40 protein-coding genes (1 of these 40 running past the window's edge) are annotated in these 57,671 nt (G+C 58.7%); 34 read left to right on the top strand and 6 right to left on the bottom strand.

Annotated elements, in window-relative coordinates; genetic code table 11:
• The 3 genes in view from argB to coaBC are tightly spaced (at most 29 nt apart) and all read right to left on the bottom strand, a layout consistent with a single transcriptional unit that may run on beyond the window.
• On the bottom strand, positions 1-497 hold the 5' portion of the coding sequence (argB, locus tag G547_RS0110820; protein WP_027329877.1) for an acetylglutamate kinase. The gene continues 427 nt to the left of window position 1, outside the view; the window shows 497 of its 924 coding nt (coding positions 1-497); the start codon lies at positions 495-497; its stop codon lies beyond the left edge, outside the window.
• Positions 498-513: 16 nt separating this feature from the next.
• Positions 514-2,988, bottom strand: a complete 2,475-nt coding sequence (locus tag G547_RS23820; RefSeq protein ID WP_157209841.1) for a phosphomannomutase/phosphoglucomutase — start codon at positions 2,986-2,988, stop codon at positions 514-516.
• A gap of 29 nt (positions 2,989-3,017) precedes the next feature.
• Entirely contained in the window at positions 3,018-4,232 is a 1,215-nt protein-coding gene (coaBC, locus tag G547_RS0110810; protein WP_027329875.1) for a bifunctional phosphopantothenoylcysteine decarboxylase/phosphopantothenate--cysteine ligase CoaBC, read from the bottom strand.
• 107 nt (positions 4,233-4,339) lie between these two features.
• Here coaBC and radC point away from each other — a divergent pair, with 107 nt between their 5' ends.
• The 6 genes from radC to G547_RS0110780 all read left to right on the top strand — a co-directional run bounded on the left by radC (position 4,340) and on the right by G547_RS0110780 (position 8,560).
• Positions 4,340-5,014, top strand: coding sequence for a RadC family protein (gene radC / locus G547_RS0110805; RefSeq protein ID WP_027329874.1), 675 nt, complete (start codon positions 4,340-4,342; stop codon positions 5,012-5,014).
• A gap of 672 nt (positions 5,015-5,686) precedes the next feature.
• The gene (gene rpmB / locus G547_RS0110800) at positions 5,687-5,923 is read left to right on the top strand and encodes a 50S ribosomal protein L28 (RefSeq protein ID WP_027329873.1); all 237 of its coding nucleotides are present in this window, start codon (positions 5,687-5,689) and stop codon (positions 5,921-5,923) included.
• A 15-nt stretch (positions 5,924-5,938) separates the two neighbouring features.
• On the top strand, positions 5,939-6,094 hold the full coding sequence (gene rpmG / locus G547_RS0110795) for a 50S ribosomal protein L33 (protein ID WP_027329872.1): 156 nt from the start codon (positions 5,939-5,941) through the stop codon (positions 6,092-6,094).
• Between the two features lie 184 nt (positions 6,095-6,278).
• Entirely contained in the window at positions 6,279-6,860 is a 582-nt protein-coding gene (locus G547_RS21020; protein WP_051235258.1) for a porin family protein, read from the top strand.
• A gap of 38 nt (positions 6,861-6,898) precedes the next feature.
• Positions 6,899-8,140 carry an RNA polymerase sigma factor gene (locus G547_RS0110785; protein WP_027329871.1) on the top strand — a complete coding sequence of 414 codons (1,242 nt, stop codon included), beginning with the start codon at positions 6,899-6,901 and terminating at the stop codon, positions 8,138-8,140.
• A gap of 75 nt (positions 8,141-8,215) precedes the next feature.
• Complete coding sequence (locus G547_RS0110780) at positions 8,216-8,560, top strand: YciI family protein (RefSeq protein WP_027329870.1); 345 nt, start codon at positions 8,216-8,218, stop codon at positions 8,558-8,560.
• A gap of 15 nt (positions 8,561-8,575) precedes the next feature.
• Here G547_RS0110780 and G547_RS21015 read toward each other — a convergent pair whose 3' ends face one another.
• Complete coding sequence (locus tag G547_RS21015; protein WP_027329869.1) at positions 8,576-9,562, bottom strand: helix-turn-helix transcriptional regulator; 987 nt, start codon at positions 9,560-9,562, stop codon at positions 8,576-8,578.
• Positions 9,563-9,727: 165 nt separating this feature from the next.
• Between G547_RS21015 and G547_RS21010 the strand changes: the two genes are divergently transcribed.
• The 10 genes from G547_RS21010 (at position 9,728) to G547_RS0110725 (ending at position 25,876) form a co-directional block, all read left to right on the top strand.
• Positions 9,728-10,273: a GyrI-like domain-containing protein gene (locus G547_RS21010; RefSeq protein ID WP_084645900.1), complete on the top strand. Its 546-nt coding sequence runs from the start codon at positions 9,728-9,730 to the stop codon at positions 10,271-10,273.
• Between the two features lie 8 nt (positions 10,274-10,281).
• Positions 10,282-11,208 carry an ABC transporter ATP-binding protein gene (locus G547_RS0110765; RefSeq protein ID WP_027329868.1) on the top strand — a complete coding sequence of 309 codons (927 nt, stop codon included), beginning with the start codon at positions 10,282-10,284 and terminating at the stop codon, positions 11,206-11,208.
• A complete protein-coding gene (locus G547_RS0110760; RefSeq protein ID WP_027329867.1) occupies positions 11,205-11,966 on the top strand; it encodes an ABC transporter permease in 762 nt (253 codons plus the stop codon). Before G547_RS0110765 ends, G547_RS0110760 begins: the two co-directional genes overlap by 4 nt.
• 663 nt (positions 11,967-12,629) lie before the next feature.
• On the top strand, positions 12,630-14,138 hold the full coding sequence (locus G547_RS22680; RefSeq protein WP_051235251.1) for a discoidin domain-containing protein: 1,509 nt from the start codon (positions 12,630-12,632) through the stop codon (positions 14,136-14,138).
• Positions 14,139-14,651: 513 nt separating this feature from the next.
• Positions 14,652-16,301: a cellulase family glycosylhydrolase gene (locus G547_RS21000; protein ID WP_036188134.1), complete on the top strand. Its 1,650-nt coding sequence runs from the start codon at positions 14,652-14,654 to the stop codon at positions 16,299-16,301.
• Between the two features lie 221 nt (positions 16,302-16,522).
• Positions 16,523-18,514 (top strand): glycoside hydrolase family 6 protein, encoded by a 1,992-nt coding sequence (locus tag G547_RS23055; protein WP_084645897.1) that lies wholly within the window; start codon positions 16,523-16,525, stop codon positions 18,512-18,514.
• A 132-nt stretch (positions 18,515-18,646) separates the two neighbouring features.
• Positions 18,647-19,804 (top strand): hypothetical protein, encoded by a 1,158-nt coding sequence (locus tag G547_RS0110740; protein ID WP_027329865.1) that lies wholly within the window; start codon positions 18,647-18,649, stop codon positions 19,802-19,804.
• Between the two features lie 5 nt (positions 19,805-19,809).
• Entirely contained in the window at positions 19,810-22,353 is a 2,544-nt protein-coding gene (locus G547_RS0110735; RefSeq protein WP_036188124.1) for a glycoside hydrolase family 9 protein, read from the top strand.
• Between the two features lie 252 nt (positions 22,354-22,605).
• Positions 22,606-24,429, top strand: coding sequence for a DNA helicase RecQ (gene recQ, locus G547_RS0110730; RefSeq protein WP_027329863.1), 1,824 nt, complete (start codon positions 22,606-22,608; stop codon positions 24,427-24,429).
• Positions 24,430-24,610: 181 nt separating this feature from the next.
• Positions 24,611-25,876 (top strand): Dol-P-Glc:Glc(2)Man(9)GlcNAc(2)-PP-Dol alpha-1,2-glucosyltransferase, encoded by a 1,266-nt coding sequence (locus G547_RS0110725; RefSeq protein WP_027329862.1) that lies wholly within the window; start codon positions 24,611-24,613, stop codon positions 25,874-25,876.
• Positions 25,877-25,909: 33 nt separating this feature from the next.
• Here G547_RS0110725 and G547_RS0110720 read toward each other — a convergent pair whose 3' ends face one another.
• A complete protein-coding gene (locus G547_RS0110720) occupies positions 25,910-26,779 on the bottom strand; it encodes an SDR family oxidoreductase (RefSeq protein WP_036188121.1) in 870 nt (289 codons plus the stop codon).
• 74 nt (positions 26,780-26,853) lie between these two features.
• Between G547_RS0110720 and G547_RS0110715 the strand changes: the two genes are divergently transcribed.
• The 5 genes from G547_RS0110715 (at position 26,854) to G547_RS0110695 (ending at position 32,883) form a co-directional block, all read left to right on the top strand.
• Entirely contained in the window at positions 26,854-27,798 is a 945-nt protein-coding gene (locus G547_RS0110715; protein WP_027329860.1) for a hydrogen peroxide-inducible genes activator, read from the top strand.
• 12 nt (positions 27,799-27,810) lie between these two features.
• Positions 27,811-29,901 carry an ATP-dependent DNA helicase RecG gene (gene recG / locus G547_RS0110710; RefSeq protein ID WP_027329859.1) on the top strand — a complete coding sequence of 697 codons (2,091 nt, stop codon included), beginning with the start codon at positions 27,811-27,813 and terminating at the stop codon, positions 29,899-29,901.
• 316 nt (positions 29,902-30,217) lie between these two features.
• Positions 30,218-31,618 (top strand): HDOD domain-containing protein, encoded by a 1,401-nt coding sequence (locus G547_RS0110705; protein WP_027329858.1) that lies wholly within the window; start codon positions 30,218-30,220, stop codon positions 31,616-31,618.
• Positions 31,619-31,687: 69 nt separating this feature from the next.
• On the top strand, positions 31,688-32,464 hold the full coding sequence (locus tag G547_RS0110700) for a 2-keto-4-pentenoate hydratase (protein WP_027329857.1): 777 nt from the start codon (positions 31,688-31,690) through the stop codon (positions 32,462-32,464).
• Positions 32,461-32,883 carry an acyl-CoA thioesterase gene (locus tag G547_RS0110695; RefSeq protein ID WP_245573463.1) on the top strand — a complete coding sequence of 141 codons (423 nt, stop codon included), beginning with the start codon at positions 32,461-32,463 and terminating at the stop codon, positions 32,881-32,883. The genes G547_RS0110700 and G547_RS0110695 overlap by 4 nt, the downstream gene beginning before the upstream one ends.
• Before the next feature lie 367 nt (positions 32,884-33,250).
• On the opposite strand, the gene G547_RS0110690 is transcribed toward G547_RS0110695, so the two are convergent.
• The gene (locus G547_RS0110690; RefSeq protein WP_027329855.1) at positions 33,251-34,516 is read right to left on the bottom strand and encodes a dicarboxylate/amino acid:cation symporter; all 1,266 of its coding nucleotides are present in this window, start codon (positions 34,514-34,516) and stop codon (positions 33,251-33,253) included.
• 171 nt (positions 34,517-34,687) lie between these two features.
• On the opposite strand from G547_RS0110690, the gene G547_RS20990 reads away from it, so the two are divergent.
• The 13 genes from G547_RS20990 to G547_RS0110625 all read left to right on the top strand — a co-directional run.
• Complete coding sequence (locus G547_RS20990; RefSeq protein WP_051235249.1) at positions 34,688-35,302, top strand: chorismate--pyruvate lyase family protein; 615 nt, start codon at positions 34,688-34,690, stop codon at positions 35,300-35,302.
• A complete protein-coding gene (ubiA, locus tag G547_RS0110680; protein ID WP_051235247.1) occupies positions 35,299-36,195 on the top strand; it encodes a 4-hydroxybenzoate octaprenyltransferase in 897 nt (298 codons plus the stop codon). The genes G547_RS20990 and ubiA overlap by 4 nt, the downstream gene beginning before the upstream one ends.
• Positions 36,196-36,344: 149 nt before the next feature.
• Positions 36,345-37,040: a phosphate regulon transcriptional regulator PhoB gene (gene phoB, locus G547_RS0110675; protein ID WP_027329853.1), complete on the top strand. Its 696-nt coding sequence runs from the start codon at positions 36,345-36,347 to the stop codon at positions 37,038-37,040.
• Positions 37,041-37,132: 92 nt separating this feature from the next.
• Complete coding sequence (phoR, locus tag G547_RS0110670; RefSeq protein WP_027329852.1) at positions 37,133-38,425, top strand: phosphate regulon sensor histidine kinase PhoR; 1,293 nt, start codon at positions 37,133-37,135, stop codon at positions 38,423-38,425.
• A 50-nt stretch (positions 38,426-38,475) separates the two neighbouring features.
• Positions 38,476-39,288, top strand: coding sequence for a bifunctional DNA-formamidopyrimidine glycosylase/DNA-(apurinic or apyrimidinic site) lyase (gene mutM / locus G547_RS0110665; RefSeq protein WP_027329851.1), 813 nt, complete (start codon positions 38,476-38,478; stop codon positions 39,286-39,288).
• Positions 39,289-39,384: 96 nt separating this feature from the next.
• Positions 39,385-40,563 (top strand): acetate/propionate family kinase, encoded by a 1,179-nt coding sequence (locus G547_RS0110660; RefSeq protein ID WP_036188118.1) that lies wholly within the window; start codon positions 39,385-39,387, stop codon positions 40,561-40,563.
• Positions 40,564-40,584: 21 nt separating this feature from the next.
• A complete protein-coding gene (gene pta / locus G547_RS0110655) occupies positions 40,585-42,720 on the top strand; it encodes a phosphate acetyltransferase (protein ID WP_027329849.1) in 2,136 nt (711 codons plus the stop codon).
• Between the two features lie 226 nt (positions 42,721-42,946).
• Positions 42,947-44,473, top strand: coding sequence for a hypothetical protein (locus G547_RS23665; protein WP_051235245.1), 1,527 nt, complete (start codon positions 42,947-42,949; stop codon positions 44,471-44,473).
• Positions 44,463-44,795: a hypothetical protein gene (locus G547_RS0110645; protein WP_051235243.1), complete on the top strand. Its 333-nt coding sequence runs from the start codon at positions 44,463-44,465 to the stop codon at positions 44,793-44,795. Before G547_RS23665 ends, G547_RS0110645 begins: the two co-directional genes overlap by 11 nt.
• A 181-nt stretch (positions 44,796-44,976) precedes the next feature.
• Positions 44,977-47,007: a hypothetical protein gene (locus G547_RS0110640; RefSeq protein WP_027329846.1), complete on the top strand. Its 2,031-nt coding sequence runs from the start codon at positions 44,977-44,979 to the stop codon at positions 47,005-47,007.
• A 73-nt stretch (positions 47,008-47,080) separates the two neighbouring features.
• Complete coding sequence (locus G547_RS22670; protein ID WP_051235241.1) at positions 47,081-48,139, top strand: two-partner secretion domain-containing protein; 1,059 nt, start codon at positions 47,081-47,083, stop codon at positions 48,137-48,139.
• 131 nt (positions 48,140-48,270) lie between these two features.
• Positions 48,271-50,274 carry a hypothetical protein gene (locus G547_RS0110630; RefSeq protein ID WP_027329845.1) on the top strand — a complete coding sequence of 668 codons (2,004 nt, stop codon included), beginning with the start codon at positions 48,271-48,273 and terminating at the stop codon, positions 50,272-50,274.
• 86 nt (positions 50,275-50,360) lie between these two features.
• The coding region (locus tag G547_RS0110625; protein WP_027329844.1) for a two-partner secretion domain-containing protein at positions 50,361-57,671 on the top strand (7,311 nt) is incomplete at its 3' end.

Below are 57,671 nucleotides of genomic sequence, written 5' to 3'. Positions count from 1 at the left end.
TTGATGCTGGCCACTTCCCCTACGTGGCCGATATCGATGATCTCCGGTGCCTTCATGTCGGGCGTCTGGCGTTTGGCCGAGAGCTTGCGGGCGCGAATCAGTTGGCCGTCTTTGCCGGTAATGCCGATGGCGTGACCGCCGTTGTGATTGATCAGGCTGACGATCTGTTTGTTCACGGTTCCGCCCAGCACCATTTCTACCACGTCCATGGTTTTGCTGTCGGTTACCCGCATTCCGTCGACGAATTGCGACTCGATGTTGAGCTGCTTGAGCAGGTCGCCAATTTGCGGTCCACCGCCGTGAACCACAATCGGGTTCATGCCCACCAGCTTCATCAGCACGATATCGCGCGCGAAGCTGTTCTGCAGCTCCTCGTCCACCATGGCATTGCCGCCGAATTTGATCACGATGGTTTTGCGGGTAAAGCGCTGGATGTAAGGCAGGGCTTCGGTCAACACCTGAGCCACGTTCATGGCCTGGGTCCGGTTCAATGACATAGCAGGGTCCGTTCGGTTAAAAGTCGATCTTGAGTGAGCTGTCGATTTTCAACAGCTCACGTTTAAACAGTTGTTGGATCTTACCCAGGGCATCCTCGGTGTCGGCCTCAAAGCGCAATGTCAGTGCTGCGGAGGTGTTGGAGGCCCTGACCAGGCCCCAGCCTTTGCCGAAGTCCACCCGCAAGCCGTCGATTGTGGTCGACTTGCCGCTGTGAAAGTCGCCCTCGGCGATCAGCCGTTCGACCAGTGCGAATTTCTCACTCTCCGGCACCGAAATTTTCAACTCCGGGGTAGAGGGCATATCCGGGAAGGCGGCGAAGATATCGTCTATGGGCTGATCGCGCAAGGTGATGATTTCCAGCAGCCGTGCCAGGGTGTAGAGGCCATCGTCAAAGCCGTACCAGCGGTCCTTGATAAAAATGTGGCCGGAGTATTCACCGCCAATGAGTGCGCCGGTCTCAACCATCTTGGATTTCATGTGGGAGTGGCCGGTTTTCCACATGATCGGGCGACCGCCGTAGCTGGTGACCAGCTGGTTCAACTGGCGTGAACACTTCACATCGAACAGAACGTCGGCGCCGGGGTTGCGGCCGAGAATGTCGCGGGCGAACAACATCAGCAACTGGTCCGGCCAGATGATGCGCCCTTGTGGTGTCACGATAATAAGCCGGTCGCCATCGCCGTCAAAAGCCGCACCCAGGTCGGCGCCCACTTCCTGAACCTTGGCGATCAGATCCTGCAGGTTGGCCGGCTGAGTGGGGTCCGGGTCGTGGTTGGGGAATTCGCCGTCCAGGTCGCAGTACAGCGGCGTGACATCACAGCCGAGTTCCTCGAACAGTCGCGGGGCCACGATCCCGGGCACCGCATTGCCGGCGTCGATCACCAGAGAGACCGAGCCCACCAGTGCCACGTCCGAGAAAATCCGCTCAATGTAATCGGCCACGATATCGTGGCTCTGGGTCTCGCCCTGGCCTTGGTGGTACTGCTGTTGCTCGATACGCGAGCGCACATCCAGAACGGCATCGTCCGAGAGCGTGACGCCGTTGACGACCATCTTGAAACCGTTGTATTCCCGCGGGTTGTGACTGGCAGTCACGATGACCCCGCTGCTGGTTTCCTCCAGGTGAAAGGTGGCGAAGTACATCAGCGGCGTCGGGACCGTGCCCAGGTCAATGACATGACAACCGGTACTGGTGATTCCCTGGCGAAGGGCTTCCGCCAAGGCCGGGCTATGGGTGCGGCCATCGCGAGCGACGACGATGTGGGTTTCGCCCTGGTCGAGTGCCTCGCTGCCCAGGGCTTTGCCGATATGCTCCGCCAGCGTCGGGGTAATTTCAGTATCGGCGAGCCCGCGGATGTCGTAGGAGCGGAAGACATCGGGCGGGATAGTGGGCCCGGAGGCCGCACTGCCGGCGTTATCTGCCGCGCTACCGGCGCGCTTGGACGGTGCCCGGTCCAGCGCCAGAATGTCCTCGTCCTCGTCTTGAACCTCGATATCCAGAATGTCCTGATTCTGGTAAAGGTTGCTGATCATCTCAACCTCTTCCTCTTTGTATCTCTCCTCGCCCTCTTCCTGCTGAGCGTTGCGATTGGTTGCCGGGACGGGTTTGGAGGCGCCTGCGGCGTGGCCGCGTTGACGCATGACCAGGTGGCCCACTACCCAAGCCAGAATCAGACCGCCGATGCTGGTGGCCGAAAGAATCAACAGCCATAGCGTGGGCAGTTCCCGGGTTTGTTCGACCAGTTGGGGTGAGGCGGTATAGGTCAGTTCCCAGTGGCTGTTGGCGATCGTGATCGAGTGGGACTCGCCACCCCCCGCCTGGCCGCTCTGATAGGCGGTCAACTGGCCGCTGCCGGGAATCTGTTGGCGCAGCTCGATGCGCCCGAGAGCGGGATCGAGGCGTTCCAGCAGAGGCCACCAGCCGTCATCGCTGAGTGTCACCAGGACCGTGCCCACCACCGGGGCATCGGACTCGGGTGGCACCGGTTGGATCAGTTGCAACTGCCAGGTCTGGTCGACCTTCGCCAGTTCCGGGTAGTGGGTCTCCCGGCGCTCAGCCCGACGGATCAGATCGAGTTCACCAAAACGCAGCGGTGCGACATGCTCGCGCTCCAGCCGGGCGGTGCCGGTGGGGATCAACCGCACGGCGAGGCTCTCTTTGAATTCGGAACCGATGGCCGCCGCGCGCGCTTCCCGTTCCACGGCGTCACCCTTCAGGGCGGCCAGGGTTGGCGGGGCGCCGGCCAGCTCCCGCAGCCTTTGCTGTTGGGTCTTCAGGTAATCCTGCAAGGGGTGAGCGGCCCGTTCGGCCTGGGCACGCGTGGCTTCCTCAAGGCGCTGATTCTGGACCTTTATGACCAGTTCGCCATAGAGCCAGTACCCCAGAGCAGCGTTGACGAGGACCACTGCCAGGACCAGAGCGCCAATCAGTTTCTGGCGTGCCTGTTGGGCGCGTTTTCGTTGCTGTTCCTTCTGATTTTTTCGTGCCACAGTTATCGGATTCCGGTTGTCAAAAAGCGTTATGAGTCGGAGGCGGATGCCGGTAAATAGTCGGACAGTTCATGGATCAGTGCCCGGGCCAGTTGGGTTTTGCTCATGGGCCCAAGTTCCAGAGCCCGTTCCCGATCGATCAGAATGACGGCATTGTCATCGCTGTTAAACCCCAGCCCCTCGCGGCTGATGTCATTGGCGATAATGCCCCGTAGGCCTTTGCGTTCGAGTTTGGCGCGGGCGAATTCAAGCAGGTTCTCGCTCTCGGCGGCAAAACCGATTGTAGTCGGCCCGCCAGCAAGTGCCGCGACGGCCGCAACGATGTCCGGGTTCTTGACCAGGGTCAGTTGCCACTGGTCGCTGTCGCCTTTTTTCAGTTTCTGCTCAAGGTACTCTGCCGGGTGGTAATCGGCGACGGCCGCTGCCGCGATGAACAGGTCGCACTGGGCAGCGTGGCTCAAACTGGCCTCGTGCATTTCCCGTGCGCTGGTCACGTCTACACGTTGCACCCGATCGGGCCTGGGTAAATGCGTTGGCCCGCTGATCAACGTTACCTGCGCCCCCGCCTCTGCGGCGGCCTCGGCCAGGGCGTAGCCCATTTTGCCCGAGCTGTGGTTGCTCAGGTAACGCACCGGGTCGATGGCCTCGCGGGTGGGGCCGGCGGTAATCACGACTTTTCGGCCCGACAGCCGACCGCTTTCAAACTGGGCGGCGAGCGCTTCGGCGAGCATGGCGGGCTCGAGCATACGCCCGGGACCCACTTCGCCGCAGGCCTGGCTACCGTCGCCGGGTCCGAACACTGATACACCACGCTCCTGAAGCCGCAAGAGGTTCGCCTGAGTGGCTTCATTTTGCCACATCCCCTGGTTCATCGCCGGGGCCAGGCTCAAGGGCGAGCGAGTGGCGAGGCAGAGCGTGGTTAACAGGTCATCGCCCCGGCCCTCGGCCAGGCGGGCCATGAAGTTGGCGCTGGCGGGGGCGACCAGAATCCGGTCGGCCCAGCGCGCCAGTTCGATATGGCCCATGGCGGCCTCGGCGGCCGGGTCCAGCAGGTCGGTATGGACCGGGTTGCCGGATAGCGCCTGAAAGGTCAGGGGGGTCATGAATTCGCGAGCGGCTTCGGTCATCACCACGCGCACATCCGCGCCACGCTCTTTCAGGCGGCGGACCAGGTCGGCACTTTTGTAGGCGGCAATCCCGCCGGTCACTCCCAGCAGAATGCGTTTGTTGGTCAGAGAACTCATAGTGGCGATGCGGCGCGGCTCCCGAGGCTTGACAGATCAGGGGCTAAGATACCATTCTCTGCCCCCGTATCACTAGGAAGTCAATCAATCACAGACAGGGAGTCATCATGTCCATTGCCCAATGGCCCGAGGCCGAGCGCCCTCGGGAAAAGCTTCTCCACCGCGGCCCCGCCGCCCTCTCCGACGCCGAATTGCTGGCGATTTTTCTGCGTACCGGCTGTGCCGGTAAGTCCGCCGTTGATCTTGCCCGGGAGCTATTGACCGAGTTTGGTGGTTTGCGCCCCCTGTTGGAGGCCTCTCAATCGGAGTTCTGCCGGGGCCTGGGGCTTGGCAGCGCGAAGTTTGCCCAGTTGCAGGCGGTGCTGGAAATGGGTCGGCGTCACTTGTCCGCGAGCCTGGAGACCGGGGACTCGCTGACCAGCCCGGATCTGGTACGCCAGTACCTGGTCGCTCAGTTGCGCCACCTGAACCATGAGGTGTTCGCGGTGTTGTTTCTGGATAACCAGCATCGGCTGCGAGCGTTTGAGGAGTTGTTTCAGGGGACGATTGATGGGGCGAGTGTGTACCCGAGGGAGGTGGTGAAGCGAGCGCTTACTCACAATGCGGCGGCGGTGATTCTGGCGCACAACCATCCATCCGGCGTAGCCGAGCCCAGCCAGGCGGACCGCCGGATCACGACTCGGCTGCGTGAGGCGCTGGATCTGGTTGCGGTCCGGGTGCTGGATCATATGGTGGTGGGCGACGGCGAAGTGGTTTCTTTTGCCGAGCGTGGGTGGCTTTGACTCGATTGAGGTTGGTGCATAGAGTCCGGTCCGGTGTGGGGTGCACGGTTCCCGGACACGCCGTAAACCCATCCCTGGGGGCTCGAATCGCGGGTCCCCCGCTCCACGGTCCGGGAACCGTGCACCCCACACCGGACCTCAGTGCCACGCTTAACGTTTGTAGGGTTGGTAAGGCCGAAGGCCGCCGCCTACCAAAGATTTAAATCAACTCTGAACGGTGGGTGGAGCGCTTCGCGCTCACCGCACCCTACGTTCTATCTCCGTGGAGGTCACTATTGGCACTGAGGCCCGGCATGGGGTAGACCCTTCGTAGACTCTCTGAGGCATGGATGCCGATGAGAAGCCCCCATGGATGGGTTCACGGCGGGTCTACGAAGGGTCTACCCCATGTCGGGCCGGACTAGATGCTCTGAAAATGAAAGAGGTCCCAGAGGATGTGAGCAAAAAACCACCAAAATAGAGAGAAATCATTGCTATTGATTCCCGGTTTTGGTATAAAACGCGCCTTTCTGCGGCTGGGTAGCCGGCCATCGCGCCAGGAACCGCCCCCGGACATCGTGTTCCGGGCCGCAAGATGATCGAATTTAGGCTGCAAAAACACCCCGTGCCGGGCTGTGGTGTGGCAACAAACCAACCCGCAGCGCAGCGCGCTGAATACGACGAGGCAAGACCATGTCCCAGGTATGTCAAGTAACCGGCAAACGTCCCGTTACTGGAAACAATGTATCTCACGCAAAAAACCACACCAAGCGTCGTTTTTTGCCCAACCTGCATTCTCACCGTTTTTGGGTGGAATCCGAGAAGCGTTTCGTGAAGCTCAAGGTTTCCTCAAAAGGTATGCGTGTCATCGACAAGCGCGGCATTGACGCAGTACTGGTCGAACTGCGTGCTCGTGGCGAACAGGTATAACAGGAGGAATTTACCATGCGCGATAAGATTCGTTTGAACTCCACCGCGGGCACCGGTCACTTCTACACGACTGACAAGAACAAGCGGAATATGCCCGAAAAAATGGAAATCAAAAAGTTTGATCCCGTGGCTCGCAAGCACGTGATCTACAAAGAAGGCAAAATCAAGTAAACGATTTTGCGCTTCCGCTTGAACAAAACCCGGCTTCGGCCGGGTTTTGTCGTTTGTGGGGCCTCTCTTTCGCTCGGTTCGTAGACAAACGTGATCCGGTCCGGCAAAAATCCGCCCTGCCAGTTGATCCACCGCCCCGCTGTGAGATACTTCCCCACCAGAATTTGACCTCAGGGAGCAACCTATGAAAACAGTCTGGATAAGCGGTTTGGCCCTCGCCCTGGTCGCTGTACCGGCACTGGCCGATAATGAACGGGGTTTCTACGCGGGGCTCGGCACCGGCGTGGTAAGCGGAAGAGATCATACCCCCTACGAAGATGCCCGGATGCCCGTGCTGGAACTCGCCGGCGGCTATAAATACAACGGCCTGCTTGGCCTGGAAGTCCGTGCAGGCGTGGGTATAAAAGAAGATGACGACTCCGAGTCCTATTATTTCCGGGACGAGCAGGAGAACAACAGTGGCCTCAGTGAAATCGAGCGTGAGGTCGATCAGTTCTATGGGGTCTACTATCGTCCCGAACTGATCAATCAGAGTGCCCGCCTGTACGGATTGATCGGCTACGCGGAACTCGATACGACCGTGACTCGTTGGGAAGGCAACAGCTCCACCGAGCAAACCGAATCTGTCTCTGGCGGATCCTATGGCCTCGGGGCGGGCTGGTATGTCAATGAGCGCGTGAACTTCAATATTGAATATCGGCAGTTGGTGAACGCCGATGACCAGCGCTTTGAAGCCCTCACCATTCAGTGGGATTACCGCTTCTAGCGTTATCCTGGCGAATGGAGGCACAGCGAGGCGAAAGCGTGCACTCGGATACTCAACAGCGGTTGGCCAGGCTTTACCAGGACGAGTCCCGGCGGGTTCTGGCCACGCTGATTCGCCTGCTCGGCAGTTTTGACCTGGCGGAGGAGGCATTGCACGATGCGTTTTTGGCCGCCGCTTCCCAATGGCCCCGAGAGGGAGTGCCGGACAATCCACGCGCCTGGTTGGTGTCAACGGGGCGCTTCAAGGCCATCGACCAGCTTCGGCGCAAGGCCCGCTTTGACGAGTCTCTGGATCACGTCGCCGACAGTCTGTATCAGCAGTCAGAGCGGGAAGTCTTCGATGACGATGACCGGATCGAGGACGATCGACTGCGGCTGATATTCACCTGCTGCCACCCCAGCCTGGCTCCCGAGGCGCAGATCGCGCTGACCTTGCGCGAAGTCTGTGACCTGACCACCGAAGAGATTGCCAGGGCTTTTCTCACCACCCCCGCCACGCTCGCCCAGCGAATCGTCCGCGCCAAGCGAAAAATTCAGTCGGCCCGCATTCCTTACGAAGTTCCGGGTCCGGCGGAACTGCCCGACCGGCTGGACGCCGTGCTGCAGGTCATTTACCTGGTGTTCAATGAAGGCTATTCGAGCTCGTTCGGTGACCAGGTGACCCGCCATGATCTGTCTGAGGAAGCCGTTCGCCTCGGGCGTCTGCTGGCCGAGCTACTGCCGGACCCTGAAGTCCAGGGGTTGCTGGCGCTGATGTTGCTGCACCAGTCCCGGCGTGCGGCGCGCACCTCCGCCGGGGGAGATCTCATACGGCTGGAGAATCAGGACCGGACCCTGTGGGATTCGGTCATGATTGCCGAGGGGGAGGGCCTGGTCCGGCGGGCGCTGGTTTCCCGGCGGGTTGGGCCTTATACCTTGCAGGCGGCTATCGCGGCCTTGCATGCGGATGCGCCTTTTGCCGAGGAAACGGACTGGAACGAAATCCTGGGCTTTTACGATTTACTGCGCCGCGCTCACCCCTCTCCGGTGGTGGAGTTGAACCGGGCCGTGGCGGTTGCCATGCGCGACGGGCCAAGGGCCGGGCTGAACCTGATTGATGAACTGAGCGCGGGTGGCCGCTTGAACAACTACCATCTGCTGCACGCCGCTCGCGCGGACCTGTGTCGCCAATTGGGCCGTGTCGATGAAGCCAGGCTGGCCTATGAACAGGCGATCGCACTCTGTCGGCAGGCGCCGGAACGACGGTTTTTAGAGGCCCAGTTGAAATCCCTGGCCGGGTAAGGTCGATTCGGGCGCATCGTAAACGACAAGTCGATGGTTACATTCTGTTTCCGACGTTCACAGAGGACTCTGGTCATGAAATATCTCTGCCTGGTGTACAGCGACGAAAACGACCTGCACAGCCTGCCGGACAGCCCGAAAGACACCGAATGTCACGCTTATGCGCAAAACCTGGCGGAAGGTGGTCAACTGGTGGCCGGGGAAGCCCTGGAGCCGGTGTCGACGGCGACCACGGTGCGGGTGCGGGGCGGTCAGCTCAGCATTACCGACGGCCCTTTTGCGGAAACCAAAGAACAACTGGCCGGTTTTTATATGATCGACGCCAGGGACCTGAATGAGGCCCTGCGCATCGCGGCGGGTATTCCCCCCGCCCGGGTGGGTAGCATCGAAGTCAGACCGGTGCGACCGCTGGACGTGTGACGTTCCCCGGCCGGATCAGCTGACCAACGCGGCATCCTCCCGTGGTTCCGGCGCGTACTGGGCGGCGATGGCGCGGGCGCGCTCGCCCACCAGCGTTTTGAGTTCCACCGGGGCAATGACTTTGGCATCGGTTAAAAAGCACATGACGCGGCGGGTGGCGGCATCCAGGTCGGGCGCTCGAAAGCCGGCAATGACCGAGCCGTCGGCGCGCTCTTCAAAACTCTCCCAGCAGCAGCGATAATCATGCGCCACGTTGGCGGTGTCGGCTCTGAACAGAAGCCGGACCTCGTGGGCAGACTGCCCTTCGAAGTGGTCATCGAGGTACTGTGCCGGGTCAAAATCCGTCGGTTTTGCGAAAACCGTATCCAGGCGCTTCATCGCCTGGATGCGGTCCACCCGAAACGATCGCATCGCACCGCGTAGCTGGCAGTCGGCGACGCAGTACTGCTGGCCCCAACTGTACACCAAGACGTAAGGGTTAATTCGACGCCATATGGCCGAGTCCTGGTTTTTTCCTTGGTACAGGATTTCTACCTGGAACCCTTGGCGCACGGCCTGATACAGGGTCTCGAGCTGTTCCATATCGAGGTTGGGGTTGATGCGCGGAATGCCCTGAGTGATGAGGTTGCCCCGCGCCCAGGCAATCTCTTGTAGTTGCTCCTCGGGTAACACATTTTCGATCTTGGTCAGCGCACTCATGGCGGAGCCGCGGAAGAGCTTCCCCCAGACGTACTCAATCAGACCGGTACCCAGGTGCACCGCCACCGCTTCTTCGGGCGTGAGCATCAGTGGGGGCATGCGATAACCGCGCACCAGAGAATAACCGCCGTGAGAACCCCGCTCCGCATAAATGGGAACGCCCATCTCCTCCAGCGCGACGATGTAACGTTGGACGGTGCGTGGAGAAACCTCAAGGGCATGCGCCAACTGGGAAGCGGAGCTGTTGGGGTGGCGTTGCAAAAACGCGATCAGGTTAAACAGGCGGGTAGCAGTATTGGCCATGTCTCTACCCCTCGGTTGGATATTTTGGTCGATTGTGAAGGCAAACTACGTCAAATAATGTCGTATTTATCGGTTAGATTCCACCTCGGTTGCAGAAACGTGTCGATTTTGGTTCCCAGCAGTCGACCGTAAGGGTGTAAGACACTGAACAAAAAGGTGGACGTTATGACAGGAATGCAACGAATCAAGTCCCAGGCGACGGCGATCCCGGTGCTGTTGGGTATCAGTGAAGAAGGACCGATTCATCTCGCCGGATTGCGCGAACCCATCGACGGGCTGCCCCATCAGGTGATCCCCAGTCTATGGAATCGCTTTCTTCCCTACCAGGGGTGGCTGCCGGGGCAGAAAGACAAATCCAGCTATGGGGCGCTGTTCAAGCGAGGGAGCCAAGGCTTTGACTATCTCACAGCGGTGGAGGTCACCGACTTCCAACGCATCAATGACGACTGGGATTGTTTCGACATTCCCCGGCAACGCTACGCGGTATTTCCCCACCAGGGACACGTCTCGGAGCTACGGCAGACACTGCACCGGGTGTTTGCGCACAGCCTGCCGGCATTGCACCTGACACCGAACCGTCAGGGAGACGAGAGTCCCCTGTTGTTGGAGCGGTATGCGGAATCGTTTGACCCGCGAACCGGCTGGGGAGATATTCAGGTGTGGGTTCCTCTTGAACGAGCGGAAACAGCGACAATGACAGGAACACTCTAGGAGGCAAGGTGCAGCCGATTATCGAAGTCCAGAATCTCAGCAAGACCTACCAGTCCGGTTTTCAAGCATTAAAAAACGTCGACCTCAGTATCCGTAAAGGGGAGATTTTCGCGCTGTTAGGCCCCAACGGCGCGGGCAAGACAACGCTGATCAGCATTATCTGCGGCATTGTGAATCCGTCGGCCGGGAAGGTGCGGGCCGATGGGTACGACATCGTCAAGGATTACCGGCGGGCCCGGCAATTAATCGGCCTGGTTCCCCAGGAGCTCGCCGTCAATATCTTCGAAACCGTGTGGAGCACGGTGACTTTCAGCCGGGGGCTGTTTGGCAAGGCTCCGAATCGTCCTTACCTTGAACAGTTACTCAAGGACCTGTCCCTGTGGGATAAAAAGGACAGCAAGATCATGGCGCTGTCCGGCGGGATGAAACGCCGGGTATTGATTGCCAAGGCACTGGCCTACGAGCCCAAGATCCTGTTTCTCGATGAACCGACCGCCGGCGTCGATGTGGAGTTGCGGCGGGATATGTGGGAGATGATTCGCCAGCTTCGGGATAACGGTGTCACTATCATTCTGACGACACACTACATCGAAGAAGCTGAAGATATGGCCGACCGGGTGGGGGTGATCCAGCGCGGGGAGTTGATCCTGGTCGAAGACAAGCACGACCTGATGGAAAAGCTCGGGAAGAAGCAGCTTAGTCTGCAGCTGGTCGAGCCGATCGAACAGATTCCCTCTGCCTTGAGCGCTTACTCACTGTCCCTGTCCGAGGACGGAATGCAATTGACCTACCAGTACGATCACCAGAGTGACCAGGCGGCGATCGCGCGGCTGCTTCGGTCCCTGTCGGATGAGGGGTTGGACTATCGGGATCTTCATACCTCCCAAAGCTCCCTGGAAGATATTTTTGTCAGCCTCGTGGAGGAAAAAGTATGAATGGTCACGCGATCAGAGCCATCTATCTGTTCGAACTCGCCCGGGCCTGGCGAACGCTGATGCAGAGCATTGCCTCACCGGTGCTCTCAACCTCGCTCTATTTCGTCGTCTTTGGGGCGGCGATCGGTTCCCGGATGGTGGCGATTGATGGGGTCAGCTATGGCGCTTACATCGTTCCTGGGCTGATTATGTTGACCGTCCTGAACGAAAGTACGTCCAACGCGGCCTTCGGTATTTATATGCCCAAATTCACCGGCACCATGTATGAAATTCTGTCAGCACCAGTCTCTTCCTTGGAGATTGTCATCGGCTTTGTTGGGGCGGCCGCCACCAAGTCGGTGATTCTCGGTCTGATCATTCTTCTGACCGCCCGGATTTTTGTCGACTACTCGATTGAGCATCCCTTCTGGATGCTGGGCTTTCTGGTGTTCACTTGCGTCAGCTTCAGTCTGTTCGGCTTCATCATCGGCGTCATGGCCGAGAGTTTCGAGCAGTTGCAAGTGGTGCCAATGATGATTATAACGCCGCTGGCCTTTCTCGGTGGCAGCTTCTACTCGATTCAGATGCTGCCGCCGCTCTGGCAGACCATCACCCTGTTCAACCCCGTGGTCTACCTGGTCAGTGGTTTTCGTTGGAGCTTTTACGGCGTCTCGGACGTGGGTGTAGGGATCAGTCTGACGATGATTGTCGTGTTTATGTTGGTGTGCCTGGGTATCGTCACCTGGTTGTTCAAAACCGGCTACAAAATAAAGCCCTGACATCGCGGAGAGGGCGGCGTCGGAAGCTGGCGCCTCCCTCGTTTTCTTCGGTCTTAAATTCACTGCAAACGATGTCATAATCTGCTTTTTATTCAATTATTTCATTATAAATACCCCCTCCACCTGATAATCCGGTTATGAATCTAAATCGACATATACCGTCCCCTCTCTCTGCGAACAGATTCGTTATCAATTGGTTCTGAGCACACTCCAGAAAGCGTCAGTTTGCTGGCGCGCTCGCCGGCTCGGCCGGCGCACAAATCAAATTTTAAGAAGCTTTTAATGCCATGCACGGGTTCGATGAATAACTGCGTGCCATCTCTTCATTTATTTGAAGTTTAAAAAGTTTGCGCTCACTAACTTTAAGCCGGCATGGGCTGTCAATTTTCTTGCGGTAATGACGCTTAAAAGCTCTTTTGACAGTGATCCTAAAATCCCTATTCTCCACTTCGACAGCGATGGCAACAGGCCCCTGTCACACATGAGCACGCTATTTAACGGTCGGATGGAATCCCTTTATGAATAGCTCAACGGGCTGTACCTGCAACAGATTTATCGCTTCTTCCCGGTGGGTTGAGGGCGACGGCGGGAGTCCGCCTGACGACCCCTGACCCGCGAACCTTGGAGGTGAGCGATAACCATCGACCACCTTAGAGGTTTCAAATGAAAAAAATCGTCTCCGCTGTACTGGCCACCTCGCTCCTGGCGCCGCTCTCTGTCCTGGCTTCTGCCTCTACCAACCTTGCTCTGGGAAAGCCTGTCCAGGCTTCCAGCATTGAGAAAGGCCTGGCCTCTCTGGCACCGTCTTACGCCGTTGACGGCGATGCCGGCAGTCGTTGGTCCAGCGAATTCTCGGACCACCAGTGGATCAGTGTTGATCTGGAAGCAACGTATCAACTGACTGGTATCAACCTTCATTGGCAGAACTCCTACTCCAAGGACTATGACATTCAGGTTTCCGTGGACGGAGAGAACTGGGAAACCGTGTACTCTCAGATCGACAGTGATGGTGGATTGGACCAGCACGCGCTTGGAGCCCAGGCTCGTTATGTCCGCATTGAGGGTTATCGTCGCGCCACTCGGTGGGGACACTCTCTGTGGGAGCTGGAAGTGCACGGCCACCCGATTGTCGGTCCGATTGCATTAAACAAAGCAGCGAACGCATCGAGCATCGAAAAAGGGGATCCGCGCTTTGTGGCAGACCATGCGATCGATGGTGACCCGAATACCCGCTGGTCCAGTGAGTTCAGCGATCACCAGTGGATTGCGGTCGACCTGGGTGAGAGCCACCAGATTACCAGCCTAAAGCTTCATTGGCAGAACTCCTATTCGACGGACTACGACATTCAAACCTCCGACGATGGGGCCACCTGGACCACGATTGACAGCGTGAGTGACAGCGACGGAGGGCTGGACGAGCTCAGCTTGTCGGGCCACGGACGTTACTTGCGGGTGGAAGGTTTCAGCCGCGCGACCCGTTGGGGCCACTCCCTCTGGGAATTGGAAGCTTATGGCTACGCCAGTGTATCCCCGGGGGTTGGCGGCGGCTATACCGGTGGAACTGGAAGCGGTGGCGACGGTTCTGGCAGCGATGATGGCGACACCAGCGGCACCGAGCCGGTCGTTGACGCGGTCGCGCCGACCGTTCCTGCGGGTCTGACCAGTCAGATGCAGGGACCGGTTTCCGTCGCGCTTCAATGGAACGTCTCCTCAGACAATGAAGGCGTGCTGAGCTACGAAGTGTATCGCGATGGCCAGATGGTCGCGGAGCTTTTGGCTCCGGTGACCGAATACCACGACGGAAACTTGCTCCCTGCGACCGAATACGACTATCAGGTCCGGGCCAGCGATGCGGCGGGGAACCGGTCAGCACTGAGTGATGTGATTTCCGTATCCACAGTGGATGCGTCGGTAATCAGCGGTGCCGTTCGACTGGAGTGGACAACCCCGGATCAGCGCGAGAACGGTCATTATCTGGAGCTGTCTGAGATCGGTGGCTATGAGATTCGCTATCAAACGGGTGTGGATGCTGATCCCACTACCATTATGGTGGAAGATCCGTACGCAACGGATTATGAGTTGATGGTGAGCGAGGGGGTTTATCTTTTCTCCATTGCGGTTTACGACACCAACGGTCTCTACAGCGAATTCGTGCCTATTCAACCGCTATAGTAACCGCTCTTTCCTTCCTGATTAAAGCCGGCCTTGCGCCGGCTTTTTCGTGTAAAGCCTCTTCATATTTAGAAACTAAATAACAGCCAGCTGCATTATTTAGAAAAAGTCATAGCACGGATCGAAAACTTTTGACGATGATGCCGTCTTTTTTGTGATCGTTTCGTTACTTTCATGTTGACTTTTTTAAAGCGTGACGCAGTGCGCGTGTTTTGACGCCAGTTCTGCTCTCTTCTTCTTGTCTTATAGTCAAAGAGTGTCTTAGTGTGTCTGCGGTTTTCGTGACGACGCCTTCAGATAAATTGCTAAAGCGTTATCGCCATGAAGATAAACGCGACAGCTACCAATAATCGATAATAAAAAGTCACGGTGGGATAAGGAAAATCATAGCCGTTCGGGGTGCTTGGGTTGTTTTGAAGTCACTCGCTGTGAGTGCAGCCGCTTCGCTCTTTTTGAGGAGCGAAAACCGGTGACACCACAAAACCCCATCAACACAATAAAGAGGCAATAGCCATGCGTGTTATGAAAAAAGCACTGCTGGGCGCAACCGTTTGCGCCACGGCACTGTCAACGGCAATGAGTGTTCAGGCAGGTTTTCAGGTATCGGGAACCCAGCTTCTGGACGATAACGGCAATCCATTTGTGATTCGAGGGATCAACCACGCCCACACCTGGTTTACCAGCCGTACCGAGCAGGCGCTGCAGGACATTGCCAGCGTCGATGCGAATGCGGTTCGTATCGTTCTGTCAGACGGACAGCGCTGGAATCGCAACAGCGCCTCGGATGTGGCACAAGTGATTGAGTGGTGTAAAGAAAACGAATTGGTCGCCATTCTCGAAGTGCATGATGTGACCGGGTCCGGCGAGGAGTCCGCCGCAGGAGAACTGTCCTCCACCGTGGATTACTGGATCGATATTGCAGATGTCCTACAGGGTCAGGAAGATTACGTCATCATCAATATTGCCAATGAGCCCTTCGGCAATGGTGTTCCCGAAAGTACCTGGATCGACGGGCACGTCGATGCCATTCAGCGCCTGCGTGATGCTGGCCTGACTCACACTTTGCTGGTCGATGCCGCCAACTGGGGCCAGGATTGGCAGAACGTTATGCGCGACAACGCCTCGACCGTCGCCGCCGCCGATGCGTTGAACAACACTATGTTCAGCGTGCACATGTACGAGGTGTACCAGGATCGAAGCACCATTGAAAACTATGTCTCCACCTTCCTGGACACTCACAATCTGCCGCTAATCGTGGGCGAGTTCGGCGCCGACCATTACGGGAATGACGTGGATGAAGCCTCCATTCTCGCGGTGGCCGAGCAGTACAATATTGGCTATGCGGGCTGGTCCTGGTCCGGAAACAGCAGTGAGGTGGACTCGCTCGATATTGCTCTGAACTGGGATGTGAACAACCTGTCCGGTTGGGGTGATTTTCTGATTAACAGCAGCAATGGTCTTCGAGCCACGGCCGAAACCGCATCGGTGTACAGCGGCCAGAGCTCTTCCAGTGAATCGTCCCGTTCATCGGTGAGCTCATCAATCAGTTCAAGTTCGTCGGTCAGCTCCAGCATTTCCTCCAGCAGCAGTTCAGTGGCGAGCGGTCAACAGTGCAACTGGTACGGCACGCTTTACCCGTTGTGTGAAGACACACAAAGTGGCTGGGGCTGGGAAAATAGTGAAAGTTGCGTCGGGCCCGTCAGCTGCCAATCGCAACCGGCGCCTTACGGGATCGTGGGTGAAAGCGGCTCCAGTTCATCCGTCCCCTCATCCTCCAGTTCTTCGGTGAGCTCCTCTGTAAGTTCCTCAGTGGCTTCTTCCAGCGTCAGTTCCTCCTCAAGCAGTTCGGAGCCCGACACGACAGGCAACTGTGAGTATCTGGTGAGCAACGAATGGAACACTGGCTATACCGCAGCGATCCGCATTCACAACGACGGCAATACCGCCATCAACGGCTGGTCGGTGAACTGGGAGTACAGCGATGCTTCACAAGTGACCAATGGCTGGAATGCGCAGATTGAGGGAAGCAATCCCTATTCCGCGACGGATATGGGATGGAACGGCACCATCCAGCCGGGCCAATCTGTGGAGTTTGGCTTCCAGGTCAGCAAAGGCAGTAGCGCCGCCGCGGTACCGGCGGTAACGGGCGGACCTTGCAATTGATTATGTAGAACTTCCGGCCGTGCGCTGTTTAAAAATAGCGGGCGGTCAGGGGGTGCCCGCGCCGGAGATGTTACGGCGCGGGCACAGGCGCCCGTCAGGGCCAGACAACCGACCGTGACTATTTTGAAAAGACGCGGCGCGGTTCGACAGGGAGGGGAAGGACGCCTTGAAAACGGCAGTACTTTATTCTCTCACAATAAGTGTTAAGGAGATTCCACACAATGATAACGACATTCAAAAAAGGCAGTGGTTTGTCGGCAGTACTGGGGTTGGCTATTGCCGCCGCCAGTCACGGCGCGGCAGCTGACTGTAGCTACTCCATCAGCAATGAATGGAGCTCAGGCTACACGGCAGAAATCACCGTTACCAACGATGGTAACAGTACCGTAAACGGCTGGGACGTAAACTGGCAGTACAACAGCAACCAGTTGACCAACAGCTGGAACGCCCAGATCTCCGGTAGCAACCCGTACACTGCTACCGATATGGGCTGGAACGGTACCCTGCAGCCAGGCCAGTCGGTCAGCTTCGGTTTTCAGGGCAACAAAAACGGCGGTTCCGCAGAGCAGCCCACGTTGGAAGGGACGCTGTGTGACGGCGGCACGTCCTCGTCCAGCGCCAGCTCAGTGGCCTCTTCCGTGGCGTCCTCTGAAGCCCAGAGCAGCTCCGTCAGCAGTGCGCCCGACGGGGAAGGTCTGCAGTGTAACTGGTATGGCACCACCTATTCCTTGTGCTCAGACACCCAGAGCGGTTGGGGTTATGAAGACGGCGAAAGCTGTGTATCGCGCACCACCTGCGAATCGCAGCCCGCTCCTTATGGCGTTGTGGGAGGAAACAACTCCAGCAGCGAATCCTCCGTCGCCTCGAGCGTCAGCTCCAGCGTGAGCAGTTCCGTGAGCTCCAGCGTTTCTTCATCGGTTAGCTCCTCGGTCAGCTCAAGCGCCAGCAGTGCCTCCTCAAGCGCTCCCGATGGTGACTACGTGCGAGTGGATAATCCGTTTGAAGGCACTCAGATGTACGTGAACCCGATGTGGTCCGAAAATGCCATGGCTCGGCCCGGTGGCGAAGCTATCGCCAACGAGCCCTCCGCCGTGTGGATGGACCGCCGAGGCGCAATCACCGATGGCATCGGGTTGAAGGGACATCTGGATGAAGCTTTGAACCAGGGTGCCGAGACCTTCATGTTTGTGGTCTACAACCTGCCCAACCGCGACTGTGCAGCGCTGGCGTCAAACGGCGAGCTGCGCATCTCTGAGAACGGCTTCCAGCTCTACCAGGACGAATACATCGCACCGATCAAGGAGATCCTGAGCCTGCCCAAGTACAGCGACCTGCACATCGTGGCGATCATCGAGGTGGATTCTCTGCCCAACCTGGTCACCAATCTGGATGAGCCCGACTGTCAGGAAGCGGCCGGTCCCGGCGGCTACGCTGATGGCATTCAGCATGCGCTGAACGAGTTGGGCGATCTGCCCAACGTTTACTCTTATGTCGACATTGCCCACAGTGGCTGGCTCGGCTGGAGCGACAACTTCTCCGAAGCGGTTCAGCTGATTGGCGATACCGTGAAGGGCACTGAAAAAGGCGTTGATAGTATTGCCGGTTATGTCACCAACTCGGCCAACTACACACCGCTGGAAGAGCCGTATCTGCCCGATCCCAGCCTGCAGGTGGGCGGTCAGCCGGTGCGTTCCGCGTCGTTCTACGAATGGAACCCCTACTTCGGCGAGTTGGAATTTGCTCAGGATTGGCGCGATGCCATGATCCAGAACGGCTTCCCGAGTGATATCGGTATGCTGATTGATACTGGCCGTAACGGTTGGGGTGGACCGGATCGTCCCACGGGCGTCTCCGATAGCAGTGATCTGGATACCTATGTCGACGAATCCCGTATCGACCGTCGTTACCATCGCGGTAACTGGTGTAACCAGCCCGGCGGTGTCGGTGAGCGTCCACAGGCCAATCCGGCTCCCGGTATCGATGCCTATGTTTGGGTGAAACCGCAGGGTGAGTCCGACGGTATCTCCACTGCTGACTTCGAGCCGGACCCGAACGATCCCGCCAAGCAGCACGATCCTATGTGCGGTCCTGACGAAAACAATCCGGACGCGGGTGTTCCCACGGGCGCACTGCCCAACGCGCCTCACGCGGGCCGCTGGTTCCCCGAAGCGTTCGATCTGCTGCTCGACAATGCCTATCCTCCGCTGGATTAAACCAGTGCGATAAGAAAGGCGAATGAGGGCTCGCTGTTGACCCCCTTTTCAGCGAGCCCGGCAACGCTGCCCTTCGGGGCGGCGCTTGTCTGTCTGATCCCCCACCTTTGAAAGGGAGTGTCCAAACACTTCATGAACGTTAAATGGTTAAGCATTGAATCGGTAAAAGGGCACCTGCTTTTGTTGAGTGCCATGTTGATTTTTTCGGCGGGCTGCCAAACCTCTGGTCCGTCCTCAGCCGTGGATAACGGCTCTTTGATTTTTCTGGCCCAGACCCTGGGTCCTGCAACGCAGTTGCAACGAGCCGACGAACAGGGCGACGTCAGCCCTATTCTTGTCAGTCAAAACTGGCGCGACCTACATCCTGATGTGGCCGATGACGGCCGCATTGTTTTTATGTCCAACCGTCGTCCGCAAAGCGGCATTGATCTGAGTCAGCGCCGTGAGCGCTTTCAGGTGTTTCTCTGGGCGCCAGGCGACGAGTCTCCCACCGCGCTGACCGAGAGTGCTGGCAGCACCATGGCGCCGCAGTTCGGCCCCGAGGGCCAGCGCATTGCGTTTCTGCTCGCCGAGTCGAATCGGACCAGGCTTCAGTACGTGCCCGAGGCAAACGCCGAGCCGGTTTCGGTCACCTCGGCGCGCGATATTCTCGATTTCAGCTGGTCGCCAGACGGTACCCAGTTGGCCGCTGTATTGTTTTCTCCGGGCCAGTCGCACTTGGCGCTGTTGGACTTGGAGCAGGGCAACCGGGAGGTGGTGGCGATAACGCCCGAAGCCGCCGGAGCGGTTATCACCTCGGTCAGTTGGTCACCCACAGGAGAGGCGTTGGCCTATATCGTCAACAGCCCCGATGATGCCCGACGGCTTTATCGCTATGAGCTTGCCACGGGCGAGCGCACCTTATTGTCCGATCCGGACGCCGACGTGCAAGAACCCATCGATTGGTCGGACGACGGTGACACCATTCTGTATTCGGCGCTGGTGGATTTCGAGTTTTTTTACGATGAGAAAAAGCGCGAAAAAGTCTACCGCGGCAGCATGCAGGTTTTTCGTGTCGACGAGCAGGGGCACCGCCAGGCGGTCACCAGTGGCCCCGGCCGACACGGAGCACCGGTGTTCTCTCCGGGAGAGGAACGCATCGCGTACCTCTATGCGGAGCAGTTGGACGCGAGGCGTTTGTCCTTGCGGACCACGAACCTCGAGGGCACGGAAGAACGGGTGTTGTATGACCGCGTCGCCCCCGAGTCGACGTTGCAATGGAGTTCCACAAACCCAAAAAATCGGAGATAACAACAATGCAGTTTCCAACATCGCATCGGCAAAACACGCTCGCCCGCGTGATCGGTCAATCCATCGCGGGTTCGCTTCTTATCGGTTCCGCTGCCTTGGCGCATGCCGAGGTCGGCAACCCCCGCGTTAACCAGGTGGGTTACCTGCCCAACGGTGAAAAAATCGCCACCTATGTCAGCGACAGCGAGGTCGCCGAAACCTGGCGCCTGTACCGGGACGGAGAGCTGGTCGATCAGGGCAATACCGTGCCCATCGGCACCGACGCCGCCTCGGGTGACAATGTGCATCAACTCGGGTTCACCGACGTGACCGAGGAGGGCGACGGTTATGTCTTGATGATCGGCGCGGATGAAAGCTATCCATTTTCCATTTCCGCCGACAACTTCACCGCGCCCATGTACGACGCGCTGAAATATTTTTACCACAACCGCAGCGGTATCGAAATTGAAACCCAGTACACCGGTGGTGGCAACACCAGCTATGAACCGAGCGCCGAGTGGTCTCGGCCGGCGGGCCACATCAACCAGGGCGTAAATCAGGGGGACTACGATGTGCCCTGCTGGGAAGGCACCTGCAACTATTCACTGGATGTGATCAAAGGCTGGTACGACGCCGGGGACCACGGCAAGTACGTGGTGAACGGTGGCATTTCCGCCTGGAAGCTGCTCAACATGTACGAGCGCGCGCAATACCTGGGCGACAACGAAGCACGTTTCGCCGACGGTGCGCTGAACATTCCCGAGAGCGGCAATGGCATTCCCGATCTGTTGGACGAAGTGCGTTGGCAAATGGAATTCCTGCTGTCCATGCAGGTGCCTGAGGGCGAAGCCAAAGCGGGCATGGCGCACCACAAGATGCACGATGTGGGCTGGACCGGCCTGCCGCTTGCCCCCCATGAGGACAGCAGCCAGAGAGCACTCGTACCGCCCAGCGTCACTGCGACCCTGAACCTGGCGGCCACCGCTGCCCAATGCGCCCGTATCTGGGACGGCATTGATGATAGCTTCGCGAGCCAGTGCCTGAGCGCCGCCGAGCGCGCCTGGGACGCGGCACAGGCCAACCCGGATGACATCTACACCGGCGGTTACGATAACGGCGGCGGCGCCTACGGCGATGAGGTCGCGGCGGACGAGTTTTACTGGGCCGCGGCCGAACTCTACATCACCACCGGTGATGAGCGCTATCTGCCGACTCTGAACAACTACGAGCTTGAACGGACCGACTGGGGCTGGCCCGACACCGAGTTGCCCGGCGTCATGTCCTTGGCCACCGTGCCCGCTGCCCATACCCAAGCCCTGCGTGCCGATGCCCAGCAGCACATCATCAACGTGGCGGATAGCCATTTGGGCACCATCGACAGCACCGGTTACCGGATTCCCAATACCGACGAGGAGTTCTACTGGGGCTCCAACAACGTCATCGCCAACAAGCTGTTCCTGCTCGGCCTGGCGTACGACTTCACCGGCAACGATCAATACGCCCGGGGCGTCAACTTCGGTATCGACTACCTGTTCGGCCGCAACACTCTGTCTTTCTCCTTCGTCTCCGGCCATGGCGAAGACGCCCTGACCGAACCACACCACCGCTTCTGGGCCGGCGCCCTTGACGGCAGCTACCCCTGGTTGCCACCCGGTGCCCTGGCCGGCGGTCCCAACGACGGCTTGGAAGACAGTGTCTCCGCTGCAGCTCTGGGCGGCTGCGAAGCCAACCCGGCCACCTGCTACATTGACGACATCGAAGCCTGGTCCACCAACGAAATCACCATCAACTGGAACAGCGGCCTGGCCTGGGTCCTGGCCTTCCACGACGACTACGCCGAAGGCGGCAGCAGCGCCTCAAGCTCCTCGGTCTCATCGAGTTCAGCGGTCTCCTCCAGCGCCTCCTCGGTGGCCAGCAGCGTGAGCTCCAGCGTCTCGAGCCGCATCAGTAGCTCCGCCGCCTCCAGCGTGTCCTCTTCAGAGCCGACCACCGGCCAGCAATGCAACTGGTACGGCACCCTCTACGAGCTGTGCGACAACACCGCCAGCGGCTGGGGCTGGGAAAACAACCAGAGCTGCATCTCCCCGAGCACCTGCGAATCCCAGCCCGAGCCCTACGGCATCGTCGGCGGGTCCGTAAGCTCCAGCTCCCAAGCCCAATCCAGCAGCAGTGAAGCCGGCGAAAGCAGCTCCATCGCCAGCTCGGTGGCGAGCTCTGCCGTCAGCTCCGTGGCCAGCTCTGCTGCCTCCAGCGCACCGGCCGGCGAGTCCCAGTGCGAATTCGTCATCAGCAACGAATGGAGCGACGGCTACACCGCCGCCATCCGCATCAGCAACGAGGGCAGCCAGGCCATCAACGGCTGGAGCGTCAGCTGGAACTTCACCGACGGCGCCAGCCTCACCAACAGCTGGAACGCCCAGGTCTCTGGCAGCAACCCCTACACCGCCACCGACATGGGCTGGAACGGCACGGTACAGCCGGGCCAATCCGTCGAGTTCGGCTTCCAGGTCAGCAAAGGAAGCGGCGGCTCCGCCGAAGTGCCCGAGGTGACGGGTGATGTGTGTGATTAATTCAAGGAAGTAACTTCAAAGTTGGCAGAGAGGCCGGGGGAGAGGCACACCACTTCAGGACCGTGGAGCGCGGGATTCGCGATTCGAGCCTACATGGACGTATTCACGGCGTGTCCTGAAGTGGTGTGCCTCTCCTCCGGCCGCCCCTCTACAAGGTCCCCTCACCCAAGAAGCCCTGCCCTTCAAATAACCCCCGCCACTTGGCACCTCACCCACTGGCTTTGACCCAGTCGGCCCCGTATACTTCTCGCCATGCAAAACCCTCAGGACATCCTCCAGCACGTCTTCGGCTACCACGACTTCCGCGGCCAACAGGAACAGATCGTCAACGCCCTCATCGACGGACAAGACGCCCTCGTCCTCATGCCCACCGGCGGCGGCAAATCCCTCTGCTACCAGATCCCCGCGCTCGCCCGACCAGGCACCGGCATCGTCATATCGCCGCTCATCGCCCTCATGCAAGACCAGGTCACCGCCCTGCGCGAACTGGGCGTAAGAGCCGGCTTCCTCAACTCCACCCTGGCCTACCCCGATGTCATCGACACCGAACGGGCATTGCTGGACGGTGAACTCGACCTGCTCTACATCGCCCCCGAGCGCCTGATCCAGCCCCGCACCCTCGACCTGCTGCACCGGGCCGACATCGCCCTGTTCGCGATTGACGAAGCCCACTGCGTGGCCCAGTGGGGTCACGACTTTCGTGCCGACTACCTGCGCCTGGACCTGCTCCACAACGACTTCCCCCAGGTGCCGCGCATCGCCCTGACCGCCACCGCCGACATGCGCACCCGGGAAGAAATCATCGAACGGCTGGAACTGGGTGAAGCCAACCAGTTCATCGTCGGGTTCGACCGGCCCAACATCCAGTACCGGATCCAGCAAAAAGACAACCCGCGCCGCCAACTGCTCGGCTTTCTGAAAGACGAATACCCGCAGCAGTCCGGCATCGTCTACTGCCTGTCGCGCAAAAAAGTCGAACAGACCGCCGAATGGCTGACCCGCGAAGGTTTCAATGCGCTGCCCTACCACGCCGGCCTCTCCCCCCGGCTCAGGGAGACCCACCAGAGCCGCTTCCTGCGCGAGGACGGCATCATCATGGTGGCCACCATCGCTTTCGGCATGGGCATCGACAAACCCGACGTCCGCTTTGTGGCCCACCTGGATCTGCCCAAAAGCATCGAAGCCTACTACCAGGAAACCGGCCGGGCCGGGCGCGACGGCCAGCCCGCCACGGCGCTGCTGCTCTACGGGCTGGAGGATGTGGTCAAGTTGCGCCAGATGATGGCCGGCTCCGAAGGCAACGAACAATTCAAACGCATGGAGCAACAGCGCCTCAGCGCCATGCTCGGACTGTGTGAAATCACCAGCTGCCGCCGACAGACCCTGCTGCGCTATTTCGGCGACACGCTGGATGAAGCCTGCGGCAACTGCGACACTTGCCTGATTCCACCCCAGACCTGGGATGCCACCGAAGCGGTGCAAAAGGCATTGTCCTGCGTCTACCGAACCGGCCAGCGCTTTGGCGTGACCCACATCGTCGATGTGCTGCGCGGCAGCAGCAACGAAAAAGTGCTGACCCAGGGGCACGACAAGCTGTCCACCTACGGTATCGGCAACGACCTCAGCGCCGATGAATGGAAAGCCGTGCTGCGCCAACTGGTGGCGGCCGGCTACCTGGATGTGGACCCCGAGGGCTTCGGTGGGCTGCAACTGACCGAGAGCTGCCGCCCGATTTTGCGGGGGGAGCGGGCCGTGCATTTACGCCGGGACACGCGTACCCGCAAACCGACCACCACGCGCACAGCGCGCCGCCCCGATGCGGACATTCCCGAGGCGGACCGTCCCCTGTGGGAGGCGTTGCGGGCCTGCCGTCGGCGCCTGGCCGAGGAGCACGGCGTGCCGCCCTATGTCATTTTCCACGATGTGACTCTGCGCGACATGCTCGAGCAGCGCCCCCGGCACGAGCAGGATTTGCTGGCCGTCAGTGGTGTGGGTGATAGCAAGTTGGAGCGTTTTGGGACAGACTTTCTGGAGGTGCTTCGGTCCTTCGAGGAAACGGGCGCCCTCGTTCAATGATTCGGTAAAGCCCGCGATTAATTCGGTGCCAACCTTCGGTCTTAGAGTCGGAAAAACCTTTTGAGGGGCCGAAAACTTTGATTCAGTTCCCAAAAAGGCGAGCCCAGTGGCGTAGACTATCGCTCCTGTATTCGGTCCATCACCCTTAAAACATTCGATAATAAAATCAGGTGCCGCTCTTATGGAAGAGTCCGCTATTCGCAAAGTCTCCGTTGCGCCCAATACGGAACAAACCGTGCACACTGCCCTGCTGGTCCTCGCCGGTTGCACGCTTGGCTATTCGCTCTCCTGTATCCTCGGTGGCCCCGCTTCCGATGAAGGCTTCCACGCTCCGCAAATCTGGCACTATTACACCGGCGGTACGGAGCATTTCGACAACATTACAGTGCCCACCACCTATCACTATGTGATCGGGTTTGTAATGCGGCAACTCGGCTATTACCACGATTACCTGTTGCGGCTGGTCAATCTTATGGTGGCCCTGTGCGTGCTGCCGGTGTTCTACCAGTCGGTGCGTCGCTACCAGCCCGGCCATGCCAGCGTGCGCACCCTGCAACTGTTCTACGCCCCGTTAATGTTTCCGTATTTCTTTATGATTTATACGGATTTATGGGCGTTGCTGTTTGTCGGCACCTGTTTTTATCTGACGCTCGGACGGCATTACCTCCTGGCGGGTGTGGCGGGGCTCGGCGCGGTCCTGTTGCGTCAGGATTCAATCATCTGGGTGGGGCTGGCCTACTTGCTGGTAGCCACGGAAGACCTGGAATTTCGCCGGCCTCTGCCGATCAGGCGCCTGCTGGGCAACGCCCTCAAGCGCGGCGCTCCGCTGGCGCTCCTGTTGTTACTGTTCGTCGGCTTTGTGATTTACAACGGCGGCGTCGCCGTGGGGGATCGATCGGCCCATCAGATCTCTCAATTCAACATCAGTAACCTGTATGTGATGCTGACCTGTGCCTGGCTGCTGTTTTTCCCCTTGTGTATTCAACAAATTCCCAGAATTCTCGCGCTCCGACATAACGTCAGAGCCAGGCTCTGGATTGGTCTGGCGGTGCTGGGGGGCTTTCTGGTTTACATGGGGACGTTCAGCAACCCACACCCCTACAACAACACCCTCTTTCACTTCTTTATGCACAACGGCTTGTTGTACTTGATGTCGGAATACGTGGTGTTCCGGGCGCTGCTGTACATTCCCATCGCCTGGATGGCGCTGACCCTGTGTGTGATGCCCTATCCGGACAAGCGCTGCTATTGGCTGTTGCTGGTCGCGCCCATCGCGGTGATCAGCCACCCGCTGATCGAGCCGCGCTACTATTTTCCGATTTATCTGCTGGTTCAGATGTGGCGTCCGGCCATGAACATGACCGCCGAGTGGTTTACCCTGGGCTACTACATGCTGGGGGCGAGTTTCATCATGTACGGCACCGTGACCGGATGGTTCTTTCTCTGACCGCTTTCAATAGCGCCAAAGGGTGACCCAGCACTAGAAGCCTTCCTCCGCCAGCAGCGCTTTATACCCGGCCCGGTAATCGGGGTAGAGAAATTCGTAGTCGGTATCCCTGAGTCGGCGGTTCAGGCAACGCTTACCCTGGCCGCCCTCGTCTGGGGCGAAGCGCGCTTTGTCGACTTTCAGATGCATGGACAACCAGTTGACCACCTCCGCCATCGGGGCGGGCTCGCAATCGCTGGCCAGGTACAGGGGCGCGACGGATTCTCCCAGGCGGTGGCGTTCGATCAGGTGGGCCATCACCCCGGCGCAGTCTTCGGCGTGAATGCGGTTGGTGTAGCGTCCGCTCAGGGTGGCCCGCCCGCGCCGGACCTGGTCCAGCAGGCGGTTGCGCCCCGGCCCGTAAATACCGCTGAAGCGCACAATGCAGTGGGCAAAACCACTATTGGCAATGACCCGTTCGGCCTCCAGCAACCGCTCGCCGCTGGCGCGGTTGGGCTCAGTGGGGCTGCTCTCGTCCACCCATTCGCCCTCGTTTTGACCGTAAACACCGGTGCTGGACACATACAGAATCAGGCGGGGCGTTTTCCCCACGGCTTTCAAGCCGGCCGCCAGGTTCTCACAGGTCTGAACGTAAGCCCGGCGATAGCCCTCATCGCCTCGCTCCGAGGGCGTCATGGTCACGACAATCACATCGAACCCGGCGGCGAGTATCTGTTTCATGGCCTCGGGGTCGGCGGTGTCTGCCGCGTGGTAACGCAACGTTTCGGTGTCCGCGGGCGGATGGCGGCGCAAGCCGGTCGCCTCGTAACCCTTGGGTGCCAGACGATGGGCCAATCGGCGACCGAGGTCGCCGCATCCCACCATCAATAGTTTTTCGCTATTTACCTTTGCGTATCCGATCATAAAAGGGCAAACTTGTCTCGAATTGAACCGGCGGCCCAACGGTGTCGCCTGGGCCTCACTGGGACTGGAACAGCATGACCTTAACAGAACTGCGCTACATCGTAACCCTCGCTCAGGAGCAGCACTTCGGCCGAGCGGCGGAACGCTGTTTCGTCAGCCAGCCCACCCTGAGTATTGCGGTGAAGAAGCTGGAGGAGGAACTCGGAGTGGCGCTGTTTGAGCGCTCCAAGTCCCGGGTTCAGGCCACGCCCCTGGGTGAGAAAATCGTCGCTCAGGCCAATCTGGTGCTCGAGCAGACCTCGGCCATCAAAGATATCGCCAACGCCGGCAAGGACCAGCTCAGCAGTCCCCTGCATGTGGGCGCCATTTTCACCATTGGCCCTTACCTGTTGCCGCATTTTATTCCCGAACTGCAGAAGATCGCGAGCAAGATGCCGTTGTATGTGGAAGAGGGCTATACCGCGACCCTGCGTCAAAAGCTGCGCAAGGGCGAGCTGGATGTGATTATCGTCGCGCTGCCCTTTACCGAGGCGGATGTGGTGACTCAGCCGCTGTTCGACGAACCGTTTGTCGTGCTCCTGCCCCACGATCACCCCCTGGCGAAGAAAAAAGAAATCGACCCCAACGACCTGGATGATCACAACGTCCTGTTGTTGGGTGAGGGGCATTGCTTCCGGGATCAGGTGCTTGCCACCTGCCCGAACCTCCAGTCCTCCATGGAGGATCCCCACGGCCGTATCCGCACCGCTTCGGAGGGCAGCTCCCTGGAAACCCTGCGCCACATGGTGGCTTCGGGGCTGGGCATCACCATCCTGCCCATGTCGGCGGCGCTCAGCGCCAATTACACGCCCAACCTGCTGGTTACCCGGCCCTTCTCCAAGCCCGCGCCCAGCCGCACGGTGGCGCTGGCCTGGCGCGCAAGCTTTCCCCGCTACAAAGCCATTGAAGCGCTGCGCAAAGCCATCAACATGTGCCGCCTGAGCGACCCTGAAGACACGCCCGCCAAAGCGAGCCAATAGGGAGCCGCGGGCGTGACTGGGAACGCCACCAACCTCGATCGTATGCCGGTCACCGCCCTCAAAGGGGTGGGGCCACGGCTGGCCGAAAAACTTGGCAAAATCGGGTTGAATACGCTTCAGGACGTGCTATTCCACCTGCCTCTGCGCTACCTGGACCGCACCCGGGTCACACCCATCGGAGCGCTGCAGCCCAACGTCAATGCGGTGATCGAGGGGGAAGTGCGGGCCGCCGATGTGGTCTACGGTCGGCGCCGCAGTCTGGTCTGTCGGCTACAGGACGGCACTGGCACCATCACCCTACGGTTCTATCACTTCTCGGGGGCCCAGAAGCAAAGACTGACCCCCGGTACCCGCCTGCGCTGTTTTGGCGAGAGCCGACGTGGCGCTTCAGGGCTCGAGTTCTACCATCCCGAGTACGAATTTCTTGACGGCGCCGACGCCGTCCCGCTGGAGCAACGGCTGACGCCGGTGTACCCGGCCACCGAAGGGCTGACGCAGCCCCGTCTGCGGGCATTGGCGGAGCAGGCGCTCACTTGGCTCGATCGCCACGCTCTGAGCGAGCTGCTGCCCGAGCAGATGCGACGAGCACTCGATCAGGTCTCCCTCGCCGATGCGCTGCGCTATGTCCATGCGCCGCCCCGCGATGCCAACGTCGAACAGCTGATGGCGGGTGAGCACCCCTACCAGCAGCGGCTGGCATTTGAAGAATTGTTGGCCCATCACCTCAGCCTGTTGCTGCTGCGCCGCCAGACCCAGGCCGAAGGCGCGCCGGTGCTGAAACCGGACACGGCGCTGCAACAGCGTTTTCTCAAGGCGTTGCCCTTCCAATTGACCGGCGCTCAACAACGGGTGGGCGCCGAGATCGCCCAGGACCTGGCGAAGCCCCTACCCATGTTGCGCCTGGTGCAGGGCGATGTGGGCTCCGGCAAAACCCTGGTTGCCGCGCTGGCGGCCCTGACGGCGGTGGCCAGTGGCTATCAGGCGGCGATCATGGCGCCCACGGAAATTCTGGCCGAGCAGCACCGCAACAATTTTGGTGCCTGGCTCGAGCCGCTGGGCATTGAGTTGGGCTGGTTGACCGGCCGACTGACCGCCGCCCGGCGGCGCGCGCAACTGGAGCGTCTGGCCAGCGGCGAGGCGCAAGTGATTGTGGGCACCCATGCGCTGTTTCAGGAGGGGGTTCAGTTTGCCAACCTGGGCCTGGTGATTGTGGATGAGCAACACCGCTTCGGGGTGCACCAGCGCCTGGAGTTGCGCCAGAAGGGCAGTCGCGGCGGCCTGCGCCCTCACCAGTTGATCATGACCGCCACGCCCATTCCCCGAACCCTGGCCATGAGCGCCTATGCGGACCTGGATACGTCAGTGATCGACGAATTGCCCCCGGGGCGTACTCCGGTCACCACCGTGGTCATCGGCGAGCAGCGTCGCCCCGAGGTGATCGAGCGGGTCAGTCGCGCCTGCGAGCAGGGGCGCCAGGCCTATTGGGTCTGCACCCTGATCGAGGAGTCGGAAACCCTGGCCGCTCAGGCGGCCGAAGCGACGGCGGAAAACTTGGCGGCGGCACTGCCGCATCTGCGCACCGGGCTGGTCCACGGTCGGTTGAAAGCCAAGGAAAAAGAGGCGGTCATGGCGGCCTTCAAAGCGGGCGAGATTGATCTTCTGGTAGCCACCACTGTGATCGAAGTGGGGGTGGATGTACCCAACGCCAGCCTGATGATCATCGAAAACCCCGAACGATTGGGTCTGGCCCAACTGCACCAGCTGCGTGGTCGGGTCGGCCGCGGTGCCCAGGCCAGCCACTGTGTGCTGCTCTACGGCTCGCCCCTGTCGCGCCAGGGTAAGGAACGACTGGGTGTGATGCGCGATACCAGTGACGGCTTTCAGATTGCCGAGCGCGATCTCGAACTGCGCGGTCCGGGGGAAGTGCTTGGCACCCGGCAGACCGGGGATATGCAATTCAAGATAGCGGACCTGCAGCGCGATGCCGAATTGTTGCCCGGGGTCCAGCAGGGCGCGCGGCAGTTGCTGGAGCGTTACCCCGCCCTGTGCAATCCGATCATGGAGCGTTGGTTGGGTGAAAATCGTCGCTACCTTCGTGTCTGAGCTCGAGTCGGAATGTCGGTATTGACCCGGTGCAGAGGGCAAGCGCTCTGCGAAAACGAATGTCAAAATGTGCGTCAATCGACACCGGGGCGACGTGCATCAGCTAAACTGTCATTGTAAAAATGCTCGCGACGCCCGGTCTTGCTTGGGGTCGCCAAAATAAAACGCTTGATCATGGCCAGCGCTTCTTACACACTGTTTGTCATGAAAGGGTTGTTTTATTTGGCGACAATGGCCGAGTCAGAACCTCTGATCAGAACTTCTGAATAGTCTGAACAAAAAAGACGGGCGTCTGTTGAACAAAAAGGAGTCAAACGTGCCGCTACCTTCCAGCGTAGAATCTCTGCTGAACAGCCAAAATATCCACTACGACCTGGCGTTGACGCCGGTGGATGCCAATAATCAACTCCTCTGGCACGATCAACACCTGCGCAATGTCGGCGCCGCCAAAGCGGTACTGCTGGAAGACGAGAAAGGACGCATCCTGGCGGTGATTTCCGCCGACACCCTGCTTGATCTGAACGCCGTCAATCGCCAGCTGGGCCGGGAGCTGCGGGCCACCAATCAGGACGCGGTGCGCCAGTTCTGCGATACCCACAGCCTGCAGTCAGTGCCGGCGCTGCCCAAACTGGCTGGCCTGCCCACTCTGGTAGACAAGCAGTTGCTGAAAAAGGAGAGCCTGCTGCTCGACTCCGGCGACGATGCTCAACTGCTGCACCTCAACCGCGAGGATTTCCAGCAGGTCCTGGAAGATGCGCTGATCTGCGATATTGCCACGCCGCTGGATACCCTGGAGAAGGATATCAATGCCGAGCGGGACGAAGAACAGATCATGGGAGCGGTGCGCAGCTTCACTCAGTTGCGCATCAAACAGCGGCTTGAAGAGACGTTGGAGCTGCCTCCGTTGTCCGAAACCGCGCAGCGGATCATCAACCTGCGGGTGGACCCGAACGCGGACATCAGCGACCTGGCCCAGGTGGTCGAAACCGACCCCAGTCTCGCCGCTCAGGTCGTCAGCTGGGCGGCCTCGCCCTATTACTCCGCGCCGGGCAAAATCAAATCCATTCACGATGCCATCGTGCGTGTGCTCGGGTTCGACATGGTCCTCAACCTGGCCCTCGGCCTGGCACTGGGACGCAGCCTGTCCATGCCCAAAGACGGCCCCGAGGGTTACCTCGGTTACTGGCAGAAATCCGTTTACACCGCTGCCACCATCGAGGGGTTGGTGACCGCCATCCCGCGCGAGCGGCGGCCGACCTTTGGGATGGCTTATCTGTCCGGGCTGCTCCACAACTTCGGCTTTCTGATTCTGGCCGAACTGTTTCCGCCCCACTTCAGCCAGTACTGCCGCATGGCCGAGGCCAACCCCCACAGCACCCACCAGCCCATCGAGCGCCACCTGTTGGGAATTACCCGCGAGCAACTGGCCAGCACCCTGATGTCGCTCTGGTCCATGCCGGAGGAGGTCGTGGTGGCGCTTCGCCATCAGAGCAACCCGGATTATCAGGGCCAGCATCACCAATACGCCAAGCTGATCTATGTTGCGGAGCGATTATTGTTGCAGCAGGGAATAGGACTGGGGCCCAAGCTGGAAATTCCTGAGCGGGTGCTTGCCGACCTGCACCTGGACCGGGAAAAAGCCGAGGCGACAGTGGTCAACGTCATTGAGTCCCTGGACGATCTGGATCATATTGCTTTACAGCTCAGCCCCCGCTAAACACCGTCGCCACCATCATTAGCGCGGGGCCAACCAACACGGTGGCCCGAACACCCGAGAGATGACGCTATGTTGAACCCGCCCGGGGTCGCCAAGGCGGCCCGCATTCTGGCAGAGAGGCGCCGCAGCGGTGTCCAGGCTGAGCGATTGCCCGAGGACTGCCGCCCTGCTGATCTGGATTCCGCACTGGCGATACAAAGTGAAGTCACGCGCGATCTGGGCGCGAGTATTGGCGGCTGGAAATGTTTGCAGCCGCCGCCGGACCGTCTGGTGGTGGCACCCATCCACCATCAGGACATCCACCGGGAGGCCCCCGTGTCGGTCTGGGCCCCCGAGGGCCACGCCCGCATTGAACCCGAGTTGGCCTTTGTCTTGGGCCGAGATCTTCCCGCTCGCGCCGAACCTTACACCCAAGAAGAGGTGGATGAGGCCGTTGCTCACACCCATCTGGTGCTGGAGCTGATCCACAGCCGCTACTCCGATCCCGCCGCGGCGGAGTTCCCCGAAATGCTGGCGGATGGCCTGCTCAACCAGGGTCTGTTCGTCGGCCCAGAGGTGGACCCGGACATGGCCCGGGAGGCGAGTGAACTCACGATCACCCTGAGCACCCGCAGCGCCGCGCCGGAGGTCCATCAGGGCCGCCACCCCAACACCCATCCCCGAGCCCCGCTGTACTGGCTGGTCAACTTTCTGCGCGAGCGGGGCGAGGGAATCAAGGCCGGTGAATTCGTGATTACCGGCTCTTACGCCGGCGTATTGGAAGCGCCGCTGGAAGAACCGGTGCGGGTGTTGTTCGGGGAGCTCGGCGAGTTGAGTGTGTCATTCAAAGCGAGGATTCAGTCGTGACGGACCCGAGCCAACGGCCGGAGCTGCCGGAAGAACCGCATTTTCAATGCGAGATCCCCATGCGCTGGGGCGATATGGACGCCCTGGGGCATCTGAACAATACGCTTTATCTGCGCTATTGCGAGGAGGCCCGCTTTCTGTGGTTGTCCGCCGCTGGCGTGAAAATGACGCCTGAGAGTTACCCGGTGGTGATTACGGTGGGCTGCACTTTCCTGCGCCCAGTGGTCTACCCCGCGACGATGCGGCTCGACTGCTACGCGGTGGACCCGGGCCGTTCGAGTTTTATGGCGTATTTCCGGATGTTCACCGAGGAGGAGCCAAACAAACCCTGCGCGGAAGCCCATTCAAAAGTCGTCTGGGTCGGCGCCGACGGCAAATCCCGCCCCCTCCCCGACAAAGTCCGCGCCTGGTTCGATTGATACTCCCATAGTGCGGAGTTAATGGGTCCGGTTCGGGGTGAGGTGCACTCTTCCCGGACACGCCGTAAATACGTCCCTGTAGGCTCGAATCGCGTGTCCCGCGCTCCACGGTCCGGGAAGAGTGCACCTCACCCCGAACCTCAGCGCCAATTTTGACCTGTGGGAGCAACTGACCCAAGCGTGTAAAAGTGAATTCGATGGCACTGAGGCCCAAGGTGGGGTACACCCGTTGTAGACTCTCTGAGGCATGGATGCCGATGAGAAGCCCCCATGGATGGGTTCACGGCGGGTCTACAACGGGTGTACCCCACCTTGGGCCGGACTTGGCTCTAACCCCCATGGCAGGTGCGCCTGCGGCTTACCAGCCCTACGTGTTATCAGACTCCAAAGGCCGCTCAAACTGCTTGCGATCCAGCATCCCCTCGCTATTGGCCACAATCGTCGACACCATCGCATCCCCGGTCACATTCACCGCCGTGCGAACCATATCCAACAGACGATCCACACCGATAATCAACGCCACACCCTCCACCGGAAGACCCGCTTGCTTGAGCACCATCGCCAAAGTAATCATCCCCACACCGGGCACCCCGGCGGTACCGATCGACGCCAGTGTCGCCGTCAGCACCACCATCAGATAACCGCTCAGACTGATATCAATCCCATACACCTGCGCGATAAACGCCGTCGCCACCCCCTGCATGATCGCCGTGCCATCCATATTGATGGTCGCGCCCAGTGGGACGGTGAAAGAGGCTACGCGGTTGTCCACGCCCAGGTCCTTCTCCACGGTGCGCAGTGTTACCGGAATTGTGGCGTTGCTCGATGCGGTGCTGAAACCAAAGACCATGACCGACCACATCTTGCGAAAAAAGGTGGTCGGGCTTAGGCGGGTGAACGACTTGAGCAGCAGGGAATAGGTGCCTAACCCGTGCAATAGCAGCACGAATAACAGAGTGAAGAAATAAAGCGCCAAGTCGGCAATCGCTTGCCAACCCAGGTTGGCAAACAACTTGGCCAGGAGACAGAACACACCGTAGGGAGCCAAATGCATCAGGATCATGACCAACTTCAGAATCACCGTATTCAGGTGATTGAAAAACTCCTGCATGTAGTGGGAGGCTTTGTGGTCGCTTTGGGAAATGGCCAGGCCCAGTAGCAGGGCGAACACAATGATCTGCAGCATATTGCCTTCGGCCATTGCCTCCACCGGGTTACTGGGGAAAATGTTCACCAGCGTGTCTTTGATCGAAGGGTTGTCGGTGGGCGAGAAGTTCTCCACCTCTCCGGGCATGTCGATACCCTCACCGGGTTTCACCAGTTGGCCAATGCCCAGGGCGAGGGTGATAGCCACTGCCGTGGTGGCCAAGTATAACCCTATCGTCTTACCGGCCATGGCTCCCATGCGACTGTGTCCACCGAGCGCGGCGCTGCCGCACACCAGAGAAACGAATACCAGGGGCACGACCAACAGCGTCAGCGAGCGGACGAACACCTGCCCGATGCCATCGAACAGCCCCCGGGCCAGCCAGGCGCGCAGGAAATGCTCCTCAGAGGGGGCGATCAGATGAATCAGGACGCCGGTGGCGACGCCCAGAACCATGGCGAGCAGAATGCGTTTGGTCAGGCTCATAGGAAGCTCTTTTATCGGTGTTGTTGGCCAAAAGGAGCCATTAAAGCAACCCGGGGCGGTTGGGTAAAGCCGCTTGCCGATGGCCTGCATCGGGAAAGGAAGCTGTTAGAATAGCGGCCCTCGGTGCCTGAGAGTCGTCGGCACCCGGTTTCGAGCCCCAGAGGAGGTGTTTTGACTCAGGACCAACCGCTGCTTCAAGCCCTGCATCGAGCATCCAGCGGCGGTGAAACCGCCCGCTTTCCGGACCGGCGTGAGCCGCGCTGGCACTGGGCGGGAGCCCGCTCCCCCGCGCCCTGGCCGGCCGCGCTGGGGCCCTGGCTGTTGGACCAGGGCTCCCTGACCGCCGCGCTCAGGGCGCGCAGCCAGGGCCGGTTCCGCGTCCAGGTTCTGTCTCAGGGGCTGGCCCGCCCCTATCAGACCGAGGGCCGGGTTCTGGGAATGGCCTCCGGTCGCTGGGCGCTGGTGCGCGAAGTGGTGCTCTGGGGGTGTGATGAGCCATGGGTGTTCGCCCGCAGCCTGTTGCCCATCAGCAGTCTGAAAGGGCGCCTGCGCCAACTGCGCCTGCTGGATACCCGGCCTCTGGGTGGCTTCCTGTTTCGCCAGCCGGATCTGGAGCGCGAGCCCCTGGAAGTGGCTGAGCTCAGTCCACGCTGTGGCTATGTGCCCGAGGCCCTCCAGGGTGGCAGGCCCCTGTGGGGCAGGCGCTCGGTATTCCGGCTGGATCGTCGCCCGCTGCTGGTCAGCGAGGTGTTTTTGCCCGATTTCGTACAACGGTTGAACCCATGAGCCCCAAGTCTTCAGTGTCCCGTTCTTCGATCGACTGGCGCAACCGGCTCTCCGCCTATTGGCGGCTGACCCGGATGAACCGCCCTATCGGCACCCTGCTGTTGCTGTGGCCCACGCTGTGGGCGCTATGGCTGGCGGCCGGGGGGATTCCCGACTGGGACTTGCTGATCATCTTTATTCTGGGCGTATTTGTCATGCGCTCGGCCGGCTGCGTGATCAACGACTATGCCGACCGTCATCTCGATGGTCACGTCAAACGCACCCAGGCCCGCCCCATGGCCACCGGGGAGGTCAGCGAGCGGGAAGCCTTGACCCTGTTCGTCGCCCTGTGTCTGGTGGCGTTCGGGTTGGTGCTGCTCACCGACCGGTTCACGGTCTTGCTGTCCTTGGGCGCCGTTGCGCTCGCCTTCTGCTACCCCTTTATGAAGCGCTACACCCACTTGCCCCAGGTGGTGTTGGGGGCGGCGTTTGGCTGGGCCATTCCCATGGCCTTCTCGGCCCAGCGGGGCTCCCTGGGCACCGATGTGTGGCTGGTGTACACCGCCGCGATACTCTGGACCGTGGTGTATGACACCCTCTACGCCATAGTGGACCGGGACGACGACCTGAAAATCGGCATCAAATCCACGGCGGTGCTGTTCGGCGATATGGACCGGGTGATGATCGGCGTGCTCCAGGCGTTGACGCTCTACGCGCTGCTGATGGTGGGAGGGCGTTTTGAGCTGGGGCTCTGGTATCACCTGGGGCTGGCGGTGGCTGCGGGGCTCTTCGTTTACCATCAATATCTGATTCGTTACCGCGAACGGGCCCCCTGCTTTAAGGCCTTCTTGAACAACAACTGGGTAGGCTTCGCCGTCTTTGTGGGCATCGTCCTTGACCTCGCTTTGTCATAATTCTTTGGTTCATTCCGCCTGAATTCCGCTTTTGTCATAATTGTGTAACACTGAGTTTATTAAATACGCTGGCGCAAAGGTTGATTCTCAGCCTTGGGACGTCGGCGTTTTGCCTCGTCCCGATCGACGACTGATGACAGGCAGGTATTATGGCAGGGCGCAGGATTCTGATAGTTGACGACGAGGCCGCGATCCGCGATATGTTGCGAGTCGCGCTGGAAATGGCCGATTACGAATGCATTGAGGCCAGCAATGCCCAGGAAGCACTGGAGCTGACCGTCGACGAGCGACCCGATCTGGTTTTGCTGGACTGGATGATGCCCGGCACCAGCGGCATCGAGCTGGCCCGCCGACTCAAACGCGAGGAGTCGACGGCGGAAGTGCCCATCATCATGCTCACCGCCAAGGGCGAGGAAGACAACAAAGTCCAGGGCCTGGAGGTCGGGGCCGATGACTACATCACCAAACCCTTCTCCCCCCGTGAGCTGGTGGCACGCCTCAAAGCGGTATTGCGTCGGGCCGACCCACAGGTCAACGGTAATCCCATCCGGGTACAGGGGCTGTGCCTGGACCCGGGAAGTCACCGGGTCACCATCAACAACCGCCCGGTGGATATGGGGCCGACGGAATATCGCCTGCTGGAGTTCTTCCTAACCCACCAGGAAAGAGCCTATACTCGAAGCCAGCTGTTGGACCACGTCTGGGGCGGCAATGTTTATGTGGAAGAGCGCACGGTGGATGTTCATATCCGTCGGCTGCGCAAAGCTCTCGCCGTGGATGATCACGAAAATCTGGTGCAGACCGTTCGCGGAACCGGCTACCGGTTTTCCGTCCAGGCGGGCTGAAAACCCGTGCCCGGCATTGCAGGCCGGTAGGGGCACGAATTCGTTTTTAGGCGCGGGGTCGGCACACCGACGCCGCAAAGAGGCCGGTTATTTTGCTTCGTGGGTTTAGCGTCGAACTCCGACGTTTGCTGATTCTGCTTTCCGTTTGTGCGCTGGTCGGGCTTTGGTTCGACCACGTCGTCTGGGCGTTACTGGCCGGCAGCGGCCTTTATGTCGCCTGGATGGTCTGGCAGATTCGCCGTCTCAACAAATGGCTGTTGCACATGAACGACGAGCCCCCGCCGGAGTCCAGCGGCATCTGGGGCGACCTGTTCGACAACATCTACCACCTCCAGCGCCGACAAATGCAGGAAAAAAACAGCCTGCAGGCGGTCATCAACCGGGTCCAGGAAACCAGCTCCGCCCTGCGCGACGGGGTGATCGTTCTCGACTGGCGCGGCTGCCTCGACTGGTGGAACCCATCGGCCCAACGCCTGCTCGGCTTCCATAGTAGTGATCAAGGCAAGTCGGTCATCAACTTCATCCGCCACCCGCGCTTCGTGAATTATTTTGAAGAGGGCAACTACGGTGAACCGCTGGAAATTCCCTCGCCCCGTTTCACCGCCAAACAGCTGCAGTTCCAGATCACCCGCTTTGGTCGCAACGAGCGTTTGATCGTGGTGCGCGACGTGACCCAGCTGCACAAGCTGGAGCAGATGCGCCAGGACTTCGTCGCCAACGTCAGCCACGAATTGCGCACCCCGCTCACCGTCATCAGCGGCTACCTGGAAACCCTGTCCGACAGCGGCGCCGACTTGAGTCCGCCGTGGAAGCGGGCACTCAACCAGATGCAACAGCAATCCAAACGGATGTCGCTGCTGATCAATGACCTGATCACCCTCTCCAGGCTCGAAACCACCGAGTCCGGCTACAACCACAAACCGGTCAAGCTGGAGCCGTTGCTGTTAAGCATCAAGTCGGAAGCCCAGGCACTCAGCGGCGAAAAAAATCAGGAGATCACTTTGGAGTGCGAATCCAAAGAATTGGAGTTGCTGGGTAGTGAAAAGGAGTTGCACAGTGCGTTTTCAAACCTGGTCACCAACGCGGTCAAGTACACCCCTGCTGATGGCAAAATCGCCATGCGTCTGTGGCAGGCTCACGGCCAGGTTTTCTTTTCGGTCCGTGACAACGGCCCGGGTTTTGACAGTAAGCATATCCCGCACCTGACCCAGCGCTTCTACCGCGTCGAACAAAGCCGCAACAGCGGCACCGGCGGCACGGGGCTGGGCCTGGCCATCGTCAAACACGTCCTCCTCCGCCACGACGGCGAACTCCAGATCAGCAGCGAGATGGGCGTAGGTAGCATCTTCACCTGCGTCTTCACCCAGACGCCCTCAGATAAGTAACGCTTCCATGATATAGTTCGGGCTCAGCAACACAGGCCCCAAAACCCCCTATGCCCGAACTACCCGAAGTCGAAACCACCCGGCGCGGTATCGCCCCCCACATCGAACGCCGCAAAGTCACCGGAGTCGACATCCGCCAGCCCAGCCTGCGCTGGCCCATCCCCGACACCCTGACCGACACCATCCTCGGGCGACAATTGCTCGACATCCAGCGCCGTGGGAAATATCTTCTTCTGCGGTTCGGTAACGGCAATTTATTGATACACCTCGGCATGTCCGGCAGCCTGCGCATCGTCAAGCCCGAGGAACCGCCGCGCTTTCACGACCACGTCGACATTGCCTTCGGCAACACCATTCTGCGCTACTACGACCCGCGCCGCTTCGGCTGCATGCTCTGGGTCGAGGGGGACCCGCTCGCGCATTCGCTCTTGGCGCATCTGGGGCCGGAGCCACTCAGCGAGGCATTCACCGCGGAATACCTGTTCAAACGCAGCCGCAAACGCACCGCCCCCATCAAACAGTTCCTGATGGACAGCAAAACCGTGGTCGGGGTGGGCAACATCTACGCGAACGAAGCCCTCTATTTGTCCGGCATTAAACCGATTCGAAAAGCCGGCACCGTGACCCGTAAGCAGTACGAACTGTTGGTGGACAATATCCGCTTTGTGCTACAGCGCTCCATCGAACAGGGCGGCACCACCTTGCGGGACTTTGTTGGCAGCGATGGCCAGCCCGGCTATTTTAAACAGCAGCTGATGGTTTACGGTCGGGGCACACTGCCCTGCAAGCAATGCGGCAAAGCGCTCAAGGAAATCCGCATGAACAACCGCACCACGGTGTATTGCGTGGACTGTCAGCGTTAAGCGGGTGGTAGCCCGGCGTACCCCTTTTGTATTGATTCACCTTCCCCGCCCCCACAAGCTACACTGGGAGCTGACGTGGTTTTATCGGAGTCGTTCATGATTCATTCCCCTGTCCTGGTCATCAACTCAGGCAGTTCGTCGCTCAAATTCTCGGTATTCGATATGCAGTCCGGCCGCGAGGTCCTCTCCGGGCTGGCCGAGCGTTTGGAGGCGCCCGACGCCCTGCTGAGCTGGCGCGGCGAGGGGGAAAAGCAGCGCCGCAAGATCCCCGACCAGGGGCACGAAGGAGCGCTGCGTGAAGTGCACGCCCTGCTCGATAGCATGGGAGCCCCGGTCGCCATCGGTCATCGTGTGGTGCACGGGGGCGAGGCGTTTTCCGGGTCGGTGGTCATTGACGAGGGCGTGATCGAGGGGATCGACCGCTGCGCCAGCCTGGCGCCCCTGCACAACCCGGCGAACCTGCTCGGCATTCGCGCCATGCAGCGCTTGTACCCGAGTACCCCTCAAGTGGCGGTGTTCGATACCGCCTTTCACCAGACGCTCGCGCCGGAAGCCTATCTGTACCCCGTGCCCATTCGCCTCTATCGGGAGCAGGGTGTGCGCCGCTACGGGTTTCACGGCACCAGCCATCAGTATGTGGCGGGGGAAGCCGTGCGCCGCCTCGAGCTGGACCCGGACGATCACGGCCTGATCACCGCGCACCTGGGCAATGGCTGCAGCGCCACGGCGGTTCGCAACGGCTGCTCGGTGGACACCACCATGGGCATGACGCCCCTGGAAGGGCTGGTCATGGGCACCCGCAGCGGGGATGTCGACCCGGGCCTGCACGAGTTTCTGGCCGAGCGGCTGGGTCTGACGCTGAGCGAAATTACGGCTATGCTGAACCGGGAGAGTGGCCTGTTGGGGCTCTCGGAGCTGTCCAACGACATGCGCACCCTCGCCGACGCGGCGGCGTCGGGCAACGACAACGCCCAGCGGGCGATTGATGTCTTCTGCTTCCGGCTCGCCCGTCATATTGGCGCTCTGGCCGCGAGCCTCACGCGTGTCGATGCACTGGTCTTTACCGGCGGCATCGGGGAAAACGCCGTGCCGGTGCGCGAGCAGGTACTCAAGCATCTGCCATTGTTCGGGTTCGAGTGCGACGCCGACCTGAACCGCCACCACGGTGACGACCTGGGCCGGATTACCACCCCCGGTTCGCCAGCGGCATTGGTCATACCCACCCGCGAGGAATGGGTCATCGCCAACGACGCCTATCGACTGACACACCACTGAACGCAAGCGGAGTAAACGGCTGTGCAACACACCTTTTTCATCACCGCCACCAGCGCCGGCACCGGCCTGACGTCTGTGTCCCTCGGGCTGGTTCGGGCCCTGGACCAACTGGGGGTGAAGGTCGCCTTCTGCAAACCCATTGCCCAGCGTTCGGGCAACGATCGTGGCCCGGAACGCTCCACCCATATGGCCCAGTCCACACTGGGTTTAAGGCCGGCCGAACCCTTGCGGCTGGTCGATGCCCAGCAGAAACTCGCCCAGGGCAAGGCCGACGCCTTCATGGAGGATGTGATTCAGGTCTACCAGCAATCCGCCGGTGAGGCGGAAGTGGTGATTGTCGAGGGGCTGGTGCCGCTCGCGGACAACAACTACATCGACCGCCTCAACCAGGAAATGGCCAAAGCGCTGGACGCGGACATCATTCTTGTGGCCGCGAAAAACGCCGACAGCACCGCGCAACTTAACGAGCGCATCAAGATGTCGGCCAGCCTGTTTGGCGGCTTCGGCAACCCCCGGTTGCTCGGCTGTGTGCTCAACAAAGTGGGCGCGCCGGACCTGGAAAACCAACAGGTTCTCGCGGACGAAGAGCCCAACGACGATGCGCCGGTCGACATTGGCCTTGAGCGGGTCATCGCCTCCTTGCCGGTTTTCTCTCAAGACCGGTTTCGTTGCCTGGGTGCGGTTCGCTGGCACCCACACCTGGTCGCCCCGCGCACGCGGGACGTGTGCGATTACCTGAACGCGGAGGTGTTGAACGAAGGGCAACTGCTGGAGCGCCGCGTCCAGAACATTACCGTCTGCGCCCGCACCATGAAAAACATGCTGCAGACCCTGAAAGCCGGCACCCTGGTCGTGATTCCCGGCGACCGGGAAGACATCCTGGTCGCCAGCTGCATGGCGGCACTCAACGGCGTGCCGCTGGCGGGCGTTCTGCTCACCGGCAGCATCCTGCCCGACCCCCAAGTCATGACCTTGTGCCAGGCAGCGCTCAAAACCGGCCTGCCCGTCATGCTCGTCGGCGGCAACACCTTCAAGGTGGCACAGCAGCTCAACAACATGAACACCGAAGTGCCGCCCGACGACGTCGAGCGGATCAACAACGTCATGGATGCCGCCGCCGCGGACCTGGATGCCCGCTGGCTGATTGAACGCACCCAAGTGAAGTTGGAGAAACGGCTCTCGCCCCCGGCGTTTCGTTATCAGTTGGTGCAGCGCGCCCGGGCTGGCGGAAAGCGCATTGTCTTGCCGGAAGGGGATGAACCGCGCACGGTTCAGGCCGCCGCCCTGTGTCACCAGAAAAAAATTGCCCATTGCGTGCTCATCGGCAAACCCGATGACATCCACAGCGTGGCCGCCAGCCACAACGTCACCCTGCCGGACGATGTGGAAATCATTGACCCGGAAACCGTCCGCGCCCGCTACGTGGCCCCCATGGTCGCGCTGCGCAAACACAAAGGCCTGACCGAACCCATGGCCGAGGCCATGCTCGAAGACACCGTTGTGCTCGCCACCATGATGCTCGCCCAGGGCGATGTGGATGGCCTCGTCTCCGGCGCCGTTCACACCACCGCCAACACCATTCGCCCCGCACTGCAGCTGATCAAAACCAAACCGGACGCCGCACTGGTCTCCTCCATTTTTTTTATGCTACTGCCGGAACAGCCGGTCATTTATGGCGACTGCGCCGTCAACCCGGACCCCAACGCCGAAGAGCTGGCCGACATTGCCATCCAGTCCGGCGACTCCGCCATCGCCTTCGGCATCGACCCGCGCATCGCCATGATCAGCTACTCCACCGGCAAGTCCGGCTCCGGCAGCGACGTGGAAAAAGTCCGCGAAGCCACCCGCCTGGCCCAGGAAAAACGCCCGGACCTGGTCATCGACGGCCCTCTGCAATACGACGCGGCGAGCGTCCCGTCCGTCGCCAAAAGCAAGGCCCCGGACAGCCCGGTGGCGGGCAAGGCCAACGTGTTTATTTTCCCGGACCTGAACACCGGCAACACCACCTACAAGGCCGTACAGCGTAGCGCCAACCTCGTCAGCATCGGCCCCATGCTGCAGGGCTTGCGCAAGCCGGTGAACGATCTGTCTCGGGGTGCGTCTGTGGATGATATTCTGTACACCATTGCACTGACCGCCATTCAGGCCAGTGTTTGAATGGAGGCGCACATTGAGTTTTCCCAATTGGAAGGTGGGTCACATTGCCCTCGGCGACGGGACGACATAATATTGCGCTAATTCAACGCGAGTGACATGGAACCACAAGGAGTGATAGTCATGGGCCTATTTAGACATCTTATTTCAAAGCTTTCTTACCTCTATATAGCGCTTTCCCCTTCCGGGCTTCAGGCTCAGTGCGGTTTTCCAATTCAGGGGTGACCGCATGACCCAAGTAGGGGAAGGCGTCGCCGCCGGCGCCGGCAAGGACCCAAAAGGCTTCGAACTCGACGACAACCACTGGCTCGAACTCGACTACCTCTACCAAAACGGTACTCCGCTCTATGGCACCTATCGGGCCACCGACAGCGAGGGCATGGAGTGGAATGGCCGCCTGAACGATCAGGGCCAGGTCTGCCTGGCCGGCTTACCTGACGGCAAGGTTCAGGTGGACTTGCTGCCCGAAACCAGTAATGAAAAGGCTCTTGAAGCCACTCGCCAAGCCATCCAGGAGGTGCTGGACCAGATCATCGCGGACCAAAAAGCGGAGGCTGAGGAATACGAGCGGGACCTGGAAAACCTCGGTGGCCCCCGTCGGGTCTACCAACATATCCATAAAGTCGGCGACTCCGTCTGGAACGCCGCGCTAGGGGTGGTCGAACTGGCCGAAACCGCCACCCACAAGCTCATCGAAATCTCCAATTTTCTACACCCGGTCAACTTACTCGGTGACCAATTCAAAGCCGCCTATAAAAGCTATCAGGACGGAGAGCTCACACGGGAGCAGTGGTACGACAGCATCAACCAGAACCTCAAGGAAGAACACCAGAAAGACCTCGCCCGCATTTTCGGCATCGAGCCCGATGATCTGAGCAAGGAACGGCTCAAGGAACTGATGGCGCTCATCGCGGAAGCCTACGACATTGCCGCTTTCATTGTCGATGACGATAAAACCCAGGCAATGCTCAAGCAGTTTGTCAAAGAGATGGCCGCCACCCAGCACAGCATGGAGTGGGCCGGGTTCGCCGGCGCCGTTGTGTTCGAGCTGGTGCTGGCGGCACTGCTGGCCGTGTTCACCGGCGGCATCGGCACCGCTGCTCAGGCCAGCACCAAGTTGCACCACACCGCCGAAATGCGCAAACTGGCGCCGCTGTTCCGTAAGCTGTCCGAGCAGCTAAAAAACAAGAAGCTCAACAAGCAACTGGAAGTACCGGTGGATACCCCGACCACCACAAAGACGGATCAGCCTGATATTATTGAGCTAAAATCGAAGGTCCCCAATGAGTCAAACAGAAGCCGGAAGGCGGAAGCTGCGAGCGGCCTTGATGATATTTTCCAAAAGATACCGGAGTCAGATTACCTGGCAATTAAAGGCCGATCGGTCCACAACGTTGAATCCGAGACGCTGGTTCTGGGGAAATACCGGCCTACGGTAGAGAACGGTGTAGAAGATTGGAGCATTCCTGGCCCTGATTCTTACGTCGCGATAGCGAAAAGAGATGCCGCTACATATTTTGATCTCGGTGGTGAATGGGAATCTGTAACGTCTGAATATGGTTTATCTGATGATGAGATGTTTAGGGCATTCAATATCCCAGTGCTGGATGACACAGTACGTTCTGGAAAGCAGATAAAGTTTACACACGATCCTAGAATGAATGGTGGGTTCCTTCAGCAAGAGTGGGAGTACCTTCAAAGTACCTATGGGTACAAGAGACTGAAAGAAATTGATGGAGTCTGGTATGCGAAGTAATGACTTGGAAGATCTTATAATTGATAAATTGGATAACTATTTTAATGGAGCTGTGAAAGACTATGTCATTAAAGAGTCAACAGACACTCCATTTTTACAGTTGGTTATTGAAATGACCCTCTACAACTACTACGTGGTTAGGGTTGCGGTCGAAAAAAATACGATTTTCTTCTCCATTGTCCAGTCCGGGTTTCAGCTGCCTTTATTCAAGGCTCCTTTATCCGAGAACGAATTAGAGACCTCTCCTGTTGAGCTGGATAGAGAAATTAGGCTGAGAATTCCAGATAAATATTTGCAAGCAAAGGGATGGCAAATGGTGTAGCGCTCCCTTGGGAAGTGGAGGAAGCTGGCGACAATAGGTAGCCTCACTAAGTCCGTTTGATCTAAGTTTCGAAGGATAATGCGCCAATTAATAAACAGATCACACTTTCTGGAGCGAGAGTGTGGCACAATTCGGCGCTAACCGAATTTACCACTGACATGGAACACAAGGAGTGCACGTCATGCCCCTGCCTATGTTGCGCCAACTTACCCTGGCCTCATTGATTACCCTCGGACTGACCGCCTGTGGCGGGAGTGATAGCGGTCCCAATCCACCTGCCGCCAGCTCCAGTGCCGGGCAGCCCTCCAGCAGCGTGGCTTCAAGCTCCAGTGTTGGACAGTCCTCCAGCGCCGCCGTGTCCAGCTCAAGCGCCCCGGCGGATGTGGAGCCCGCCGAGTTCTCCTTTGAGCCGCAGACCGACGTTGAACGTGGTGCCACCGTTACCAGCAACGCCATCACGGTCAGCGAAATCGATGCGGCCACAACCATCGGTATCGCCGGTGGCGCTTATGCCGTCAATGGCGGGGACTACACACAGGGCGAAGGAACGGTGGAGAGCGGCGACAGCGTCACCGTCCAGCTGACCGCCCCAGAGGGCTTCGCCACTGAAGCCTCCGCCACTCTGACCATCGGGGGTGTAAGTGGTACCTTTACCGTGACCACGGAAGAGCGCGACACCACCCCGGATACCTTCAGCTTTGCGCCCCAGACTGACATCGAAGTGGGCGCTAAAAAGGTTGTCAGTAACAGCGTAACCATTACCGGTATCAACTCTTCGCTGCCGGTACGCGTAACCGGTGGTGAGTATCAAATCAACGATCAAGCCTTCACCTCGGCCGAAGGGCAGCTGGTCGGCGGTGACCAATTGACCTTGAGGGGCAATGCACCGGAAGCGCCCGAGAGTACCCATGAGGTGGTGGTTTATGTCGGTGAAACAGCCGGGACCTTTGCCATTACGACGGTGGCGGATGTGGAGCCGCCAACGGTTGAAGTGATATTTCCCACCCCGACGACGGCCACTGAAGGCGATGCGATTGCGATCCGCGGTGTGGCGAATGATGAGATCAGCTCAGTTCGCTCGGTCACCTTGAGCGTGAGCCAGGGTGATGGTGCCAGTGCCACTGAGTCGGTCGCGAACACTGACAATGGCTTTGAGCAATGGACGGCCGAAGTAAGCCTTTCCTCTGGTGAGAACATAATTTCCATCACCGCCGAAGATGAGCATGGCAATGTGACCGAAGAGGCGGTCAGGCTGTCGGTAACACGCCAGCCGTTTGTCGAGGCGTTCCCTGCGGATCAGGAATTCGACGTCCTTGATGGCTCATTTGATGTGGTTGTTGACGAAAAACGGGCCGCAGTCTACGTGGCGAACGGCTCGGGGAGAAACATCGTAAGCATTGACCTGAAAACTGCCACCCCTTCTGTACTGCTCGATACGGTTGGGGAAGCGTTGCTAGGAATACCTAGAGCACTGGCTTTGAGTGAGACAAATGATCGACTGCTCGTGGGAACCGAGCTGCTAGGAAACACCGAGCATCGCGACAGCCTAGTCGGCTATGACTTGGAAAATGACGTTGCAGAAGTGATTAGCAGCAATATTTTTCCAAGTGAAGAAGAGCCAAGCTTGTATGTCATCTCTGCAACCGTGTTTAATCCAAAAAACCCCAATGAAGCGTTTATCGTAGATGGGTCAAGTCGCACTATCATAAGCAGAGTCGATTTAGAGGCTGGCCATAGAGCATATGTGTCAAGCGATGAAGAGCCAGGAGATAGCTTGGGTACGGTTATGTCTATGTTGGTTGATGGGCCGAATAATGCTCTCTTGGTTCCGCGACCTGCTGGAATATACAGTGTTAGCCTTGAAACAGGCGAGCGTACCCCGTTTATGGTGGAAAACTCTCCAGAAGGGACGCCCCAATTGTGGATATTTGCAATGGCGACCGACGACATAAAAGAACGTATCTTCATAAGCAATTTCTACTCAAAAGAAATTTGGGATATAGACGTTAGAACTAAGACCTACAGCGTAGTATCCGGTAGTGAAATTCGCGAAAATACCAATCCCCTTGGCGTGATGAGAGGGATGGCAGTAGCCAAAAATGGCCAATTGTTGTTTGGACTCGACAGCGAATCGACGGCAGTATGGGTGGTAGACTCCCAAACAGGCGAGCGTGTAATACTCGCCAAGCCAGAGGGCGATCTGCCCAACTAGGTTATTCCAGCTCAGCAAATAATACACTGCTAATGGCCCACCGCCTACACGGCGGGCCATGCAAGGAGGTAGCATGACCCGCCGCACCTATTCCCCTCGTAACGTCTTCCCATCGGCTGCTTTTCGCAAGCGCCTGTTGCCCGCTGCTATTGTGGCGGCCGGACAGCTGATAGCTCCCCCCATTGCATTGGCTGGTCCGGAAGGCGGTAATGTCGTGGCTGGTTCTGGTTCGATCACCAAGAGCGAAAAGCAGACTACGATTACTCAACGCTCGGACCGCCTGATCGCGGAATGGGACAGTTTCGATCTGGCAGTTGATGAGGTGGTTACCTACTTGCAGCCAGGGCGCGATGCGGTGGCGTTGAACCGAATACTGTCGAATTCGGCCTCCAATATTCGGGGCCGCATCAACGCGAATGGTCATGTGGTGTTGATCAACCCGCGTGGCATTGTGTTCGGCGAGAGCGCGCAAGTGAATGTGGGTGGCATCATTGCGAGTGGTTTGGATATCAACGATGAAGACTTCTTGAATGGCGATTTTGTATTCTCCGAGGTGGCGAATACAGAGGGGAAAGTGATTAACCAGGGAATGATCACGGCGGCCACCGGTGGCAATGTTGTGCTGCAGGGTAAAAGTGTCAAAAACGAGGGTTTGATCACCGCGCACCTGGGTTCGGTGAATCTCGCCAGTGGCCTCGAAAGCGTGGTTACCTTTGATGAGGCCGGACTTATTGGGGTGCGTGTAACTCGCTCCCAGCTTCAGGGGGAAAGTGAAGATGGGAGCATTGTTGGCGGTTCGGGGCAGATTACTGCCGAGCAGAAGCGAACGCTGATCGAGCAGTACTCGGACCGTATTGCCATCGATTGGGAAAGCTTTGACCTGGACGCGGATGAGGTAGTGAGCTTCCTGCAGCCGGGGCGGGATTCAGTGGCGCTCAATCGCATACTGGGTAACTCCGCGTCGGATATTCGGGGGCAAATCAATGCCAATGGCCATGTGGTGCTGGTGAACCCCAGAGGGATCGTTTTTGGCGAGAGCGCCCAGGTGAACGTGGGCGGTATGTTGGCCAGCGGCCTGGATATCGGCGGATCGGTTAGTTTGTTAGGGAAACACGACATAAAAGAGCTGTAAGGCGCCAACCTCTAAAATTTGAAGGATAATGCGCCAACTAATAAACAGATCACACTTTCTGGAGCGAGAGTGTGGCACAATTCGGCGCTAACCGAATTTACCACTGACATGGAACACAAGGAGTGCAAGTCATGCCCCTGCCTATGTTGCGCCAACTCACCCTGGCCTCATTGATTACCCTCGGACTGACCGCCTGTGGCGGGAGTGATAGCGGTCCCAATCCACCTGCCGCCAGCTCCAGTGCCGGGCAGCCCTCCAGCAGCGTGGCTTCAAGCTCCAGTGTTGGACAGTCCTCCAGCGCCGCTGCGTCCAGCTCAAGCGCCCCGGCGGATGTGGAGCCCGCCGAGTTCTCCTTTGAGCCGCAGACCGGTGTTGAACGTGGTGCCACCGTCACCAGCAACGCCATCACCGTCAGCGAAATCGATGCGGCCACAACCATCGGTATCGCCGGTGGCGCTTATGCCGTCAATGGCGGGGACTACACACAGGGCGAAGGAACGGTGGAGAGCGGCGACAGCGTCACCGTCCAGCTGACCGCCCCAGAGGGCTTCGCCACCGAAGCTTCCGTCACCCTGACCATCGGGGGTGTGAGCGGCACCTTTACGGTGACCACACAGGAACGAGACACCACCCCGGATACCTTCAGCTTCGCGCCCTTGAACGATCAGGAACCGGAAGCCGAGGTCACCAGTGGTACCGTCACCATTACCGGCATCAACGACGCAGCGACCATCTCGGTTGAGAACGGCCTCTATGCCATCGACGGCGGCGACTTTACCGCCGAGGCCGGCGAGGTTCAGGAAAACCAGAGTATCGCCTTGCAAACCACCGTCCCGGCCGGTGCTGGCGCCACCCGAGAAGTGACTCTCACCGTGGGCGGTGTGGCCGGTGTGTGGACCGTCAGCACGCCAGAGGACACCGAACCGCCCGAGGCGGAATTTGTGTTTCCGACACCGATGACGGCGACCGAGGCCGATACCGTGATTGTGCGGGGTACCGCCACGGACACGCTCAGCACCGTTACCCGAGTGACGTTGCAAGTCACTAACGACAACGGTACTAACGACTTGGACTTGGAAAGCGAAGATGACTTCGCGACTTGGCAAAAAACGGTAACTCTGGCCGATGGGGACAACACCATTACTCTCACTGCCGAGGACGAGTTTGGGAATGTGCTGTCGGATGGTGGAAGCGTGACGGTGGTGCGACAGGCTATCGAGAAGTCCTTTCCGGATGCCGATCTCCCCATCGAGGGTCCGCTGAAGTTGGTCTACGACGAGGAGCGTGAGCGGGTGCTGTTTGGAGGGATCACTAATACCGTAATTTACTCGGTCGATATTAATACGGGTAAGCGGTCAGCTTTTTTTACACAGGATATGGCTCCCGAGTTGGATATCATCGAACACGCAGAAGGGCTCGAGATTACCCCGGGAGGGGGAGAGCTGTTGGTTTTGTTGGATAGATTGAAAAGCGAAGGGCCCGGAGTGCTGCGTATTGACCTGGACACCAAAGAGTACGAGGTGTTGCTGACCCGCGATAGCCAGCCGGAGGATCAACCTAAGGTAACACGGCCTACCAGTCTCCGTCTGGATCCGACCAACAGTGATCGAGCCTTCATGTTGGACGAAGGCATGGACTCAATGGTTTCGCTTGATTTGACCTCAGGGGTCAGAACTCTTGTCTCTAATGATGATTTCTCCGGGCCGGTAATGGACACTCCCGACGATCTGTTGATCAATGCGGACAATGACCGAGCTCTGGTGGTGGATGCCCATGAAACCTTATATTGGGTGGATTTGGCGAGCGGTGATCGGACCTTGTTATTTTCGGAAGGAACGCCGAATGACACGCCAAGATTCTACCTTTCATCAGCTATAGCCACTGACAATATCGAGCAACGAGTGCTTGGGGTGGACTGGATAAGCCACGCGCTTTGGTCCATTGATACGGAAACTGGCGCGTATGAGGTAATTTCAGGTCCGAGTCTACCGCATGCTTACAATGAGCTAATTAATTTCACCGGCATGGATTTGTCGAACGACAACGAATACCTTATTGGTGTGGATGCCAATCAAGAAGGCTTGTTCGTCATTGATATAAAAACCGGCGAACGCGTGATTCTTAGTAAAAACTAAATACTGGGCCCCGCTCAAGGGCCCTGCTCCAGCTTCTTATTCATTAAGACCGTAAAAACCCATCGCTTTCTCAGGAGCCGGCAACGATGCCTAACAACTTGACCAGGGACCGTCTTCCTCTCGCTCGTCGCTTTCGCCCCCGTTTGCTATCCGTCGCTATTGTGGCGGCCGGTCAGGCGCTGTATTCATTACCGTCCATGGCTGGCCCGGAGGGCGGTCAAGTCACCGGCGGTAATGGCACCATTGAGTACAACGGCAAAGTCACCACCATTGAGCAGTTAAGTGATCGGCTGGCGGTAGATTGGGACAGCTTTGATGTCAGTGCCGATGAGGTGGTTAATTTCCTGCAGCCGGGCGCGCAGTCCATTGCTCTGAACCGCATTCTGAGTCACAACGGGTCGGAGATTCTGGGGCAAATCAATGCCAATGGCCGAGTGGTCCTGGTTAATCCACGTGGCATCGTCTTTGGCGAGGGCGCTCAGGTAAATGTGGGCGGTATGCTGGCCAGTGGGCTGGATATCGGAGTGGACGAGTTTATGGCGGGAGACTTGACCTTCTCGGCACTGGAGGGTGTCGAGGGGCGGGTGGTCAACCGGGGAATTATACAGGCAGCGACCGGAGGCTCCGTCACCCTGTTGGGTAAACAGGTCAGGAACGAAGGATTGATTTCCGCCCGTCTGGGTTCGATTGCTCTGGCCGCTGGCAAAGAAGCGGTGGTGACCTTTGACCCGGACGGCCTCATGGGCGTGCGCGTTACCCGGGCCATGGTGGAGGACGAGCTGGGCGCCGAAGCGGCGCTGAGCAACAGCGGTACGCTGGAAGCTCAGGGGGGCCAAATCCTGCTCACCGCCAGCACCAGCCAGGAATTGTTCTCCCAGGCCGTCAACCGGGGCAACCAGGAGCAGGCGAATAGCGTGGTTGTCCACGAGGACGGCAGTTTTACGCTGGGCGCCGGAGCGGACGTGGTCAATACCGGTAACCTTGACGTGTCCAGTGGAGTTCAGTCAGCGGGCGAGATCGCCGTGCTGGGAGAGAATATTACCCATAGCGGTGAAGCTCACGCCAGTGGCACCAATCAAGCGGGCTCGGGACATATTGAATTTCACGCTCAGGATACCGCGCTGCTGACCGGAAACGCCGTGCTCGGCGCGAACAGCCAAGCCAGCCAGGGTGGCACCGTCAAAGTGCTGGGGCATAAGGTGGGGTTGATGGACCAGTCTCTGCTGGAAGCTTCCGGTGCGACCGGTGGTGGCGAGATCCTACTGGGCGGTGATTATAAAGGCGGTAATGTCGCCATTCGCAATGCCTGGCGCACCTATGTTGGGCCTGAAGCCAGCTTGACAGCCAATGCTCTGAAGGCAGGCGATGGCGGCCGCATTATCGTTTGGGCTGACGATATTACCCGTTATTACGGCAGTCTGGAGGGGAAGGGAAAAGGCGCTCTAAGTGAGGGCGGCTTTGCCGAGGTATCAGGTAAAAGGTTGCTAGACTTTGACGGTAACGCAAATCTCTCGGGCCTCGGACGGGCGGGAACGCTGTTGCTGGATCCTAGGGACATTTCTATTGTTGCAGGCCCTGCCGGCACCGAGGATGATAATAAGATCCCGGCGGAAAGTGGTGGTAATATCAAGATAGCATTCTCCGAGGACGTTGGAACTGGTGGAGATGCCACATTTACCTCGGGGAAAATAGGAGAGCTGCTCGAAGGGAAGGACAGCACTGACGGTACTAATGTAATTTTAGAAGCGACGCGGGATATTTTCGTAAAAGCTTCCATTAGTGCAGATAGCGCAAATAACCTGACGCTAAAAGCTGGCGATGATATTCAAGTGGGAAATAATATAGGTATAAGCTTAGGTGAAGGTGACTTAAGCTTTTACGCCGGAGTGGCGTGTGGTGAAAGTTGCAGCGCTGAAGACGGATTAGACGATACAGATAACAATTTAGCCGGCCGCAATATTGATATTCAAGGTCGGCTTGATACGACCGGTAACATGTTCCTAAGAGCTGCTGATAATGTCACCATAAATAAGGTGATCGGTGGCTCGGACTCTCCCTCCAGCGTTTCCATTCGCGCCGGCAACAATATCGAATTGAAAAATAGCGCTAATATTACGACCGCAACCGGATCGACGGGCGACGCCATCAGCATGGTCGCCGGTGACGGGCTTTTAACCGGCGATACTGTTTCAGCTGATCATCATTTTCAATTACAAGGTAGCGACTATAGCGAAGGGAACCTGGTCATCCGAGGGGAGCTGAGCAGCAACGGAGGAAACATTTCCCTAAATGCTCTTAGGAACGTAGAGTTGAGGGCAGACGCTAGTACTGGCGGCGGCAATTTTCAGGTAGGTGACTCTGCCGTTGAGGGTCTGAAGCCTGGCTCATTCTCCAATAATTACGCGGTTGGCACTGATAGTGATGGTAATTCCGTCTACGCTACCATCAGCACTGGGGATGGCGGCGCCAGTGCAGGTTCCATAGAAATCAATGCCGGCGGTAATGTAGACATCGGTGGGCTAGACCTAAGCCTTGACTGGAAAACCCTCGACGAGCTGGTGGATAGTGACGCTGATCATTCTGACTTCGAGACGGATCAAGCTAAGGGTGCCACCCAAGTCGGCTCGGTGACCATCGCCGCTGGTGGTAATGCCACGTTTCACGCGGACTGGGACTTTAACGACACCGGTCCCTTTGCCTCCAACGGGACTCGGGAGGGCGGCTGGATTGCCCCCCCCAAATTTGATGTGGATGCAGAGGGGAATATCACCTTCCAGGGTATCATTCACGATACTTTTGCCGACGGTCGCGATATCCTTGATTTTGATCTAAAGGCGGGCGGCACCATAACGGTGCAACAGGATGTGTTCACCAGTGGTGGAAACTTTACCGCCGAAGCGAACGCGTACAGTTTTCAGGGTGCCATCAATACTCGCAATGCCAACTTTGATAACAATGATGGCTCAGAGAGGACAGGGCTGGGACTGTGGGCCGAAAATGAAAGAGGGTCTGGTGCCTCCGAGGAGATTATTGATAGGCTTGGCTCATACTCGTCGTCGGGCGGTGACGTTAGCTTAACACTCACTGGCGATACTGCCTTGGTGCTCGGCGACATAACCACTCTCGCCACTTGCCAGATATCCCAGGAAGGTTGTTCCGGTAACCTGACCATTCAAAAAGATACCCAGAACAATAGTAACGGCGTTTCCCAAAATGAATTTGAGGGTGAACTTACGACCTTGGATGTAGGCGGATTGGCGACTCTGGATATTGGTTCTAGCGACGCCGATCTGGTCTCCCTTAGCAACGAGTTCGCCGGTGGAGTTGCGCTTACGGCGGCCGGAACGGTAACGCTTAAATCGGGATCTGACCTTACTGTTACATCGCCGGTTGGCAGCTCCGGCAGTCCTGTCCAGCAACTCAATATTGAGAATGAAGGATCCGTTACATTCGAGCATGGTGATGAGCTCTATGCCGGTGGTTTAAGCGTTGACTACGTGGGATCAGTAGAGAGCGTTCTAACGTTTCTTGACGGCACCAATCACTGGACCGTCACTGGCGAAAAATCGGGGCATATCACAACCGCCAGCATCCAGAACGTCGATGGTCAGAATCCTGCATTCACCTTCTCCGGCTTTACGGATTTGGCCGGCGGGGCTGGAAACGACATCTTCACGCTGAACGCCGGAGTGAATTTCCTGGGTTCCATTGATGGCGGCCTTAACGAGCAAGCGGCCAATGGTGACTTTGATCGGCTAATCGTCAACGCTGATACTTCTTTAACGTGGCGCTTGGATGCCGGTGGTGACGCGGCGGTCACCGAAGGTTCAGCTGATCGGTTGGGTGATTTTGGCAACTTTGAACACCTTGTCGGAAGTGGCTCGGACACGTTCCATGGCCGGAACCAGAGTACGAGCTGGACAAGGGAGAGCAAGACCTTAGAGGGTGAAAGTTCAGCACAGTCGGTGTGGACGTTGGAGGAAACCGGTGGGGAGGCGATACACGACCTGACGTTTGAGGGAGTGAGCCACCTGATCGGTGGTAGCGAAAGCGATGACTTTACCATCAATACAGGCGAGGCCTTTATTGGCACATTGGACGGTGGTGAAGGCACCGATACCTTGACCGTTGAAGCCAATAGCGATTCCTTCTCGGTCTGGCATTTGGTGCATGACGGTGGCGCCCCAGCGGTTGTCGATGGCACCGTTGACCCCGAAGTTGTCCGGCTTTCGGCATTCGAAGGGATGGAGACGCTGAATGGGAGTGGGAGTGACACTCTGCATGGCCGGGATGAAAGAACCTATTGGACCCAAACTGGTGGTGCTCGGTGGGCTCTTTCAAAGAACGAAGACGCCGACTCTTATATCGAATTGTCGGGGATGACCCAGCTGGTCGGCGGCAGTGGAAACGATCACTTTGTCGCGCAGAATAACCACGATAGCCGATTAGTACTTCTGGGGGGCGAGGGTACCAATACCCTGGACCTTTCTGGCCTGACGTCCAACACACTGGTGCAGGTGGAATCCACAAGGAGTGAGCAGGAAGATGTCGCTGCCTCCAACTGGCTGATTTCAGGCATCACTGAGCTGACTGGCGTTGAAGGTGAATACGTTACCACCTTGCGTATTCCCTCTTATGACACCCAGTGGACCATCAATGACGAAGACGCGGGCTTTGTGGCGCAGGAAGTGCTTGCCTCAGACGAAACCCCTGTGTTCGCTTATACCTTGAATTTTTCCGGCGTAGATACCCTGGTCGGCGGCGCGGACGGGGATACGTTTACCTTCCTCCGTGGCAGTGACGGTAACGGCGCCCTGACGGGAGGTATTGACGGCGGTACGGGAGCCAACCAGTTGGTGGCGGGCAACGTCGATAATATCTGGTCCTATGAGGAACCCGGGAGTGAGGGTGATCGGGTAGCAACTTTGAGCGAAGGCGTTGACCGGAATACCGCCACGACATACCTGAATCAATTTTCCAACATACAGATGTTCAAAGGCGGCACCGGTAACGATCAGGTTTTTCTGTCCGGTGCCGTCTCGTTGACGGAAGTTGACGGGGGTGACAGTGGGTCCAACGCCTTGGCGGTGGAGGATGGCACCAATATCTGGACGCTTGATGGGGCATTTTCGGGGCATGTTGGCGACGGTAAGGTTTCGTCTTTTCTGAATATTCAATCCTTGATCGGCAGCGGTGACGATACCTTGAAGGGCCGTGTTCAGGATAACGACTGGGTACTAAGTGGGCCCAAGGCAGGAGGCGTCGAATGGTGGAACCCAGACGACGACAGCGCGGTCGCCACGGACAAAATGACGTTTGATGGCATGAGCACCCTCGAAGGCCGCAGTGGCTCTGACCGCTTTACTCTGGAGCAAGGCGCTATCTTTGAAGGAAGCCTTGTCGGAACGACAACTGAAGAGACGAGCGCGGAAGGCTCCGAAGATTCTCTGTTGGTTGAGCACGGCTCCAATGCCTGGACTCTGACAGAGCTGCAGGCCGGTTCCGTCGCGGACAGCTCAAACTCGGACCTAACACGTATCGCCTCCTTCTCCGGTATTCAGACACTTGTCGGCAGCGATGACGATAGCCTGACGGCTCCAGAGGGAGAGACGAATTACAGCTGGCAAGGTGTTTCCGGCACTCAGTGGACGGTTACGAACACCGAAACGGACGAGATTCTGACATTCTCCGGAATGAGTTCGCTTTTCGGTAGCGAGGGCAATGATACCTTTGCGCCGACCAGCACCACCAGTGCGTTGCGAGTCGATGGCGGTGGGGCCGGTACCGATACGTTGAACCTGGCCGACATGGCCAACCAAACGGTAGTCGTAGGAGAAAGTACGGAAAGCGCAGAGTGGAAGGCAAGCAACCTGACGGATCTGACCGGTAGCACTGGCACCACCACGTTGAAAGTGACATCGGGCCATAACAGGTGGTTGGTTGATGGTGGTTTTGAAGGTCAAGTCTCGGCGGAAAGCGTTCAACCAGATGGAGCCCCCTCTCCACTGTCTTCAGCGCTGAACTTTACCGGGGTGACCCATCTTATTGGGGGTAGCGGAGAGGACAGCTTTACCGTACAGACCGGAACGACCATTACTCATATTGAGGGCGGCGGGGGCTCCGACGAGGTAGCCGTTCAAAGCAACGTAGGGGACACCGTCGAATGGACTCTGAACGCGGATAATAGCGGCGGGCCCATTAACCGTGACCCACAGGGCGATGACCCCGAGGAGCCCGGTTACGCCGTGGTGGAAAGCTTCGCCCAGATCGAAAACGTTACCGGTGGTGAGGGCAACGATCAATTTTTGGTCGTCGGTGATGTTACGTTTGACGGTCTTGTTAATGGTGCTGGCGGCGACACCAATACCTTAAATTTGTCGGGTTGGATCAACGGTGAAAACCCTCTAAGTATTGGTTTTGGTACCGAGGAGGAAACCTGGAACATTGCCGGTATCAATAGCTTAACAGGCAGCGGTGCGGACGCGTCCCTGTTAATGGCGTACGGTACCAACACCTGGACCATTACGGACGAGAATGCTGGAAGTATTGAGCACAGTATTTCCGGTGCTCCCGACGATCCGGATGCGTCCGAGGCGTTGTTTTCCGGCACGGTGACGTTCAGCGGTTTCGGTAACCTGAACGGTGGCAGTGGAGAGGATACTTTTATCCTCGAGGCGGTGGAGCCCGACGTGGCCAACGATGTTGCAGGTTCCATTACCGGCACTATCGACGGTGGCGGCGGTTCCAATAACACCCTGGCCGTAATCGGCGGTGATAACACCTGGAACCTGGATCATAGCGCAGAGGGCGTGTATGGAATTGAACGCGACGACGCCTCCCGTCTAACAGCGTTCAGTAATATCCAAGCGCTCAACGGATCGGGCTCGGACGTGCTTAAGGGTAAGAATGAAACCACCTATTGGAGCTCCGAGACAACAGGCACATGGAATTTATCCACCTCTGAGCGGAATAGTGACCGGTACCTGACGCTCACAGGTATGAATCACTTGATCGGCGGTAGCGCTGGTGACACCTTCACCCTGCACGCCGGTACCGGTTTTAACGGCACCCTTGATGGAGGCAGCGCCCCTGTCAAAGACACTCTGACGATCAATAGCAACAGCGGTGATGCCGCCAACACCTGGCGACTGAGTCCCGCGAGCGGTGAGCCGGCGGTTTCCCAGGGTGAGACGGTTCGCGTCAAGAGCTTTGCGAACCTGGAAACCCTGAACGGCTCAGGTGCGGACACCTTCTACGGACGGGATCAGGCCACCACCTGGACCTTGAACAGCGGTGCCACTCTCGAGACCAACGAGTGGACCTTGGCCGACGGCACGGACACCCTGACGCTGACCGGCATGGCGGCGCTGATGGGCGGCAGTGCCGCCGACACCTTC

It is taken from the genome of Marinimicrobium agarilyticum DSM 16975, assembly GCF_000423345.1.
Taxonomy (GTDB): Bacteria; Pseudomonadota; Gammaproteobacteria; order Pseudomonadales; family Cellvibrionaceae; genus Marinimicrobium; species Marinimicrobium agarilyticum.
This window is presented reverse-complemented; position numbering and strand designations above follow the sequence as displayed.

Excerpts from the sequence above, each read along its gene's own strand:
- coaBC (WP_027329875.1), bottom strand. The coding sequence starts at position 4,232 with ATGAGTTCTCTGACCAACAAACGCATTCTGCTGGGAGTGACCGGCGGG.
- radC (WP_027329874.1), top strand. The coding sequence starts at position 4,340 with ATGTCCATTGCCCAATGGCCCGAGGCCGAGCGCCCTCGGGAAAAGCTT.
- rpmB (WP_027329873.1), top strand. The coding sequence starts at position 5,687 with ATGTCCCAGGTATGTCAAGTAACCGGCAAACGTCCCGTTACTGGAAAC.
- rpmG (WP_027329872.1), top strand. The coding sequence starts at position 5,939 with ATGCGCGATAAGATTCGTTTGAACTCCACCGCGGGCACCGGTCACTTC.
- G547_RS21020 (WP_051235258.1), top strand. The coding sequence starts at position 6,279 with ATGAAAACAGTCTGGATAAGCGGTTTGGCCCTCGCCCTGGTCGCTGTA.
- G547_RS0110780 (WP_027329870.1), top strand. The coding sequence starts at position 8,216 with ATGAAATATCTCTGCCTGGTGTACAGCGACGAAAACGACCTGCACAGC.
- G547_RS21015 (WP_027329869.1), bottom strand. The coding sequence starts at position 9,562 with ATGGCCAATACTGCTACCCGCCTGTTTAACCTGATCGCGTTTTTGCAA.
- G547_RS21010 (WP_084645900.1), top strand. The coding sequence starts at position 9,728 with ATGACAGGAATGCAACGAATCAAGTCCCAGGCGACGGCGATCCCGGTG.
- G547_RS0110760 (WP_027329867.1), top strand. The coding sequence starts at position 11,205 with ATGAATGGTCACGCGATCAGAGCCATCTATCTGTTCGAACTCGCCCGG.
- G547_RS22680 (WP_051235251.1), top strand. The coding sequence starts at position 12,630 with ATGAAAAAAATCGTCTCCGCTGTACTGGCCACCTCGCTCCTGGCGCCG.
- G547_RS21000 (WP_036188134.1), top strand. The coding sequence starts at position 14,652 with ATGCGTGTTATGAAAAAAGCACTGCTGGGCGCAACCGTTTGCGCCACG.
- G547_RS23055 (WP_084645897.1), top strand. The coding sequence starts at position 16,523 with ATGATAACGACATTCAAAAAAGGCAGTGGTTTGTCGGCAGTACTGGGG.
- G547_RS0110740 (WP_027329865.1), top strand. The coding sequence starts at position 18,647 with ATGAACGTTAAATGGTTAAGCATTGAATCGGTAAAAGGGCACCTGCTT.
- G547_RS0110735 (WP_036188124.1), top strand. The coding sequence starts at position 19,810 with ATGCAGTTTCCAACATCGCATCGGCAAAACACGCTCGCCCGCGTGATC.
- recQ (WP_027329863.1), top strand. The coding sequence starts at position 22,606 with ATGCAAAACCCTCAGGACATCCTCCAGCACGTCTTCGGCTACCACGAC.
- G547_RS0110725 (WP_027329862.1), top strand. The coding sequence starts at position 24,611 with ATGGAAGAGTCCGCTATTCGCAAAGTCTCCGTTGCGCCCAATACGGAA.
- G547_RS0110720 (WP_036188121.1), bottom strand. The coding sequence starts at position 26,779 with ATGATCGGATACGCAAAGGTAAATAGCGAAAAACTATTGATGGTGGGA.
- G547_RS0110715 (WP_027329860.1), top strand. The coding sequence starts at position 26,854 with ATGACCTTAACAGAACTGCGCTACATCGTAACCCTCGCTCAGGAGCAG.
- G547_RS0110700 (WP_027329857.1), top strand. The coding sequence starts at position 31,688 with ATGTTGAACCCGCCCGGGGTCGCCAAGGCGGCCCGCATTCTGGCAGAG.
- G547_RS0110690 (WP_027329855.1), bottom strand. The coding sequence starts at position 34,516 with ATGAGCCTGACCAAACGCATTCTGCTCGCCATGGTTCTGGGCGTCGCC.
- ubiA (WP_051235247.1), top strand. The coding sequence starts at position 35,299 with ATGAGCCCCAAGTCTTCAGTGTCCCGTTCTTCGATCGACTGGCGCAAC.
- phoB (WP_027329853.1), top strand. The coding sequence starts at position 36,345 with ATGGCAGGGCGCAGGATTCTGATAGTTGACGACGAGGCCGCGATCCGC.
- mutM (WP_027329851.1), top strand. The coding sequence starts at position 38,476 with ATGCCCGAACTACCCGAAGTCGAAACCACCCGGCGCGGTATCGCCCCC.
- G547_RS0110660 (WP_036188118.1), top strand. The coding sequence starts at position 39,385 with ATGATTCATTCCCCTGTCCTGGTCATCAACTCAGGCAGTTCGTCGCTC.
- G547_RS23665 (WP_051235245.1), top strand. The coding sequence starts at position 42,947 with ATGACCCAAGTAGGGGAAGGCGTCGCCGCCGGCGCCGGCAAGGACCCA.
- G547_RS0110645 (WP_051235243.1), top strand. The coding sequence starts at position 44,463 with ATGCGAAGTAATGACTTGGAAGATCTTATAATTGATAAATTGGATAAC.
- G547_RS0110640 (WP_027329846.1), top strand. The coding sequence starts at position 44,977 with ATGCCCCTGCCTATGTTGCGCCAACTTACCCTGGCCTCATTGATTACC.
- G547_RS22670 (WP_051235241.1), top strand. The coding sequence starts at position 47,081 with ATGACCCGCCGCACCTATTCCCCTCGTAACGTCTTCCCATCGGCTGCT.
- G547_RS0110630 (WP_027329845.1), top strand. The coding sequence starts at position 48,271 with ATGCCCCTGCCTATGTTGCGCCAACTCACCCTGGCCTCATTGATTACC.